Origin of the sequence: Methylocystis sp. (assembly GCF_051061285.1) — a bacterium.
Classification (GTDB): Bacteria; Pseudomonadota; Alphaproteobacteria; order Rhizobiales; family Beijerinckiaceae; genus Methylocystis.
On the sequence record NZ_JBPFEA010000012.1, the window covers coordinates 1 to 56,975 of the forward strand.

Below are 56,975 nucleotides of genomic sequence, written 5' to 3' on the forward strand. Positions count from 1 at the left end.
GCAGGATGCAAGATCGATCGTCGTCATAGGGCAACCTCCGATTCGGGTTGCTCCCCATAGATTCAGACACTTCCACACCTGAAAAGCGAAAAATCATCCCTCTCGGTCAAACCAAAGCACAGAGCGTTGAACAGCCCTGCCATAGGCACGATCACTGCGTCCGGAAACAGCGAGAGTTCTTCCTTAAGCCAGTTCCTAGAGCGGTCGAACAAGAATGGCACGCCATTCATGTCGGGCGACCGGCTATAGTTCTGGCCGTCGACGAATGTCGGGTAGCGGAGCGCAGAAGTGAAATGGGCACGACGGCTGTCGACCCCCCAAAGGCTTACCGTCGAGGCAATGCCTAACAATACGTTCAGGCCCACGGCATCCATCAGTTTCACGAGATTTGTTCTCATGGTGCCTGCGAAACTGGCATGGACTTTCGCGCGTGCAAGCACCTCCGCGTCAGATAAACCAAGCTTTATCGACGTGTAAGCGTCTTCAAGGGCCGCGCGCATCTGCTGCTTACCTGGCGTAATGCCAACGATCACGATATCCGCCCCGATATTCACGTGATCAAACGGAGCGTAGGCGATATCAAGACGCTTTGACTTATGGACATGGGTGGCCATAAGGAGCCTACGAGGATCGTCTATTTCCGCGCTGACCTCTGCCTCTGACATGGAGGCGATGATTTGCAGACATTCAGTCACCTCGCGGGTGACGGCTCCGGCCGACCGCACAATGGGAACGAATTGCATGTGTCCCTGTGCCGGCACGCGGGGGATAGACTGTGCAGCTATAATCTCGGCCTGCGGCGCGACACAGGGAGCAGATTCGGATTGCGGCGGATCGGCATCAATAATGCCTTTGGAAATCAGACGGCGATCCTTGGTACCGCGGATCGACATCCAAACGGGCCAGCCTTTGCGGAGATATTCCTTCAGTTCCTCAATGCTTTCAGCAACTACTCTGTTTGCAATATGGTGTCTTCTTTTACCGAGCTTGGGGTCGGCCGCGCCGTAGGTGCCATCGTCGAAGACATGAGGAACGAGGACTTCGCCAGTTTCGGGATTGATGCGGTGCACGAAGACTCCTAACAGTGGCAATCGGCGGCTGCGTCCGGAAATATCGCAGAATCGGCGGCAATTGGCGGGCCACGCACGACGATGATGAGAACTATGTCTACGCCGTAGCCCTCTAGAACCCTCCTTATTGCTAGTTTTCACGGCGAGAGCGTTCGATCGCTTTTCTGCCGAGGGCTGAGGCGCTACATTTAACGCTATGAAGATATTTTGGTCCTGGCAAAGCGATGTGCAGCAAGCCACCAATCGATATTTCGTCCGCGCAGTGCTGGCGGATTTGGCCAAGAGCCTCAACTGCGTCGACGGAACCGAGGACTCCGAGCGCCCACCCTCCACCGAGGAGGATGAGGAGGACGACGACCTCGGCGCACAGGACGATGGTCGCATCGCGATCGACCACGATACGCTTGGCGTGGGCGGATCGCCTAGGATAGCAGAGAAAATTCTCGAGAAGATCGAAGCGGCAGCGGTCTTTGTCGCCGACGTCACCCCGATCTGCAAAACAGCCAGAGGCAAGCGCGTTCCCAATCCCAACGTCATGATCGAGCTCGGCTACGCCATGAAGGTGCTGGGCGAGGAACGGGTGGTTCTGGTCGGTAACAAAGCGGAAGGTGCCGAACTCAAGCATCTTCCGTTCGATCTGCGCCACCGCAAGGCGCCGGCCTTCTTCTCGCTGCACAGCGACGCGACCGAAGAGCAGAAGGCGGCTGTAGCGACCGAACTCACAACCGCGTTGCGCGATCGAATCGTACCAGGCTTGCGGAAGGCCGAGGCCGTCATGAAGGAGGATCGCCGGAGGACGCAGCGCGCTCCGGACCTAGCGGTGTTACTGGAAAGCCCATCCGACAGGCCCATCGCAATCTCACAATCCCCTCACATGGGCGATGTGAAGACACTGGACCAGATCAAGGCGGAGGCGCCGCTGCTGCCGCTGCCCAAACCCAAACCCGGTATCGTTTCAGCCGAACCGGTAACTTCTTCCCGAAAGGGCGTATTCGACCTCGCCAGTCTGGATTCTTTGAGGCAGCCCCATCAATGGAGCCGCGAGGAAACCGAAGAGTACAACAAGCGCGTCCGGCACTACTACACGGAGTATGAGAGATATCTCGCGGAGAAGCTGGAATTCGGCAAGCTCGTGCTGAGGAGCTTCGAGGTGACGCTCTATCTGGAGAACAGTGGCACGGCGCCGGCAACCAGGATTGACGCGGATATCTATCTCCCAGAGACGATCCTCCTGTACGATCGCGACGACGACGACCATATATTTCCCAGCGGGCCGGAAGCACCGAAGCCCCCCAAGAAGGAGGCTAGGTCTTCGGCGTTCGCCCATGCGACCGCGACGTCCATACCCGACCTCATAAATCCGATGCGCTATTTGCCTCGCTCAACGCACATTTATGCCGCCGACCGACGCGTGCATTTTTCGACGAACGAGCTCAAGCATCATCATCAGGTCAGCATCGACACATTTACGATCAGCTTCGCGACCGAAGCGGACATCGCGTCGTTCGACGCGGCGTACGTGATCACTGCGAACGAACCGCTCGACCCGATAGAAGGCGTTATTCACTTTGAGATCGAGAGACAAGCGGAGTGACCTGCAACGCCCGGGCAATCGGCGTCGAGGGTGAGTACGGGCGCAACCAATCGGCGCTTTTGGCGGCCCTGATGAAGGTGAGCACTACATCTACGCTATAGCCCTATGATCTATACTGCGTTCGATAGCTGTTTCCAGCACGTCAAGAAAGCCAGGCACGTAGTTCTCGTCCACATGTAGCTGGTTCCACAGGCCGGAGCGCCGGACCTTATCCCGGCCCGAGCGGAGGCCCAGCCATGACGGCGAAGGCGGATCAATGACCGGCTCGTGCAGGCCGCTTGCGAGTGCGATCACGTTCCGCTCGATGAACCCACGCATGGACTCCGGCCCCGGCTCATCGTCAATCGGGAGCCACAGAAACGGCAGTCGACCCACATAATTTGATACAGCGGCTTCAATTGGTGCCTCAGCGGCAGCCAACGGAGCCCTTTGCACGCTCAGCATCTCCGCAGCCTTGCTGATATCGCCTTTCACTCCCCAAGACGGGCATGGCGGGCAGTCCCCGCGCGCGGTTAGAGCCTCGCCGACAAGCAATCTGAAGATTGATGCCCGGTGGTTTCCGCCAGAACCGGACGACTTCCCGGCATGCTGACGTAGGCGCTGGTGCAGCGTCGAGCGCGCGCCGACGCCCAAGGCATGCGTGCCCACCCGGACAAGCCGCGGGCCGTGACCGCTACCTGCGCGAACCTCTCCCGGCTCGAAGAAGAAATAGACGCCTCTTCGCGGCCAACTGCCGGAAGGCGCAAGCTGAGCAAGAAACCTCTTGCCGCCTGAGGAAGCTTCCAACCGATCGAAAATCCGGTACAAGCGGATGAGATCATCTGTCCTGCTCATGATCGTGCCACCAGCCACGCCAGTTGCTCCCCGATGCGCAGGTTTGCCATCGGCACATCCACTTCGTAGCCGTCGCTCAACAGTGCTGGCACCAGAAACTCGCGATAACGCTGTCCTGCAAATATCACGACACGCCGCCGCTCTATCAGATGCGGGGCCAAGTGTCGGCGGACATTTTCTGCCCAGGCACGGCGTTCGGCCACGCCAGCGGTATTGAGGGTCTTTTCATAAGGGGCGATGCAGGTATCCGGTGCGATTATGCCGTAAAGGGCGGACAGAATAAGCCAATCAGCCTTTTGGGTCTCGACCAACGTCCGCACTTTGGTAAACCACTCCGACCGGTAAAGCAGCCGGGCCGGGGCCGGCTCAGAGAGCTTTTGGCTCACGCATGAAACAAGAACAAGAGCATCCACTAAATCCAGTGATGCCTTACCTTGAACAGCCTTTGCGGTCACAGCAGGCGCACTTTGTGTTTTCAAGACATTGTAAGCGTGTTGGTATCGAATCCCAAGTCGTCGTGCGATTTCAGCGACTGCCAATCCTTCACGAGCCAGCGCGCGGATGCTCTCGGAAACGCTCATGTCGGGCTGTCCAATCGCGCCCGAACACGCGGAATAAATGCAAGCCTAGTAGCAAAAGCTTGCGCCCTGGCCGTCAGTTCGGTGTCGGGATCGACAACCGTGAACCAGCGCTGGCGCTGCACATAGGATGACGAACCAATGGCGCGCGGTACTGAAACATTTGTCCGCAGCGTGACGATGCTTTCGGCGTCCGTTTCGACGGCCAGCCGCTCATGCAACTGTTGCAGAAGGGCGTCGTGCTTCATGCTTCGGCCGGGAAAGGTGATGAAAACGATAGCGCGGCCGGGTTTGCGCAGCAGCCGGATTTCCGAAAAGGTCGCGTGCTTTTCGGTTTCCCCGCCGATGCCGTTGTCGGGATCGAGAAACACAATGTCCGCGCCGTCGAGCGCGCTTCGCTTGCGTGTTCCCCACGCACTGCGCCCGGCGCGGGGTGGCATAGGCTCACGATGAAACAGCACGCCTTCCGGCCAGATCATCGCCCGTTCAAGAGCGGTGACGCTGCGTTCCGGCAGGGCCGCAAGACCAGTGTGTAGTTCTTTATCTAGCGCGCGCCATGCCGTCTCGTCGCGCCATTCAAGATGCCGACCGTCCGAGCGTCCATCATCACCCGGTGCGTAATACCATGCGATGCCAAGCGTTCGATCCTTGCCGGCGAGGGTGCGCAGAAAGGCGAATTTGAGAACGTCGCTGACATCACCGGCATATTGATCTCGCATCCGGTCCTGCACCCCATTATCGTCAAGTGTTCACGCGATTACACGTCCGCTTGCGTTCATACATCGCCGCGATCGGCACGGCGAGTACCGTATGATCGGCAGACCATCCACGTATCGTCGTCAGATTGGCAACACCGTGAATGCAGCGGTGGGGTAAGTTCGTAGCAGGTTCAAGGTCGCGTTTCTGTATCATCCCTCGTTGGCTGATTCGCGTTCAGGACTTGGCGTGAAGATTGTGCCACAGGTTGGACAGCCGGAAGGAAGATGACGGCAAGATAAAGCGAGCTGAGGCTCGCGATTCGCTGCGCGAATGAAGTGTTTGTCTGCACATTGTTTTTTGCACCTCGCAACAGCACTATTTTCCTGCCACGCGAGGTGGGCATGGCACAGCAGCTGACGATTTCGTTTGTCTTTTCAGACTCAAGCACAGGGCCGCTCGCGAGGTGCGTCATCGGTCGCGCCGCTTCTTGCACGACATCATGCGCTATTTTTCGATTTCCTTCGACGCGCGCTTTTCACCCATTGCGACGCGATATTTGGCGTCCGATCCTTGCGGCATGGCGAGCGATGACGGCGACAATTTTCGCATCCGACCTGGGCGTCCTCGCAGTGGTGGCGCGCGCTCGGGAGCACGCCCGCAGTCATTCGTGAGCCAAGTCGAGTCTGCCGTCAGGAAGGCGGGCGGCAATCCGAGTCGGATTGGCGGCCCAGCCGGGAAGGGAAGCGGGCGGTTCAACGCGCGCGGTCGTGGCGCGAAGGCGGCGGCGTCCTTGGCGGCAGAGAGCGTCGGATGGCGCCGCGACTCCGCCGGCTGGTTTCGAGCGCGGCGGGTTGTCGTCAAGGCGCGGGTGGTGAAGCTCAATCCGCAGCGCCAAGGCGGCGCCCGCGGGCCAAAATTGCGTGGCGTCGCGAGCCGCGCGGCCGACGCCCATTTGCGCTATCTCGAACGCGACGGGGTGACCCGGGAAGGAGAAAAGGGACGCGCCTATTCGGCGATCGAGAATGAAGCGGACGGCCGCGCCTTCATAGAACGTGGACGAGAGGACAGGCATCAGTTCCGGTTCATCGTCGCGCCGGAGGACTCGGCCGAGATGAGCGACCCGCGCCGCTTCACCCGCGACCTCATGCGGCAAATGGAGAAGGACCTCGACACGCGGCTCGATTGGATCGCGGTGGACCATCACAACACCGGCCATCCCCACACCCATGTCTTGGTCCGGGGCGTCACCGACGACGGCAAAGTGCTCAACATCGCCGGCGACTACATCGCCCATGGCGTCTGCCAGCGGGCGAGCGAACTTGTGATCCTGGAGCTGGGGCATCAGAGCGAGATCGAACTCGCCCGGAAGCTCGCGAGCGAAGTTGACGCCGAGCGCCTGACGCGGCTCGACAGGATGCTGCTTGCCGAGCAACGGGACCAAGGCGTCGTCGATCTGCGGCCGGGCGAGGGAAGCTCATACCCCATCCGCGAGAACCGGCATCTTCTGATCAGCCGGGCGAAGCGTCTGGAGAGGTATGGCCTCGCCAGTGAGAGGGAGCCCGGACGCTGGGCGATCGCCGAGCGGGCCGAGGCGACCCTGAGGGCGCTCGGCGAGCGCGGCGACATCATCAAGACGATGCATCGAACCCTCGCCGACTCTGGTCTCGCCGAGACGCGCGGCGCCGAGCAATATCTCCTTCACGGCGATCGCTCCAGCGAGCCGATCATCGGCCGCGTCCTCGACAAGGGACTGGCCGGCGATGAGATTGGGGAGCGAGTCTATCTGATCGTCGACGGCGCGGACGGGCGCGTCCATCACGTTGAGTTCGCCAAGCCGGAGCGCCTTGACGAAGTTCGCCGCGGGATGATCGTCGAAGCGAAACCGGTCGTCGCCGAGCCCAGGGCGGCGGATCGCAACATCGCAATCGTCGCCGAGGGCGATGGCGGCGTTTACCGACCCGGCCGTCATCTCGACCTCATCCGCGACAGTTTCGAGCGGCAGGGCAAAGACCCGGACGCCTTCGTCCGCTTCCATGTTCGCCGTCTGGAGGCGCTGCGCCGGGCCGGGCATGTCGAACGGCTCGACGCCGACAACTGGCGCGTCCCTGCCGACATCGCCGAGCGCGGAATGCGCTACGACCTCAGCCGTGGCGGCGACGGACTCTCCGTGCGCATCCTCTCGACGCTCGGCCTCGATGCGCAGATCAGCAGCGACGGCGCCACCTGGCTCGATCGCGAACTGACCTCGCCGTGTCGAACGCCGCTCACCCAAGCAGGCTTTGGCCGTGATGTGTCGACCGCCCTGGAGCGGCGCAAGCAGTCGCTTGTGGAGAGAGGTTATCTCACGCGCCAGACCGACGGCGCATTCCGCATGCCGGCCGACTTGCTGTCGCGTCTGGAGCGCGCAGAAGTCACCCGCGTCGGCCGCGCCATGGCCGCCGAGCGCGGGCTCGCCTTCAAGGAGCCCAAGACCGGCGGCTATATCAGCGGCAGGCTTGTCGGCTCAACGCAACTCGCCGGTGGCCGCTTCGCGATGATCGACGACGGACTTGGTTTCAGTCTCGTCCCCTGGCAACCCGTCCTCGACAAGCGCCTTGATCAACATATCACCGGCGTCGTGCGCGGCAGCGGAATCGAATGGGATTTTGGCCGCAAGCGTGGGCTTGGATTGTAACCCCCGAGCCTTGGATAGCGCTTCCGCATTGCCAAATGTCCCGCAGAGTGGTACACTCACTTTACTGAGGTTGGGGCATGATCGAAAGCTTTCGAGACGATTGGTTGCGCGCCTTCTTTGTCGACGACGTTCGCTCAAAGAAAATCCCGCCCGATCTGGAAGCCCGTCTGTTCCGCAAACTTCAGATGATCGACGATGCGACAACGGATCAGGATTTGCGTGTCCCGCCGAGCAACCATTTCGAGAAACTGCGCGGCGATCTGGCCGCCTTTCATTCAATCCGGGTGAACAAGCAGTGGCGACTTATCTTTCAATGGGATGGCGCCAAGGGTGAAGCATCCGGCGTCTATCTGGACGACCACAGTTACCAGTGAGGCAGCCATGTTGATGACGAAGCGCAAGCCGGCGACCATCGCGGAAATTCTGGTCGAAGAGTTCATGGGGCCGATGGGGCTGACTCAGGCCGCCCTGGCGGAGGCGATGGGCGTCCAGCGCAAGCATGTCAACGAACTGTGCAATGACCGCAGAAATGTGACGGCGGCGACCGCTCTCATTCTGGCTCGCGTATTCGGCAACAGCCCCGACTTCTGGCTGAACGTGCAGCGGCGCAGCGATCTTTGGGACGCGATGCACTCACCCCGCGAACGCAAGCGGATCGAACGGGCGAAGCCGTTGAAAGCGGTCGCATGATGCGCGCCGGCGCTACGTTGATGCAGCCGATGATGGCCGCATCCGCGACAGCGCCGCCGAAATCGCGAAGCGAGCGCCAGCGTAGAGTCGGACTGTTCCCTTTGATGGAAAGGAGCGCGATCATGTCGGCATGTTTCGATCACGCGCTCGCACGACCAAGAATCGTCGCCATAGCGTCATATGTTCGGCGCCGCCCAACGATTTGTTCGATTATCTCCAGTCGCCGACGCGTCGCGTTGGCAGGCCGCACAAGCATGACCCCGCAAATTGGACGGTCGCTGACGACTGGCCCGAGCGCGTTCCCGTCAGCGAAGCCGAAATCGACATTTACGAGGCCTGGTTCGGCGATTTGTTTGATCGTATTTTCGGGCCTTGCCGATGAGCAATTGAGAAGGCCGCCGCCATGACCGTCCCGCTCCGCGCCGCCCTCTATCTTCGCGTCTCGACGGCGCGGCAGGCTGAGCATGACGTTTCCATCCCCGACCAGCGCCGGCATGGCGAAGCCTATTGCGCTTCGCGCGGCTATCAGCTCGTCGAAACCTATGTCGAAGCGGGCGCCTCCGCCACCAACGACCGCCGGCCCGAGTTTCAGCGCATGATGGAAGCGGGAACTGGAAAGCCGGCCGCTTTCGACTTCGTCATCGTGCATTCCTTCTCGCGCTTTTTCCGCGATCACTTCGAATTGGAGTTCTACGTCCGCAAGTTGGCGAAAAACGGCGTCAAACTGGCGTCGATCACCCAGGAGCTTGGCGACGATCCAATGCACGTCATGATGCGGCAGATCATGACGCTGTTCGACGAATATCAGTCGAAGGAAAACGCCAAACATGTTTTGCGGGCGCAGAAGGAGAACGCTCGGCAAGGCTTCTGGAATGGTTCGCTGCCGCCGATCGGCTATCGCGTCGTCGCGGCCGAGCAGCGCGGCGCGAAGATCAAGAAGAAGCTCGAAATCGATCCGCTCCATGCCGACACCGTGCGCCTAGCTTTCAGGCTTGCGTTGGAGGGTGATGGAACATCGGGCCCGATGGGCGTCAAATCTATCGTGACCTACCTGAACGCCCGGCGCATTTTCACGCGCGACGGCGGCCGATGGGGCATCGGGCAAATCCACCGTCTGTTGACCCGCCCGACCTATATCGGGCGTCACGAGTTCAACAAGCGCAGCAAGGCCAAGGTTCTTAAGCCCACGAGCGAAATTATTGAGGTCGAAACGCCGCGGCTGATCGATCAGGCGACATTCGACGACGTGCAAACGCATTTGCGCTCGCGCAATCCCAAGGTTGTGCCGGCGCGCGTCGTCAGCGGGCCAACCCTTCTTACCGGCATTTGCTTCTGTTCAGCCTGCGGCGGGGCCATGACCATCCGCACCGGCAAAGGCGGGCGCTATCGCTATTACAGTTGCTCGACCGCCGCCCGGCAGGGCGACACCGGCTGCAAGGGTCGGGCGATTCCAATGGAAAAACTCGACAATCTCGTCGCCGGCCATCTGGAAAGCCGCTTGCTTGACCCGGATCGCCTTGCCGAAATCCTGGCCTCCGTTCTCGACCGGCGGCAGGACCGCGCCGAGCGTCGCCGCGAACATATCGCCGAACTCAACCGACGCGCCGCCGAAGCAGACGCCCGTTTGCGCCGCCTTTACGGCGCCATCGAAAGCGGTGTGGCCGACCTCGACGACCCGGCGCTGAAAGAGCGCGTCGAGGAATTGAAAGCTACCCGTGACCAAGCCCAGGTCGACGCTCAGCGCGCGGCCCAAGCAGCGGAAGGGTTCGGCTCCGCGATCACGCCCAACCAGATCGCCGCCTTCGCACGTCAAGCCCGCGAACGCATCCGGCTTCCCGGCGGCGGCTACCGCCGCGACCTGCTGCGCGCCCTCGCCCAGCGGGTCGAAATCGCGGAGCGGGAAGTCCGAATCATGGGATCGAAGGGGAATTTGCTGCGGACTCTCGCCGGCGTAGCAGGCGTAAAATCGGCTACCGGCGGCGTGCCCACTTCTGTTCTGAACTGGCGGAGGGGGCGGGATTCGAACCCGCGATACGGTTTCCCGCATACACACTTTCCAGGCGTGCGCCTTCAACCACTCGGCCACCCCTCCGCGAAGCGCGCACTATATTCACGCGCGACCGGAACGCAACGCCAAGCATGGACAGACGCGCCCGCGGCGCCTATTCTCCCCACGCTTTTTCGACCCATCGCAACATTTACATTCGCACGAAGAGACCATGCTGCGACTCCTCATCCGACTGATCGGCCTTCTCTTGCTCGCCGGCGGCTTCATCGCCCTCATCGTCGACGGGACGCGCTCGATCGCCGCCGGCCGCGTCATGGTGATGAGCATCAGCGGGGGAGCCTCCACAGTGTTTCCCGGCCTCTATCAGTCGCTGCAGTCGAGCGTCGAGAATGTCTCGGCCTTTCTGTGGGACCCGGTTTTGACCACGCTGATGCTGGCGCCGGTCAGCGTCGCCTTCGGCGGCGTCGGGGCCCTGCTGATCCTCCTCAGCCACCGTCGCTCGGCGCGTCTCTATTACGCCCGCCGCTAGTTTCTCTTGAGCCGCCACCCTATATCGCTGCCATGACCATCTTCGACGAACTCGGTCTTTCCGAACTGCTCGGGCCCATTCCCGACCGCGAGACTCCGGTGGCGCATGGGGCGCGCCATTTCGTTAACGGGCGGCCGCTCGACCCGCCGTTTCCGCTGGGGTCCGAACAGGTCCTCTTCGGCATGGGCTGCTTTTGGGGCGCGGAGCGCAAATTCTGGCAGGCGGGCGAAGGCGTCTATGTGACGGCGGTCGGCTACGCCGGCGGCGTAACGAAAAATCCCACCTATGAGGACGTCTGCGGCGGCCGCACCGGCCATGCGGAGGTGGTGCGCGTCGTCTACCAGCCGCCGGCGATGACCTTCGAACAACTGTTGCGCATCTTCTGGGAGGGCCATGACCCCACGCAGGGCATGCGCCAGGGCAATGACGCCGGCACGCAATATCGCTCGGCCATCTATGTCTCGACGCCGGAACAGCTCGCCGCCGCGAAAGACTCGCTCGCCATGTATCAACACGTATTGACGCAAGCGCGCCTGGGCGCGATCACGACGGAAATCCGCGAGAGTCCGCCGTTTTATTACGCCGAAGAGTATCACCAGCAGTATCTCGCCAAAAATCCCGGCGGCTACTGCGGACTCGGCGGAACCGGCATCGCCTGCCCCCTCGGCGACTGCTCCGGCTGAAGGCCCTACTTCGCGCGCAACACCTCGCGGCAGGCGGCGGGCAGGCCCGTCATGGTCATCGGCGGCCAGCTTTTTCCAGATTTGTTGGGGTGCAAAATCTCGCGCCTAAACCACCAGGCGAGCGAGGCGTCGCAGCCGTCGCCGGCGGGCGTCGGGTCCTGATCGCGGCAGTTGGAGCCGTTCGGGCAGTGAAGCCGGATGTGGAAGTGGTAGTTGTGCCCCCACATCGGCCGGACCTTGTGCATCCAGCTTTCGCCCTGCGCCGAGCGGCAGAGCGCACGTTTGATCGCGGCGTTGACGAAGATGCGCTGCACGGCCGGCTCCATCGCCGCCGCGCGGATCACGGCGATGTGGCCCTCGCTCCAGACCTCGGGGCGGACGTCGAGCCCATCGTCGCGCACGACGTCCGTCGACATCAGCTCTTCGCGCTCCTCGCGGGTGAGTTCGCGGTTGGGCATCGGCGCAAGCCAGATGTCGGCGTCGAGGCCGATCTGATGCGACGCGTGGCCAGAGAGCATCGGCCCGCCGCGCGGTTGCGACAGATCGCCCACGAGCAGGCCTGGCCAGCCTGATTCGCGCGCCGCTTTCGACGAGAAATGCTTCAAGAAGGCGATGAGATTGGGATGTCCCCAATTGCGGTTGCGCGACAGGCGCATGACCTGCCAGTGGGGGCCGTTGATCGGCAGCGGCTCGCCGCCCGCGAGACAGCCGCGCGAATAGAAGCCGATCGGATTGGGATGGAGCGGCGCCGCCTCCTGCGCGCGCCCAAACAGCTCTCGCGCCGGCGTCGCCGGACTGGACGGATTGGCGAGTGGCGGCAGCGGCTTCGGGTCGAGCGCGCCCTTATCCTGCGCCGGCGCGCCGTTAACCATGCCGAGCGCCCCGAAGGCGAGTAGCGCCGCACAAAGCCTGCGCAATGTCGAACCTGTCATCATGGGCTTTCGCCCCCCGTCTCCATAATTGCCTGCGCCGCGTAAAGCGTCGCGATAGAGCCTTGCCGCGAAAGCTTAACGCTTCATTTAGCTTTGTTGTAGCGCCAAGCCAGCGCAAGAGCGCCGGGCATGCTGCGCGTTGGGTCAGGAGTCCGCTATGCGTTTTTCAGTCATCCTTCCCGCGACGGTTTCTCTGATCGCCGGCCTCGGCGCGGCGAACGCCACCACACACATCCACATCAATCTTTCGACGCAGACCATGCATGTCCAGTCTTCGTCCGGCAGCTATTCGTGGCCGGTGTCGACGGCCCGCGCTGGCTATTCTACGCCCCGCGGCTCATTTGCGCCGACCGGCATGCAGCCCATGCATTATTCGCGCAAATATCACATGTCGCCAATGCCCCACTCGATCTTCTTCCGCGGCGGCTATGCGATTCATGGCTCCTATGCGACGGGGATGCTCGGCCAGCCGGCGTCGCATGGTTGCGTTCGCTTGTCGCCCGGCCACGCCGCGATGCTGTATCAAATGGTCCAGAGCGAAGGCGGCCGCATTTCCATCACCGGCGCGCCGCCACGGAACCATTACTATGCCCGCGCCGGGCGCGGCGGCGGCGTCCACTATGCGTCCTCGCGCGGCCGTTCTTATTATGGCTCGGGCTACGCAGTCGCCAATCCTTTCGCCGCCCTCTTTGGCGGCGGCCTGTTCTGAACGCCAGGCGCTTCCCGATCACATCGAATCATATGATCGATAAGGAATCGCTCAAAATCAAAATCTTGGAGCAGGTTCTCATCGAAAAAGTCCGTCAACTTTTTCGGAGCCTGCTCTAAGCCTGTCCTCGCCGGGCGGGCTCACTCCTTGATTTCGCCTTTTGCGCCCCGTTAGTGCATCGCGACGCTTGCCGCGCGCTTCCTTTGCGCGCGATAAGGAGTTCAAAAGCAACAGGGAATCTCCGCTTGACGACATTCGATCGCCGCCGCTTTCTTTTGGGAGCCGGCGGCTTGGGGGCTGGGGGCTTGGCCTTCGCCGGCTCAGCCTTGGCGGAGGCTCCGGAAGCGGCCGAAGAGTTGCAAGTTCGCGTCGAAAACAATTCGGCGCCGGAACTCTGCGCCGAGAAGGACAATATCGAACTCGACTTCATCTCCCCGCGCTTGCGCAGCCTGCAAATCCAGGCGGTCCATCCCTCCTACATCAACACCATCGCCTCGGACCGCTGGGCGCCCGACTGGTCGAGCTGCGACCTCAGGGTGGATCCCAAGGCGTTTTCGCAGGCGCGTCGCAAGACCTTTTGGGAGACGCCGGAATTCTGGCTGACGGGTTACACCTTTCCCTCCTTTTGGCGGCCTAACGACGTGCCGATCCGCATCGGCGATTCGGTCGAGAGAGGCTTCCATCTTATCCAGCTGTGGATGTGGTACCGCGAGCGCGCAGAGGAGATCATGGTGCTCTATCCGCCCGACGGCTATTGGCGGGCGCGGCCGCTGCCCTTCGAAGATATGCGCTGGACGGCCTACGGCTCGTCCTTTCTCGTCGGTCCCGTCGAAACTCAGGAGCGGCCCATCGTCGATCTCCAGGAAATCGTCTTCGAGCCGGAAACCCGCAGCTTCGTCCTCAAATTCCAGCGTGGCGGCGAAGGCCGCCTCTCGATCAAAAGCGTCGACCAGGACCGCTTAACGCTCGACGTCTCCTTCAGTCAGGCGATGCCCAATGGATTGCCCTTCGCGGCGCTGCGTTCGATGTACGCCATGGAGACGATGAGCGACGCCGCAATCGTCGCTTGGCGCAGCAAGCGCGGGAAGAGTTGGGAGGAAGCGCCCGTCATTCGCTTCCCTGGCGCCAGCGCGACAGAAGTGTGGGTCGGCCGCCATTTGCCGTCGCGCCACAATCTTTCGGCGCCCGACATGGTGTTTGGCAAATTCCAGGGCGCGCCGCCGGCGTCCGCGCGCCGATGAGTCAGGGCCGATGGTGGGCGCTCGACGCGGCGCGCGGGATCGCCGTCCTGGCGATGGTCGTTTTTCACGTCATCTGGGATCTCGCGCATTTCGGCTACGCGCCGGCCAATCTCCCCTGGTCGGCGCCCGTCAGGATCTTCGGCCATTCGATCGCCTTCGCCTTCCTGTTCATCGCCGGCGTCGCGCTGGTCCTGGCGAATCGCGATTCAATGCGCTGGCCGGCCTTCTGGCGCCGCTTCGCGCTCATCGGGGCGGCGGCGGCGCTGGTGACGGCCGGCACCTATGCGCTCTTTCCCAACGCTTTTGTGTTCTTCGGCATTCTGCATTGCATCGCGGTCGCCAGTCTCATCGCCGCGCCGTTGCTTTTCGCGCCATGGTCAGTCGCGTTCGCTTGCGGCGCCTTTTTCCTTCTCGGCGGGGCGTTCTTCGCGTCGTCCGCCTTCAATGCCGATTGGCTGCAATGGATCGGGCTTTCGACCAGCGAACCGATGACCCAGGACTGGCGTCCGCTCTTTCCCTGGGCCGGCGCGCTGCTTCTTGGCGTCGCCGCGGGAAAACTCGCTCTCCCCGTTTACGGGAAGAGGGCGGGCGCTAATCCTCGTCCCACAAGCGGCGAGAGGACGTGGTTGCCCTTCCTCGGCCGGCACAGCCTGCTCATCTATCTTGCGCATCAGCCGGCGCTCTTCGCGCTCCTTATGGGCCTCGCCTATCTCATTCCGCCCGCGGTCGACGCGACGGAATTCGTCGCCTCATGCGAAGCGCGCTGCATGGAGGACGGCGGAGAGGGAAAAATCTGCCACGACGCCTGCCAGTGCACGGCGCGGGAGACGATCCGCAGCAAGGCGCTCGCCGGCGTAACGGATGAGATCGAGCGCAGACGAAGGCTCAACGAGATCGCGCAAAAGTGCGTGGCGAACGGCAGATGAGCCTTGAATTGCCCTCATGCTGCTGAGGCGCCTTCCCTTCTCCCGCTTGCGGGAGAGGGTTCCCGCCCCCTTCACATCCCGCCGAGATGCTCGGCGACGGTGAAAATATCCTTGTCGCCGCGGCCGCACATATTCATCACCATCAGATGATCGCGCGGCTTCTGCGCCGCGAGTTCGAACACTTTCGCCAGCGCGTGAGAGGGCTCGAGCGCCGGGATGATCCCCTCGAGCTTCGAGCACAGCTGAAAGGCGTTGAGCGCCTCCTTGTCGGTGGCGTTCAGATATTTGACGCGGCCGATTTCATGCAGCCAGGAATGTTCGGGGCCGATGCCGGGGTAATCCAGTCCCGCCGAAATCGAATGGCCTTCGAGAATCTGGCCGTCGTCGTCCATCAACAAATAGGTGCGGTTGCCGTGCAGCACGCCTGGACGCCCGCCGGTGAGCGACGCCGCATGGCCGTTCGGCACATCGACGCCATGTCCCGCCGCCTCGACGCCGTAAATCTCGACGCTGGCGTCGTCGAGAAACGGATGAAACAGGCCGATGGCGTTGGAGCCGCCGCCGATGCAGGCGACGAGCGAATCGGGCAGGCGTCCTTCCATTTCCTGCATCTGCACGCGCGTTTCATTGCCGATGATCGACTGGAAGTCGCGCACCATCGCCGGATAGGGATGCGGCCCCGCCGCCGTGCCGATGCAGTAGAAAGTGTCGGCGACATTCGTCACCCAGTCGCGCAGCGCCTCGTTCATCGCATCTTTCAAGGTGCGGGCGCCCGATTGCACGGGAATGACTTCAGCGCCGAGCATCTTCATGCGGAAGACGTTGGGCTTCTGCCGCTCGACGTCGACGGCGCCCATATAGACGACGCAGTCGAGGCCGAAGCGCGCGCAGGCGGTGGCGGTGGCGACGCCATGCTGGCCGGCGCCCGTCTCGGCGATGATGCGCTTCTTGCCCATGCGCCGCGCCAGCAGAATCTGCCCGAGCACATTGTTGATCTTATGCGCGCCGGTGTGATTGAGCTCGTCGCGCTTGAAATAGACTTTGGCGCCTTTGCCCTCGCCCGCGCGCTCGCGCACATAGTCGGTGATACGCTCGGCGAAATAGAGCGGCGAGGGCCGCCCGACATAGTGCTTGTGGAGGCTCGTGAGTTCCTCGTGAAAGGCCGGATCGATCTTCGCCTTCTCGTACGCCTCTTCAAGATCGAGCACGAGCGGCATCAATGTTTCGGCGACGAAACGCCCGCCGAAAATGCCGAAGCGGCCGTTTTCATCCGGGCCGGCGCGGAAGGAATTGGGAATCGGCTGGTTCACGGGGGGCGTCCTCGCTCTGCGTCGCTACCCCCTCCCCAGCCCTCCCCCGCTGCGCGGGAGAGGGAGTCAGATACGGCGCGTCATCGAGTTTCCCGCAATGCGGCTCGTTAGCGTCCCCTCTCCCGCAGAGCGGGGGAGGGACAGGAGGGGGCGATCCGTCGGCGCAGTCTTAAACTGTCAAACGCCGCTATGAAAGCCGAGCGGCGGCCAGGAAGGCTGCAATCTTCGCCGCGTCCTTGACGCCGCGTTCGCGCTCGACGCCGGAAGAGACGTCCACCGCGCGGGCGCCGGTCAGGCGCATGGCTTCCGCCACATTCTCGGGCGTCAGTCCTCCCGAGAGCATCCAGTGTTTCGCGGCGACGCCGCGCAGCAGAGACCAGTCGAAAACGACGCCGGCGCCGCCGGGAACCGCCGCGTTCGGCGCGGGCTTGGCGTCAAACAGGATGACGTCGGCGATGTCTTCATAGGCGCGCGCCGCCTCGACATCGGCGGGCGTCGCGACGCCCGCCGCCTTGATGACCGGCAGGCCGAAGCGCGCCTTCACCTCGGCGACCCGCGCCGGCGTCTCATTTCCATGAAGCTGGAGATAGTCGGGCGCGAGCGCCTCGACGAGGTCTTGAAGCGCGGCGTCGTCGGCGTCGACGGTGAGCGCGACTTTGCTGACGCGCCCGCCGGCGAGGCGCCCGAGCGCGCGGGCGGTCTCAAGGTCGATATGGCGCGGGCTTTTCTCGAAGAAGACAAACCCCGCCATGTCCGCGCCGGCTCCGATCGCCGCGAGAAGCGTCTCGGGTGAGGAAAGGCCGCAGATTTTGACGATGGTTGACGACATTCCGTTCCGTAGACGAAGGTTTCCTCATCCTGAGGAGCGCCGAAGGCGCGTCTCGAAGGACGAGGAAACTGTCGGCGCCCTCGTGCTTCGAGACGGCTCCTTCGGAGCCTCCTCAGCATGAGGGCGCCTACTACCCTCGATTATAGGCGTCCTCGAAGCGGACGATATCGTCTTCGCCAAGATAGGAGCCGGTCTGCACTTCGATCAGCTCCAGATCGATCTTGCCGGGATTGGTCAGGCGGTGCTTGCTGCCGATCGGCAGGTAAATCGATTCGTTTTCGTGGACGAGATGGATTTCCTCGTCGCGGCCGACCTCCGCCGTGCCGCGCACGACGATCCAATGTTCGGCGCGGTGGAAATGCTTCTGCAGCGACAGGCGTTGGCCCGGCTTCACCACGATGCGTTTCACCTGATAGCGCTGGCCTTCGTCGATCCCTTGATAATAGCCCCACGGCCGAAAAATGCGCTTGTGCTCTCCCGCTTCGCGCCGGTTTTCGCTGCGCAGCTGCTCGACGAGCTGTTTGACCTGATCGCCATGCTCATGGCTGAGCACCAGCACGGCGTCCTGCGTCGTCACGACGATGATGTCGTCGACGCCGACGACGGTGGTCAGCGTGTCCTCGGAGCGCACATGGACGTTGCGGGCGTTCATGACGACGCCATGGCCGCGCACCGAATTGCCGTTTTCGTCGCGCTCCGACAATTCCCAAACGGCGCGCCAGGTGCCGACGTCGGACCAGCCGATGTCAGCCGGAATCAGCGCCGCTTTTTCGGTCTTTTCCATCACCGCGTAGTCGATCGATTTCTTTGGCGCATGCGCGAAGGCCTCGGCGTTCAAAATCATGAAGCCGAGGTCCTGGCGGGCCGCTTCGATCGCCGCTTCGGCGGCGGCGAAAATGCCGGGCTCGAATTGCGCAATCTCCGACTGCATGACGTCGGCGCGAAAGATGAAGTTGCCGCTGTTCCAGAAATAGCCGGCGTCGACATAGTCCTGCGCCGTTGCGCGGTCCGGCTTTTCGACGAAAGCGTCGAGCTTGTAGACCTCGCAACACGACTCGAGCGGCGCGCCGGGGCGTAGATAGCCGTAGCCGGTCGCGGGGCCGTCGGGCTTGACCCCCAGCGTGACGATATAGCCTTGGGCCGCCGCGACTCCCGCCCGCTTGCACAGCTCGACGAGGCCCGCCCTGTCGCGAACGACATGGTCGGCGGCGAGCACGACGACGACTGTGTCCGGCGCGCGGCGCGCCGCGAGGCCCGCCGCGACGGCGACCGCCGGACCCGAGTCGCGGCGCGACGGCTCGAGAACGACCTCGGCTTGCGCGCCGATCTCGCGCAGTTGGTCGGCGATGAGGAAGCGGTAGTCGAAATTAGAGATGACGATCGGCGTCTCGAACGCCGGGTCGGCCAGCATCGCCATCGTCGTCTGGAAGGTGGAGCGCTCGCCAATGAGCGGAATGAACTGCTTAGGAAGCGTCTCGCGCGACTCGGGCCACACCCGCGTCCCCGAGCCGCCGCACATAATAACGGGCAATATCTTCTTCATAAGCCCCTCTCGCACTCGGCCGCGCCCGCCCCCGGGCAGCAATAATTGTCCGCCCCACTATTGGCAATACGATGGCGAAGCTGAGGGCAGAAGCGCAAGCGCCGCTATTTGCCCTTCTTCTCAAGTTCGGCCTTGAGCGCCGCAAGCTTGGCGAAGGGCGAGTCCGGATCGGGCTGGCGCTCGCGCCGTTCCGGCGCGGCGAATCCTCCAGGGCGACGGGGGCGGGCGTCGTCGCGCGGCGGACGGCCCTCGACGCGGGACTTTCCGGAAGGACGCCCCTCCTTGCCTGGAGCGTTGCCGGGCCGCTGGTCGCGGCGCGGCGGCCGCTGCTGCTTGTTGTCCTCAGCGCCCTGACCGGGGGCTTGCCGATGCGCGCCGGCCTCGCGGCGCGGAGCGGAATGAACGTGGCGCTGCGGACGCCAGATCTCGATGGAGTCCGGCTCGGTCGGCGCGGCTTTGGCCGGCGCAGCCTCCGAGGCGGGCTCTTCCTGCGCTTGGGCCGCTGTCGCCTCTTCTTCGCGCGCCTCTGCGCCCGCTTCCACAGCGACGGACGTTGGCGCCTCTGTCGTCGGCCCTTCGGCCGCGAGCTCCTCTGCCGGCGCTTCCGGGGTGTCGGCCGGTTGCAGCGCGACAGCCGGGTCCGCTTCCGCGGCGGCCGGCGCCTCGGCGGCGGCGCTTTCGGCCGGAATATCCTCGCTCGCGGCTTCCGCTGGCTTGGTCGAGGTCCTCGGCGTCACAGGCGCCATCGCCGCCGCCGGCACAATCGCAACGGTAATGGCCGGCCCTGGACGCTGCGTCGAAGCATAGCCGAGCGACTTCAGGATCGAAGAAAAAGCCTCGCCGGAACAGCCCGTGAGCGAGGTCATCGCAACGGTGACGACGAAGCCGTCGGCGTCGGCCGCGCCGGGCGGCGGCTCGCCCGCGGTGAGCCCCGGACGGTAGGCGATCGCCGGCCGAATGAGATCGGCGAGACGTTCGAGAATATCGACGCGAACGACGCGCTCGCCGCAGACTCGAAAACCGGCGGCGCGATAAAAACCTTTCGGGATCGATGCGTCGGCGGCGAAGGAGGTGCGTCCCGAGGCCGCCAGATGCGGCACTTCTTCAAGCCCCTTCACGTTCTCGAGACCGCCGTGATGCAGCGCCCAAAGCAGCGCCGAAAGCGCGCGCGGCGCCGGCTTGAGAAGCGCGGGCGCATAGATGTGATAGGCCCCGAATCGCACGCCGAGCTTGCGCAGCGCGGCGCGGTCCTCCTGGGAGAAAGCCTTCACGTCCTTGGCGACGCGCGCGCGGTCGAGCACGCCCAATTCTTCGGCGAGCTGGAAGGCGACGCCGCGCGTCACCCCTTCCAAACCTTCGCCCTTCTCCAGCTGCTCGAGCGGCCCGAGCAGCTTCTTGACGTGTTGCGCGAGCCAGAGGTCGAGGCGCTGCTTGACCTTCTCCAGAGCCGGTCCTGTCAGCTGCTCGTCGGCAAGCACGCGCGTCGTCGGCGTCAGCACGCCGGCGCCGGAGGCGATTTTCCCCACAGGTTCGCCGAGCCAGCGAATCAGGCCGTCATTGCCGAGCGCGAAGGCGTCGTCGACCGCGTCGAACACGCGGGTCGCCCGCGCCTCGAATTCTCCAGCGAGCGCCTTCTGCGCCGCGGCGTTCAACGTCTTGGCCGCTTCGCCCGCCGCGCCGGGATCCGGCGTGAAGCGAAATCCCTGAAGGCTTCCGACGTGCTGGCCTTCGACCAGAACGTCGCCGGCGGCGTTGATTTCGGCTTCAAGCATTGCATTCTCTCTTAAGCGGCGCGCCAGCACGCTGGTGCGGCGGTCGACGAAACGCTGCGTCAGTCTGTCGTGCAACGCGTCGGATATGCTGTCCTCTACCCGACGCGCGACGCTCTGCCAATGCTGAGAGTCGTCGAGCCAGCCGGAACGGTTGGCGATAAAACTTGCGGTACGCACTTGCGCGAGTCGATTCGACAGCGTCGCGATGTCGCCGTCGATGCGGTCCACCGCTTCGATCTGCCGCGCCATCCAGTCCTCGGGGATCTTGCCGCGCCGGGCGATGAACGCGAATATCGCCAGCGCGAGCTCGGCGTGCGCGGCAGGCGAAGTCTTGCGGTAATCGGGGATTTGGCAGGCTTCCCAGAGCCGCGCGACATCGGCTGTCGTCTTGGCGTTGCGCCGCGCGATCTCGTCACGGCTCGCGGCCTCAAGCGCCCTTTGATCGTCTGCGACCCGGGCGCGCACCAGATCCGGATGCGCCGGGATCTGGTCGAGAGAATGCATCAGCGCGTCGATCGAAGAAAAATCGAGGGCGCTGTTGCGCCATTGCAGCGTCTTCACCGGATCGAAGCGGTGATCCTGTAAAGCGTCGATCAATTCCTCGTCGAAGGGCGGGCAGCGGCCGGTCGCGCCAAAAAAGCCGTCGCTCATATGGCGCCCCGCTCTGCCGGCGATCTGCCCGAATTCCGCCGGCGTCAGCCTGCGATGGCGCAATCCGTCGAACTTGCGATCGGACGCGAAGGCGACATGGTCGACGTCGAGATTGAGCCCCATGCCGATGGCGTCCGTCGCGACAATGTAATCGACGTCGCCGCGCTGATAGAGTTCGATCTGCGCGTTGCGCGTGCGCGGCGACAGGACGCCGAGCACGACGGCCGCCCCGCCGCGCTGGCGCTTGATCAGTTCCGCGATCGCATAAACCTCTTCGGCGGAAAAGGCGACGATGGCGCTGCGCGGCGGCAGCCTGGAGATCTTCTTGTCGCCGGCGAAGGAAAGTTTTGAAAGCCTCGGGCGGGTAAAGATCGGCGCGCCGGGAAAGAGTTCTGTAACGAGCGGCGCCATCGTCGCGGCGCCGATCAGGAGAGTCTCCTGGCGTCCGCGCCAGTGGAGTAGACGGTCGGCGAAAATGTGGCCGCGGTCGAGATCGGCGGCGAGCTGGATCTCGTCGATCGCGACGAAATCCGCCTGGACGTCGCGCGGCATCGCTTCAACCGTCGCGACCCAATAGGGCGGCGCGCGGGGCTTAATCTTTTCCTCGCCGGTGACGAGCGCGACATTGTCCACGCCGACGCGTTCGGCGACACGATTATAGACCTCACGAGCGAGCAGGCGCAGAGGCAGCCCAATGACGCCGGAGGGAAAGGACAACATACGCTCGATGGCGTGATGCGTCTTGCCGGTGTTGGTGGGGCCGAGCACCGCCGCCACCCCCCTGTCGAACGGCCTTGCGCGGGGGGCGGCGCGGCTCGCCGGGTAAGTCGGCGCGACTGTCATGTTTTTCTTTGCTGCCTGACGCGCGCCGCGGCGCGCCTTCGTTTCATATCGAAACTTCGAGCAGGGCGCGACTTTACCTTCTGAACAGCCTGGGAACGAATCGCGCCCGAATCGCTGACTCTCGCCGAGTCACGCTCTGTTCCAACAATATATGGACGCGCGGCCAAATCGAAACGCCAGAAGTTGCGAGAACGGCTCGTCGATGGCGTCGCGCGCGCTTTTGGCGAAGGGGCTGCCGGCGGACTCTTTTCGGCGCTTCTGTCAACGGCCAAGATTAGGCAGTTCGGCGGCTTGCGGTTAAGCTTTGGGATCAATCGGGAACGCAGCAGGCACGAATCAGCGTTCGATCTCAGTTGGCGTTGCGTTCCGTAGAATTTGAGCGACCCTCGAGCGCCTCATCCGCTGCGTCGACATGAGGAACGCGGCGCATACATACAAGAATGCTTAACGCCGCGTCCTTCTCTGGGACGCTTGGACGAGGCGGCGCGACGTTCGCGCGCGTGGCTTCTCGACGTTGCGGCGGCTTTGCGCGGCGCGCCTCTATGCGTAATTGGTAAACGCCAAGGTCGATTCGCGTGTTTGGCGAGACTCTAAAAACGGAGCGAACCGGTGATGCGCGAACGGGAATACCGAGGCCGGAGGAGGCCGCCGCATTGGGCAAGGCGCGGCCGAACGCAAACGAACAGGCGGGCCGCAATCGCTCGCGCTGGGGAAAGCTCATCGGAAGCGCTGGAGCGGGTGAAGGGAATCGAACCCTCGTATTCAGCTTGGAAGGCTGCTGCTCTACCATTGAGCTACACCCGCGTGAGGGTGATTCTATGCCAATCTGCGCGGCGCTTGGCAATGGGCGCGCAGACAATGCATTTCCCATTTGACAGCGACGCGGGACGCCACTAACCGGAGCGCCCACACAGTCTCTCAATACAGGCGGGGCGTTGCCACGCTGCTTCTCGAGGACCAATCGACCGTGGCAAAACCCGAACTCGGCGCCAAACGCCAATGTCAGTCCTGCGGGACGAAGTTTTACGACTTTAACAAGGACCCGATCGCCTGTCCGAAATGCGGCGCGGTTTATCAGATTGTGGCGCTGACGCGAGCGGCGGCGCGCGCGCAACAAGCTGAAGAAGAGAGCGAACTCGAAAAGGAGAACCCTGAAACGGTGTCGCTCGAAGAAGTCGAGGAGACGGAGGCCGTGGCGGAATCGATCGATGCCGAAGATGATGTGGAGATCGAGGGAGACGACGCCGAAGACGACACCTTCCTCGAAGAGGAAGAGTCCGACGACGATGTCTCCGGATTGATCGACGGCGACATTGAAACTGACGAAGAGACCTGAACCGTCGGGGCGTCACTGACCTGGCGCGACAGCGCCGCGCGGCTTTCAGGTCAATTGGAGAAGGCGGCCGTTTGGCCGCCCTTTATTTGCCGCGACGTCGGCGCTGCTGGCCGAGCCCCATCTGCTTGGCGAGATTAGACCGCGCCTTGGCGTAGTTGGGCGCAACCATCGGATAGTCGGCCGGAAGGCCCCACTTCTCGCGATAGTCTTCGGGCGACAGCCCATATTGCGTGCGCAGATGGCGCTTCAGCGACTTGAACTTCTTCCCGTCCTCAAGGCAGATGATGTAATCATTGGTCACCGAACGCTTGACGGGAATCGCCGGTTTCGGCGGCTCGGCGGGCGCCGCCGCGGAGCCCACGCCAACGCGCAACAGGGCGCTGTAGACTTCGCTGATAAGCCCAGGCAACTCTCCGGCGGGAACGGAGTTGTTGCTCACATAGGCGGAGACGATGTCAGCCGCGAGTTCAATGTTGTTGGCTTGATTCATCGGATTGCTCACCACTTCCTGTTGAGACGGACGCCGCCCCCGCCGCCCTTGATCAATGCTTTGATGCATAGAATCGTCGCCCTGCCGTTACTTGTTGACTGACTAACAGAATAGTGCGACTGCATCAAGAAATATTATGCACTATTGGCGCCGCCCAATTCTGCATAGTTGATCAATCAGAATTTCGGGCTTTACGGCCGTGACGGCCTCATGTTTTCTTTTTTTTGTCTTTTTTTCTCCGCGAAAAAGCGCTGGTTTGGCGCTGCCAACGGCGGAGGCGCGGCCATATGACTGACTTCAGAGCCATTCGCATCGACAAGGACAATGACGGCCAACACGCCGATTACGTCATCATGCGCGAGCGCGACCTGATGGAGGGCGATGTCGACGTTGACGTCGCTTTCTCGGCGATCAACTACAAGGACGGTCTCGCCGTCGCCGGCAAGGGACCGGTGGTGCGTCGCTTCCCGATGATCCCCGGCGTCGACCTCGCGGGTCGCGTCACGCGCTCCACGCATCCGGAATTTGCGTCAGGCGACATTGTGGTCGCGACGGCGTGCGGCCTGGGCGAAGCGCATTATGGAGGCTTTGCGGAAAAGGCGCGGCTGTCGGGCGATTGGCTCGCGAAACTGCCGCCGCCGCTGACGCCGGCGCGCGCCATGGCGGTTGGCACCGCGGGACTGACCGCCATGTTCTGCGTGCTTGCGCTTGAGCGCCATGGCGCCCGGCCCGAGGACGGGCTCGCGGTGGTGACGGGCGCGACGGGGGGCGTCGGCTCTTTCGCCGTCGCATTGCTCGCCAAGGCTGGCTGGCGCGTGGCCGCCGTCACCGGACATGCGAGCGAAGACGCCTATCTCAAACGCCTGGGCGCGTCCGAAATCATCGGCCGCAACGAATTGTCCGCTCCAGGAAAGCCGCTGCAAAAGCAGCGCTTCGCCGTCGGCGTCGATACTGTCGGCGGCGTCACGCTCGCCAATCTTCTTGCGCAGACGCGCTTCGATGGCGCCGTCGCCGCCTGCGGCAATGTCGCCGGCATGGAGCTTCCGGCGACTGTCGCGCCTTTCATTCTGCGCGGCGTCTCGCTGCTCGGCGTCGAAAGCGTGCGCCCGCGCATCGGGCTGCGGCGGGCGGCATGGGCCCGAATTGCGCGGGACCTCGATTCCTCCGCGATCGACGCCATGAGCGAAATCATTTCCTTCGACGCGGCGCTGGATCGGGCCCGCTCGATCGTTGGAGGAAAGATTCGCGGACGCGTCGTCATCGATATGGGCCTGCATCTTCCGCTCTAAGATGCAGGTTGGCAGGATCGTCGCGCAAACGACGAGGACCGCCCGTGTCGCGACCGCCCCTGCCGCCAACCGCGACGCAGAAACCTCGGTCTTTGAGCAGCCAAGCTAAGCCTTCGTAAGCGCGCGCGAATCGTCGCATTGCGGCGTCAATTTCTCGACAAGCGCGCTCGTCTCGGCTCTAATGCCCACGACGGCCCGCTTGGGCCGATTATTTTTGTTGAGGACGCTCGCCGCATCGGCGCGGCGAACCAAAGGTCAAAAGCGCATGAGTTCGGCTTTTACGAAAGAACAGAACGACGACAATCCGCGCGAGGACCTGCCTGACCGGCCGGTCAGTCCGCATCGCAATCTGGTCACGCCCGAGGGCCTCGAACAGATTGAAGCCGAGCTTGCGCGCCTGCAGAAGGAAATCGAACGCGCGACGGCGAGCGAAGACAATCACGCGCTCGCGCTGGCGCAACGCGATCTGCGCTATTGGTCGGCGCGTCGCGCCAGCGCCGAAGTCATCCGGGCGATCGCCGATCATTCGCATGTGCGGTTCGGCCATCGCGTCGTCGTCGAACTCGAGGACGGCGAACGTCGCAGTTTCCGGCTCGTCGGCGAAGACGAAGCCGATCCGACGAAGGGGCTCATTCCCTATGTCGCTCCGCTCGCAAAGGCGCTGACGGGCAAGTCCGTCGGCGACAAGGCGGAGGTCATCCACCACAGCGCGCGAATCGTGGAGATCGGTTAGCGCCCTGCTCTTGCGCGGCGCGGTTCGCTCAGTTGACGATCAGGCGGCGTTCCTGACCGCCTTCGTCGGCTTCGCTGGCGCCGTCTTGGCCGCGCTGGCCGATTTTTTCAATCTGCGCTTGATCGAGGCCCAAAGCTCCCGCATCTCCTCCGCCGCGACGCCATCGGGGTTATATTCGCCGACCCCGCGCCCGAGCCGCGCCGCTTCCTGATAATCGACGCGCGACGAAACGAGCGGCGCGAGAAGACCGCCCATCGCCTGCAGCGCCTTGGCCCCGAGTTCGACGCGCGCGCTCTGTTGCGCGGGCGGACATTGGTTGAGCAGAAAGGCGTAATCCTTGCCTTTCTCCTTCACGCGCATACGCGTGATTTCCGACGCCCAGAGATCGAAGGCGTTGGGACGCGCCGGAATGACGCAAAGATCCGCGGCGCGCACGGCCGCCGAAAAATAGTCGCCCTCCTGGCCCGGCGCATCAATAATGGCGAGCGTCACGCCCTTTGCGGCGAGCGCGGCAAGCGCCTTGCTCAGCTTCGACGGCGGCACGTGTTCGACGGCGATGTCCGCGGCGCCGCGCGCGCGCGACCAATTGACCAGGGTTTGCAGCGGGTCGAGATCGATGATGAACACGCGTTCCCCAGCCTGGCGCGCGGCGACGGCGACGCTGCTGGCGAGCGTGCTCTTGCCGGCGCCGCCCTTCTGGGTGACGAAAGCGATTTTGCGCATGTGCGACGGTCCAGTTTTGTAATTGATGTCGACGCTTTGCACGCGAAGCTTAACGAAGGAGATTCCCGCCACGAATTCATTCACGGAATCGTAATACTTGCGGCAAGGTTAATCGGCGGTTAACGGCCCCGCTTCAGTAGTCGAGAAGCCGATCGGGACAGTCTTCGATGCTGCGATGACTGACCATCAAACTCGGGAGCCGGGCGTCCGAGCCATCCACGGCGCATGTTCCGCCACGTTTGCGGCGCGCTCCCCTTTTCTTCGGCTCCAGAGATTCTCGCAAGCGAGCCGCCTCGCTATGTTAATCAGTAACGATGTCCGATCTGTTCCAAGCCGCGAAGCTCGAAGACGACGCGCCGCGCCCGCTCGCCGACCGGCTGCGGCCGACGCGTCTCGATGAGGTGGCGGGACAGGATCATCTGCTGGGACCCGAGGGCGCGCTGACCCGGCTCGTCCGCGCCGGCGCGCTCGGCTCGCTCATCTTCTGGGGTCCCCCCGGCACCGGCAAAACCACGGTCGCGCGGCTTCTCGCGCATGAAACCAAGCTCGCCTTTGTGCAGATTTCGGCGATCTTTTCCGGCGTCGCCGATTTGAAAAAGACGTTCGAGGCGGCGCGCGCCAGACGCGCCGCAGGCCAGGGGACCTTGCTCTTCGTCGACGAGATTCACCGCTTCAATCGCGCGCAGCAGGATTCCTTCCTGCCGGTGATGGAGGACGGCACGATCACGCTCATCGGCGCAACGACGGAAAACCCCTCCTTTGAGCTTAACGCCGCGCTGCTCTCACGCGCGCGCGTGATGACCTTCAAGGCGCTCGACGAAGCGGCGATTGAACAACTGCTCAAACGCGCCGAAAACGCCGAAGGCAAGCCGCTGCCGCTCGAACCCGACGCGCGCGCCGCGCTTGTCGGCATGGCCGATGGCGATGGCCGCGCGGCGTTGACGCTCGCCGAGGAAATCTGGCGCGCCGCGAAGCCCGGCGAGATCTTCGATCGGACGGGGCTCGTCGACATCGTGCAGCGTCGCGCGCCGATCTACGACAAGGCGCAGGAAGGCCACTACAATCTCATCAGCGCATTGCACAAATGCGTCCGCGGTTCGGACCCGGACGCCGCGCTCTACTACCTCGCGCGCATGCTCGCCGCCGGAGAAGATCCGCTGTTTCTCGCACGCCGCATCGTGCGCATGGCGGTCGAAGACATCGGCCTGGCCGATCCGCAGGCGCTCGTCGTCGCCAACGCCGCCAAGGACGCCTATGATTTCCTCGGCAGCCCCGAGGGCGAACTCGCGCTGGCGCAGGCCGTCATCTATGTGGCGACCGCGCCCAAATCCAACGCGGCCTATGTCGCCTTCAAGCGCGCGCAGCGCGTCGCGGAGGAGAAGGGCTCGCTGATGCCGCCCAAGGTCATCCTCAACGCGCCGACCAAAATGATGCGCGACGAGGGCTATGGCGCGGGCTACGACTATGATCATGATTCGCCTGAGGCCTTCTCGGGCCAGAACTACTGGCCTGATTCGCTCCCGCGGCAGAAGTTCTACAGACCGGTCGAGCGCGGGTTTGAGCGCGAGATCGCCAAGCGCATCGACTATTGGGATCGACTGCGCAAAGAGCGCGGCGATTCATAAATGTGGTCGTGGCCGGGCTTTTCTTTTTAAAAACTGCGGCAAGTGCGAAAGAGCCGCGAACCGCCGCATGGACCAGGTCATCCAACTCCTTTAAAGAAAGATGAATCAAGGCCGGACGCGCGATATCCCCCCACTTGCGCCGCGGCGGCCAATGGCTCGAGCGGCGCGCCAATGCTACGCCCTTCAGACCGCTCGTGACGGAGCTGACTCGCGATCATGACCCGTTATAGGTCCGTTCTGGTTCTTGCCGTTCTCGCGAGCCTGGCGATTGGCGCCGCGCTACCGGCGCTCTTCAGCGCCATGCGCAGCCGCGTCGCGCCTGAAAGCCAAAGCGAGGCGATCCAGCCCGAGTCCGCCGACGGCGAAGTCCGGCTTTCGGCCGCTCAGATCGAAGCCTCCAAGATCGCAACGGCGACGGTCGGCCCTGGCGTCGTTACGCGCCGGATCACGGCGCCTGCCGCCATCAAACCCGATCCGGACAAAATCGCGCGCGTCGCCGCCAAGGTCGCAGGCGTCGTCGAAGAACTGCGCAAGCGGCTCGGCGACAATGTCGTGCGCGGCGAAACCATCGCGATCATCGACTCGCGCGAAGTGGCGGAGGCGAAGAGCGAATACCTCGCGGCGCTGGCGAATTTCGATCTTCAGAACGTGCTCTTTCAGCGCGAAAAAGGTCTCTTTGAAAAGAAAATCACCGCCGAACAACTGTTCCTGAAAGCCAAAGCGGTGTTCATGGAAGCGAAAGTCAAGCTCGATCTGGCGCGGCAGAAACTCGCCGCGCTCGACATGAGCGAGCAGGAAATCGCCGCCCTGCCCTCGCAGCCGATCGCCGATCTTCGCCGCAAGGAGATTCGCGCCCCAATCTCCGGGCGCGTCATCGAGCGTATGGTCAGCATCGGCCAGCCGGTCGGCGGCGAAGGCCAAGCGAAGGAACTCTATGTCATCTCCGATCTCTCGGCCGTCGAGGCCGAGATCGCGGTGCCCGCCGCCGATCTTGGTCTTCTGCGCGACGGACAGGGGGTGCGGATTCAAAACGCCGAAGGGCGCGTCTTCGAAGGCAAGATCACTTACGTGAATGCGATGATCACGAAGGAAACGCGCACCGGAAACGTCCGTGCGGGCTTCGCCAATCCGGATTTCTCGCTGCGTCCCGGCAGCCTCCTGGAGGCGGAAATTTCCCTCAAAGAGGCGCGGGTGAAGCTCAAAATTCCGCGCTCGGCGGTGATGATCATCGACGGCAAGCCCAACGTCTTCGTTCGCACGCCAGAGGGCTTTACCAAGCGCGACGTCGAACTTGGACGGGGAGACGATAACTCGGTTGAAGTCGTCTCCGGATTGCAGCAGGGAGAGCAGATCGCCGTCTCCAATGTCTTTCTGCTGAAGGCGGAGCTCGGCAAGCAGAGCATTCCGGAGGAATGATGCAAGTCGGCGGCTTTCCTTCCTCGACGTCATGGACGACGCTTCGACTCCGCCCCCAAACTGTCGCCCTGAGCGCTAGCGGCCGCCGATGATCAAGAATCTCATCGCCTTCTCGGTCCGAAGCCGTTGGCTCGTGGTGTTGTTGACGGCGCTCGTCGTCCCGCTTGGCGTCTGGTCGCTGATGCGATTGCCGATCGACGCGGTGCCGGACATCACGAACAATCAGGTGCAGATCAACGCTTTCGCGCCGGCGCTTTCGGCCTTCGAGATCGAGAAACAGGTCACCTATCCCATCGAGAACGCCATCGCGGGAATTCCGGGGCTCGAATATACCCGCTCGCTTTCGCGCAACGGCTTCGCGCAGGTCACCGCCGTCTTCGCCGATGGCGTCGACATTTATTTCGCGCGCCAGCAGGTCGGCGAACGCCTGACGCTCGCCAAGGAGATTTTTCCGCCTGGCGTCGAATCGCATATGGGCCCGGTCGCCACGGGCCTTTCCGAAATCTATATGTGGTCGGTCGACTACGCCCCGCGAGCTCGCGAGAAACCGGCGGCAGATGGGAAGCCTGGCTGGCAGCGCAACGGCGATTATCTCACGCCGGAAGGGCAGAGGCTGCGCAACTTACTCGAACGCACCGCCTATCTGCGCACCGTGCAGGATTGGATCATCAAGCCGCAGTTGCGCACCGTGCCGGGAGTCGCCGGCGTCGACTCGCTTGGCGGCTACATTAAGGAATATCACGTTCAGCCAGACCCAGCGAAGATCTTCGCTCTCGGACTGTCTTTCGCCGATCTCGCCGGCATTATCGAACGCAACAATATCAGCCGGGGCGCGGGGTATGTCGAACGCAACGGCGAGGGTCTCGTCGTGCGCAGCCCGGGACGGCTCGAGTCGATCGATGACATCGCCAAAGTCGTCGTATCGACGCGTGGCGGCACGCCGGTGCGACTCGAAGACATCGCGGAGGTGGGCGTCGGACGCGAGCTGCGCATGGGCAGCGCCAGCATGAATGGCGAAGAGGTGGTGATCGGCACCGCGCTGATGCTGATCGGCGCCAACAGTCGCGAAGTCTCGAGCGCCGTCAATGCGAAGATGGACGAGATCCGCCGGCTGCTGCCGCCCGGCGTTGAAGTGCGCACGATCTTGAACCGCACCGTGCTCGTCAACGCCACGATCACCACCGTCGCCAAGAATCTCGTCGAGGGCGCGGCGCTCGTCATCCTCGTGCTCTTCGTCATGCTCGGCAATTTCCGCGCGGCGCTCGTGACGGCGATGGTCATACCGCTGACGATGCTGCTGCTGGGCGTCGGCATGCATGTCGGAAAGATCAGCGCCAATCTGATGAGTCTCGGCGCACTCGATTTCGGATTGATCGCCGACGGCGCGATCATCGTCACCGAGAACTGCTTGCGTCGCCTGACGCAGCGTCAGAACGCCCTGGGCCGCACGCTCACGCTGGAGGAACGGCTGACGACGGTCATCGACTCGGCGGTCGAGATGCGGCGGCCGACGGTCTACGGCCAGGCGATCATCATTCTCGTCTATGTGCCGATTCTGACCTTTTCCGGAGTCGAAGGGAAGATGTTCCATCCGATGGCGATGACCGTCATCATGGCGCTCGCGTCCGAATTCGTTCTGTCGCTGACATTCTTTCCCGCGATGATCGCGCTCGCGCTTTCTGGCCGCGTGCGCGAATCCGAAAACATCGTCGTCGAAGGGCTCAAGCGCGCCTATGAGCCGATGTTGAAATGGGCGATGGCCGCGCCTTTGAAGCCGATCGCGCTCGGCGCGGGCGCCTTCATTCTCGCGGCGGGTCTCTATCTGACGTTGGGCGAAGAATTCGTTCCGACGCTCGACGAAAAAAACCTCGCCATGCAGGCGAATCGCATCCCCAGCGCGTCGCTGACGCAAGCGCAGGCGATGCAATTCGACATCGAACGCGCGCTGCGCAGCTTTCCAGAGGTCGACTACGTCTTCTCCAAAACCGGCACGGCCGAGATCGCAACCGATCCAATGCCGCCGAACCTGACCGATACTTTCATTATGCTGAAGCCGCGCGACAAATGGCCCGACGCAGGCCTCGACAAGGCGGCGCTGATCGAAAAGATGGAGGCGCGGCTCGCGCAACTGCCAGGCAACGCCTATGAATTCTCGCAGCCTATCCAGCTGCGCTTCAATGAACTGCTCGCCGGCGTGCGCGGCGACATCGCCGTCAAAGTGTTCGGCGAAAATTTTGACGTGATGTTGAAGGCGGCCAATCAGATCGCCGGCGTTCTCAATACGGTCAAAGGCGCGAGCGATGTAAAGGTCGAACAGGTGGTTGGCCTCCCGATCCTCGACATCGCCGTCGATAAGGCCGCAATCGCGCGCCTTGGCCTCAGCGTCGCCGCGGTGCAGGACGTGATCGGCGCGGCGATCGGCGGGCAAAGAGCTGGAGTGGTGTTCGAGGGCGACCGCCGCTTCCCCATTGTCGTTCGTCTGCAGGACAATTTGCGCGAGGACGCGCAGGCTTTGGAGTCGATTCCGGTCGCGCTTCCCTCGGCGGCGGGCAATACGCCCGTCGTGCTGCTGAAGCAGGTGGCGAAATTCTCCATCCTGGACGGCCAGAACCAGATTTCGCGGGAAAACGGCCATCGCCGCGTCGTGGTCAGCGCCAATGTGCGCGGGCGCGACATTGCGTCGGTGGTCGAAGAAGCGCGCGCAAAGATCGAGAAAAAGGTGATCCTGCCGCCCGGCTACTGGATTGCCTGGGGCGGGCAATTCGAAAATCTCGCGGCGGCCCGGGCGCGTTTGATGATCGTCGTGCCGGCCTGCTTCTTCTTAATCTTTCTGCTGCTCTACTCGGCGCTCGGCGCAACGCGCGACGCGCTGCTGGTGTTCACCGCGGTGCCGCTGGCGCTTTCCGGCGGCGTCGCCGCGCTATGGCTGCGCGGCATGCCCATGTCCGTCTCGGCCGCGGTCGGCTTCATCGCGCTCTCTGGCGTCGCTGTGCTCAACGGCCTCGTCATGCGCACCTATATTTCGCAGTTGATCGCAGGCGACATGCCCGAGCGCCAGGCGATCTTCAAAGGCGCGATGACGCGGCTGCGCCCTGTCGTGATGACGGCCCTCGTCGCGTCGCTCGGCTTCCTGCCGATGGCGCTTGCGACGGGCACCGGCGCCGAAGTGCAAAAGCCGATCGCGACGGTCGTCATCGGCGGCCTGATCAGCGCCACGGCGCTGACTCTTGTGGTCCTGCCCGCGCTTTACGCATTCTTCTGTCGTTCGCCAGAGTCGACTACCGTGCAGCAAAGCGGGGGTTGACCGGTGAGCATGCGCGGCGTCGCCTCGGTCCTGATCTGCTTCATTCTGAGCGGCGGCGCGACGCATGCGGAAACCTTGATGGGCGCGATGCGTCGCGCCTATAACGCCAATCCGCAGCTCAACGCCAGCAGAGCCGAACTGCGCGCCATCGACGAAAGAGTGCCGCAAGCGGAGGCCGGCATGCGGCCGCGCGTGAGCGGCGACGGCTATCTCGGCGTGCAGCGCAATCGCCTGATCACGCAGCAACACGACGTCTATTTGAACGATCCTACCCAATCCGACTATTCAAAGAGCATTCAGAACGGCAAGAGCATTCCGCGCGCCGCGACGCTGACGTTCGAACAACCGATCTTCGACGGCTTCAAGACGCAAAACCAGACGCGTGCGGCGGAATCGGGCGTCTTCGCCGGACGCGAACGGCTGCGCCTGACGGAACAGCGCATATTATTCGACGCCGTCACCGCCTATATGGACGTGCTGCGCGACACCGCGTCGCTTAGACTTCAGGAAAGCAATGTTTCGGTCCTGAAGGAGCAATTGCGTCAGACGCGCGAGCGCTATCAATACGGGCAGATCACCCAGACCGATGTCGCGCAGGCCGAGGCGCGGCTCGCCGGCGGAAAATCCCTTGCCGGCGCGGCGCGCGCCACGCTTGACGCCAGCATCGGCGTCTATCGCAAGACGGTCGGCGTCGAGCCGACGAAGCTCGCGCCGGGCGCGCCGATCGATCGCTTGTTGCCGAAGTCGCGCGAGGAAGCGGAGCGCATCGCGCAGACCGAACATCCCTTCATTCTCGCCGCGCTGCATGACGCCGACGCCGCCGACCTTGACATCAAGGCGCTCGAGGCGGATTTCATGCCAAAATTTTCAATCGTCGGCGATATTTTTACGCAAACCGATCTTGCCGGCATCGGCAACCGCAACGTCGGCGCCAAAATCCTCGGGCATCTCAATGTGCCAATCTACGAAGGCGGACTGACCTCCTCGCGCGTGCGGCAGGCCAAGGAGACCGCCGGCCAGCGCCGGCTCACCGCCGATGTTGCGCGCGCCGAAGTTCTCTCGCTGGTGCGCACCTATTGGGGGGCGCTGCAGGCGGCCAAAACCCAGATCGCCGCGGCGCAAACCCAGATCGCCGCCGCGGAGCGCGCGCTCTACGGCGTGCGCGAAGAAGCCAAGGCCGGCCAGCGAACGACGCTTGAAATCTTGAACGCCCAACAGGAGCTGCTTTACGCGCGCATCGCGCTCCTCATCGCGCAGCGCGACCGCGTCGTCGCCTCCTATGCGGTGCTCTCTTCGCTCGGGCGGCTTTCTTCGGGCTGGCTCGGTCTTACGCCCGGCGGCTATGATCCGGCGATCCACTTCGAGCAGGTGAAGGATCTCTGGGGCGACCCGACCACGCCCGACCGCTAGAGCATGTTGCAAAAAAGTTGACGGATTTTTTCGATGAGAACCTGCTCCAGCATTTTGATTTTGGGCGATTCCTTATCGATCATAGGATTCCATGTGATCGGGAGGCGCTCTAGGATTTGAGACGCGCCGCGATGCTGCGATAAGATGCTATAGTTTAAAAAAGACGCGCCGCCGGGCGCTAAATCATAAAGGCTAAGGGGAGAGGACATCATGCGAGGCGCTTTCATCACATTCGCCGCTGCGATGCTGCTGGCGTTGCTTTCGGCGATCCCGGCAAACGCTTTTTGCATGTTCGGCTGCAATCCAACCGAAGCGCATGCGCGGCAGATTTTCGAGAATTTGCTGAAGCAGCGCGTCGACAAGCCGTTCAAGATCGTCGAATTCAAACAGACGATGGCCGAGCGTCTCGAGATGCACGCCACCGGAGAAAAGGGCTACGAGATCTTCTTCAATGCGCGGGTCGAGTTCCCGGAAGGCGCCAATCTCGAATGCAAGCCCGAGGCCGGAAAATTTCCCGAAGGCTGTTCGTCGAGCAGTCATTATGTGACTGCGCCGCGCAGTTCCGATCCGCCGGGCAAGCAATATATCGCGCCTGGGTCGACGATTCTGTTCGACGAGGAATATCGCTTTTATGAAGCGGGCAGCGGCTGGAAAGGCCCAGACGGCAACGTCTATACGGCGGACTGACCAAAAAAACGGGCGCGCAGTAAATGCGCGCCCCGTCTAAACCCGACCTCGCTCGCGAGGCTCGGCCTTATTGGTCTTTGGTGTTCTGCGGGCAGCCGCAGGCGGCGTCGCAGGCCTTCTTATTGGCGCGGACTTCTGTCTGGTTGGCGCCATAATTCATCTTGCGGGCGAGGTACTCGTCCTCGCATTTTTCAGCGCATTTGGCCTGCTTGTCTTCGTCCGCATTGTGGACGTCGCAATCCGCGAATGCCGGGCTGATCATGCCGGCGACAAGGAGAGCCGCCGTCATAATGGCGTATTTGTTCATTTGGTCGTTTCCTTCACTTGCCCGTTGGGCGTCTAGACTGCGCTTGCGCTCGACCCCTCCCGCCATGGAACAGCAACGGCGTCACATAACGCAATAAGCGGCCGGACGATGTCGTATGTGGCCGCCCATGTCAATTGCGCGTCACGGGCGCGACGTCTTGAGTCGCTTCGTCGTCGGGCGGCGCGGTTCACGAAAAGCTTATTGTTTCCACGTTCTTGATGAACACGAAAACGCGGCGCGACTGCTGACTTCCGTTTGATCGGCGCAATGCGAAAAAGGGCGCGCGATCACGCGCGCGCCCTTACGTGTCGGGCTGAGACTGATAAGAGTCTTAAAGGCCCTTCGAGTTCTCCGAGCAACCGCACTTGTCGTCGCACGCTTTCTTGGCGGACTTGATCTTGCTCATGTCCGCCGTCCAGCCTTGCTGGTCCTTGAGATAGGCGTCCTCGCACTTGCTGGCGCAAACGGCCTGATCGTCCTCGGCGTGCGTGTCGCAGCTGATGCGCGTCGCCGGGTTCGGAGCGCGCAGACCAACGCCGGCGTCGAAGGCGAACGACGGCGCGGTCGTCGCCAGGAACAGGGCGGCGACGGCCGTAAGGGCGTATTTATTCATATGTTGATTTCCTCTTCTTCGCGTCGTGAGTTTTTTGTTTTTGTAGAGCGCTGCGTTGAACACATTGAGATCCGCAACGGCTCGAATTCAACGCAAAGCGCCGGCAACGCTGTCGGAGGACTCTGTTTGAGTCAATGGTTTTTTTGGTGCGATCTAAGGGACGAGTTGTCGCAACACGTAAGGAAGGATGCCGCCATTCTTGAAGTATTCCAACTCGTCGAGCGTATCGATGCGGGCGAGCAACGGCACAGTCTTGGTGGACCCATCTGAGAACGAGATCGAAGCGACCAGAGTTTTGCGTGGCGCAAGCCCCTCGCGCAATCCATGGATGGTTACGGTCTCATCGCCCTTGAGTCCAAGCGTGTCCCAACCTGTCCCCTCCGCAAAAGTGAGCGGCACGACGCCCATGCCGACGAGATTGGAGCGGTGGATGCGCTCGAAACTCTTGGCGATCACGGCGCGAACCCCAAGCAGCATGGCGCCCTTCGCCGCCCAGTCGCGTGACGAGCCGTTGCCATATTCGGCGCCGGCCATGACGACCAGCGGCGCGCCCTCGTCTCGGTAGCGCATGGCGGCGTCATAGATCGACATGATGTCGCCGCCCGGAAAATGCCTGGTCAATCCGCCTTCCGGCGTGAGGCCTTTCGCATCCCGCATGATGTGATTCTTGATGCGGATGTTGGCGAAAGTGCCGCGCATCATCACTTCATGGTTGCCGCGACGCGTGCCGTATTGATTGAAATCGGCAGGCGCGACGCCATGCTCCATCAGCCATTTGCCGGCGGGCGAAGCCGCCTTGATCGAGCCGGCGGGCGAGATGTGATCGGTGGTGATCTTGTCGCCAAAGAGCGCGAGGATGCGTGCGCCGACGATATCTTCCACGGGCTTGGGCTCGCGCTGCAGACCGACGAAATAGGGCGGGTCGCGCACATAGGTGGACTGGTCGTCCCACGCGTAAGTCTCGCTGCTTGGCGCTTCCACCGCGCGCCAATGCTCGTCGCCCGAAAAGACGTTGGCGTAGGTCTCGCGAAACAGATTGCGCGTCACCTGATCGCGGACGAAGGTCGCGATTTCCGCATTCGACGGCCAGATGTCGCGCAGATAAACCGGCGCCCCGGCGCTGTCCTGTCCGAGCGGCTCCTTCGTCAGATCGATCGCCATCGTGCCGGCGAGCGCATAGGCGACGACGAGCGGCGGCGAGGCGAGGTAATTCGCCTGGACGTCGGGATTGACCCGGCCTTCGAAATTGCGATTTCCCGACAGCACCGAGGCCGCGACGAGGTCATGCTCATTGATGGTCTTCGAGATCGCCGGCGGCAGCGGCCCGGAGTTGCCGATGCAGGTCGTGCAGCCGAATCCGACAAGATTGAAGCCGAGATCGTCGAGATATTTCTGCAATCCGGACTTCGCGAGATATTGCGCGACGACCTGACTGCCCGGGGCGAGCGAGGTCTTCACCCAGGGTTTCGCCTTCAGTCCGCGCGCGGCGGCGTTGCGCGCCAGCAAACCCGCGCCGATGAGCACGCTGGGGTTGGAGGTGTTGGTGCAGGAGGTGATGGCGGCGATGACGACGTCGCCATGGCCGAGATCGAAACTTTCGCCTTCGACGCCATAGCGCTGCCCGAGTCCGTCTTCCTTCTTATATTCGCTCGCCAGCGCGCCGAGAAACGCCGAGCCGACGTCGGAAAGCGCGGCGCGGCTCTCGGGACGCTTTGGGCCGGCGAGCGACGGCGTGACCTCCGCAAGATCGAGACTCAACGTATCGGTGAATTCGGGATCTGGCGCGCCGGACTCGCGCAGCATTCCTTGCGCGCGGGCATAGGCTTCGATCAGCGCGATGCGGTCGTCGACGCGCCCGGACATGCGCAAATAGGAAAGCGTCTCCTGATCGATGGGGAAGAAGCCGCAGGTCGCGCCATATTCGGGCGCCATATTGGCGATGGTCGCGCGATCGGCGAGGCTGAGATGATCAAGCCCTTCGCCAAAGAACTCCACGAATTTCCCGACCACGCCTTTTTTGCGCAGCATTTGCGTGACGGTCAGGACGACGTCCGTCGCCGTCACGCCTTCCTTCGGCGCGCCGGTGAGCTTGAAGCCGATCACTTCCGGCGCGAGCATCGACAAAGGTTGGCCGAGCATGGCGGCCTCGGCCTCAATGCCGCCGACGCCCCAGCCGAGAACGGCGAGGCCATTGATCATCGTCGTATGCGAATCGGTGCCGACCAGCGTGTCGGGATAGGCGAGTTCGACCGTCTTGCCGTCGATGCGCTCGGTGCGCGTCCAGACGGTCTGCCCGAGATATTCCAGATTCACTTGGTGGCAGATGCCGGTGCCGGGAGGCACGACGCGGAAATTGTCGAAGGCCGACTGGCCCCATTTCAAAAACCGGTAGCGCTCGCCATTGCGCTCATATTCGAGTTCGACATTGCGGGCGAAGGCCTGCGGCGTGCCGAAACTGTCGACGATCACCGAATGGTCGATGACGAGATCGACGGGAACCAGCGGGTTGATCTTCTGCGCGGTCCCGCCCAGCGCGACGACGGCGTCGCGCATCGCCGCAAGATCCACGACCGCCGGCACGCCGGTAAAGTCCTGCATCAGCACGCGCGCCGGCCGGAAGGCGATTTCGCGCTCCGTCTTGCCCTTCTCCTCGAGCCATTTCGCGAAGGTTTCGATCGACTCCCTGGTGACCGAACGGCCGTCCTCGTTGCGCAGCAAATTTTCCAGAACGACCTTGAGCGAATAGGGCAGGCGAGAGACGTCTCGAAGCCCGTTTTGCTCCGCCGCCCTCAAAGAGAAATATTGATAGGACCGATTCCCGACGACGAGCGTCTGGCAGGCGTTGAAACTATTGAGAGAAGCCATGGAAGGGTCCTTGCGGCGCGGGAAGGCGCAATCTTTCTAGAAAATTCCATGCCATGGGAGCAAATAGAAAAGACGCGAGGAAAATCGACCCGTCAGCTGCGTCGCTCGCCGCGCAGCGGCCGCTCCTCCATACGCGCGAGGAAAAGCAGGGACAGGCCCACGCAAACGGCAAGCGCCAGAAAAACGAGACGAAAGCTCGAAAACAAAGCGGCGCCGTCGACGTCCGTCTTCATCTCCTCAAGCAATTGCGCGCGGCCGCCGCCAATCGCCAGGGCGGCGAAAAGCGCGACGGCGGCCCCGGCCGCGAGCTGCCGAAAGAATTGCATCGAAGCCGTCGCGGTCCCCAGATCGCGCGAATCGACCGCGTTCTGCACCGAAACGGTTGCGACAGGCAGCATCGCGCCGATCCCGAAGGTCGTGACGGTGAGCAGGGCGTTGAGCAAGAGCAGCGAGCGGCCCGAACCCATCATCGCAGCCGCGCCCAGCGCGGCGAGAGCGCCGGCGCCGAGCCCGAGGAGCGGAGCCGTCTTATAATGCGTCAAACGCCCCATCAATCGTCCGGACACTGTGGCGCCGGCGACGGTGCCGACCATCAGGGGAATAAGCGTCAGCCCCGATTCGCTCGCATTCATCCCGCCGCAGATTTCGTAATAGATGGGCATCACGACCGAAAGTCCGACGAACCCGCCGAGCCCGAAGGAACTTGACAAGATGGCGTCGCGCACGATTCGAAGTCGGAGAATACGCAGCGGAATGAGCGGCTCCTTGGCGCGCGCCGTGCGCCAGGCGAAAAGCGCCCAGGCGAGAGCGGAGGCGGTAAGTATCCCGACGATCGGCGCCGACCGCCACGGATAGCGCACGCCGCCCCAGCCGAGCGCCAGCACGAGAAGGCCGGAGCCGGCGATCAGCAAAAACGCGCCCAGATAATCGACGCGATGCGGATGGCGCCGCTCCGGCACCCGCTTCAACCGCGAATTGACGATCAGGAGCGCCGCGACGCCCAGCGGCAGATTGATCCAGAAGATCAGCGACCAATGCCAATATTGCGCAAAAACCCCGCCGAGCGCCGGACCGGCGATGCTGGAGGTGATGAACACCGCGGCGAAATAGGACTGATATCGGCCGCGCTCGCGGGGCGAGACGAGATCGGCGACGATCGTCTGGGCGAGCGAGATCAGGCCGCCGCCGCCAAGTCCCTGAATCACCCTCGCGCCGGCGAGCGCCGCCATGCTCGGGGCCAAGGCGCAGGCGACCGATCCGATCACGAAGGTGATCACCCCGATCAAAATGACGCGCCGCCGCCCGTAAACATCGGCGAATTTGCCGTAGAGCGGCGTCACCACCGTCGCCGCGATAAGATAGGCGGTCACGATCCAGGGCAGATCTTGCGGGTCGCCGAGGTCCGCCGCGATGGTCGGCATGGCCGTGACCACAATCGTCTGGTCGAGGGCCGAGAGCAGCATCGCGAGGCCGAGCCCGAACATGACCTGTCGCAGTTCGGCGGCGTTTGGCGGCGGGTTAGCGGACATGGCCTCGGGGGAACAGCACGGGGAGCCCTAACTACAGTGTTGCGGCGCCGAACGAAACCCTCCCTGCCTTAACGGTCGGGGCAATTGGGTGAAGGATTGTTTTCCTCACCCTCATCCTGAGGAGCCGCGCAGGCGGCGTCTCGAAGGACGAGGTGAGGAAAATACGCGAGCGCGGGCTTCCTCGTCCTTCGAGACGCGTGCTGCGCACGCTCCTCAGGATGAGGAAGCCCTTCACCCGATCGCCCTGCCTCAACGGTCCTTGCCGATGATCCGCAATAGCGCCGCCGCGTCTTCGATCCCCCGCAGCAGCGGGTCGTCGGCGCTTTGCGGCCTTTCGCGCGCGAGGGCCCGCAGCGCCTGTTCGGACGCCACGATTCGCGGCGCCAACCGGCGCCGTTTTGCGATGGCGAGCCGCTCGGCCGCGAGCGCGCGCAGAAGGCGCGCCTCGGCCACCGTCAGCGGCGGCTCCTCCTGCCGTCTCGGCGTGTCGATGTCGATCGGCGCAGGCGCGAGTTCAGGAAGATTGGCATCGTCTTCCGAAAGGTCGGCGCGCGCGGCGAAGCCGCTTGTGAGCGCGGCGCGCCAGCCAAGCGCGAATGATGACAGGCGGCGGGGCCACGCCAGCGGTCCGCCGCGGCAATGATCGCATTTGCCGCAGGGCGCGCTCGCTTCGCCAAATTCTGCGAGGAGGCGCTGAAAACGGCAGCCCGGCGCCGCCGCGAGCCGGGCCATCGCTTGGCGCCTGGCGTAGTCGCCGGCGGCCGCGTCATTGTCCTGCGCCGCTTGCGGAATGCGCCAGCGCAGCGCCAGCTCCGCGGGCGAGAACAGCGTCAGCGCGCGTGCCGGCGCGCCATCCCTTCCGGCGCGGCCGATCTCCTGATAATAGCCCTCGACCGACGTCGGCAGATCGGCATGAATGATGAAGCGCACGTCGGGCTTGTCGACGCCCATGCCGAAGGCGATGGTCGCCACCATCACCGCGCCCTTTCGGGTAAAGAAAGCGTCCTGGCTTTCCGAGCGCGTGTGGGCGTCGAGCCCGGCGTGATAGGGCAGCGCATCGAACCCCAGCCGCGAGAGTTCGCGCGCCAGCGCGTCGGTCTTGTTGCGCGAGTTGCAATAAATGATGCCGCTTTCCTTCCCGGCGCCGCGGCCTTGGCGCGCGAACTCGACGATCTGCCGCAGTCCGGGGCGCTTCTGCGTAAAATCGAGCGCGAGATTGGGCCGCGCGAAGGAGCGCTGGAAGATCTGCGGGGGCCGCGAAAACAGCGTGCGGGCGATGTCGTCGCGGGTGCGCGGACCCGCCGTCGCGGTGACGGCGAGCACCGGCGGCGCGCCGAGCTTTCGCGCGATGTCGCCGAGCGCGCGATAGTCGGGGCGGAACTCGTGGCCCCAATGCGAGACGCAATGCGCCTCATCGACCGCGAAAAGCTTGATGCGAATGCTGCGCAATAAATTCTGCGTTCCGTCCTGAGCGAGACGTTCGGGGGCGGCGTAAAGCAGCTTTGCCCGGCCCGATGCGACGGCGTCGATCGCGGCCGCCGCTTCGTCGTCCTCCTGCATGGAGTGCAGCGCGACGGCCCCGACGCCAGAGTCGGCGAGGGTTCGGAGCTGGTCGCGCATCAGCGCGATCAGCGGCGAGCAGACGAGAACGAGCCCGCCCCCCGGAGCTGCGGCTGGCAGCTGATAGAGGAGCGATTTGCCGGAGCCCGTCGGCATGATGGCGATGGCGTCGCGCCCAGTGAGCACGGCCTCGACGATCTCCGCCTGACCCGGCAGGAAGTCCGCAAAACCGAAATTGCTGCGCAGCAATTCTTTCGCGGACAACTCCGTCATGGCGCCGCTTGCGACAGCAGCGCCTCGGCGATCTCGCGCCATTCTTGATCGAGCGCGCCCTTATGCGGCTCTCGTCCGGCGCGCCGATACCAGTAGAAAGCGTTCGAAAGGTCGCCTTCCTTGCGATGGAGAAAAGCGTGAACCCACATGCTCTCGGGATCGGCTTTGTCGTCGACGCATTTATGCGCCGCGTTCCAGTCGCCCTTGGCGTCGAACCAGAGCGCCCGCAGGGGCGGCGGGAGGACCGGCGCCTCGGACGCGGACAGGGATTCGAGAAAAGCGTCGAGGGTCATGGCCTCCAGCCTAAAGAATTATAAAGAGCGTCATGTTAGCGGCAAATCTGCTCAACGTTGACTCCCGCGCGCGCCGCGCATAAAAACTCGGCACATCTCGAAAGAGAAACCGACCACAGCCCAGCCGCCCGAGAGGCGGCAGGCCAACGCCCGGCAGCGCGATGCGCCCCCGGGCGCGTTTTGCTTTGGAGCCTTCGCGCTCGCGGGAGAACAGCATGTTCGAGAGCCTTTCCGATAAGCTCTCCGGCATTTTCGACAAGCTCACACGGCGCGGCGCGCTCTCCGAAGCCGACGTCAACGAGGCGCTGCGCGAAATCCGCCGCGCGCTGCTCGAGGCCGACGTCGCGCTCGACGTCGTGCGCTCCTTCACCGACAAGGTCCGCGACCGCGCGGTCGGCGCCGGCGTCATCAAGTCGGTGACGCCCGGCCAGATGGTCGTCAAGATCGTCAATGACGTGCTGATCGAGACGCTCGGCCAGGACGCGGAGCCGATCGATCTCGTCGCCGCGCCGCCGCTCGCCATCATGATGGTTGGTTTGCAAGGCGCGGGCAAAACCACGACCACCGCCAAGATCGCCAAACGGCTCAAGGAGCGCCACGGCAAGCGCACGCTGATGGCGTCGCTCGACGTCAAGCGCCCGGCGGCCCAGGAACAGCTCGCCGTGCTCGGCCGGCAGGTCGAAGTCGACACGCTGCCGATCGTCGCCGGCCAGACGCCGGTGCAGATCGCCAAGCGCGCGATGGAGGCGGCGCGGCTGCAGGGCTATGACGTGGTGCTGCTCGACACCGCCGGCCGCACGCATATCGACGAGCCGCTGATGGCCGAGATGGCGGAGATCAAGACCTCCTCCAAGCCGCATGAAATCCTGCTCGTCGCCGACGCCCTGACCGGCCAGGACGCCGTCAATCTCGCCCAGAATTTCGACGAGCGGGTCGGGCTGACCGGCATTGTATTGACGCGTATGGACGGCGATGGCCGCGGCGGCGCGGCGCTCTCCATGCGCTACGTCACCGGCAAGCCGATCAAGCTCATCGGCGTCGGCGAAAAGATGGACGCGCTCGACGAATTCTCGCCGACGCGTATCGCCAACCGCATTCTCGGCATGGGCGACATTGTCGCGCTGGTCGAAAAGGCCGCCCAGGCGATCGACGCCGAACAGGCCCGCAAGGCCGCCGAGCGGATGGCCAAGGGCAAGTTCGATCTGCAGGACCTTTGCGATCAGCTCGCCCAGGTGGAAAAGATCGGCGGATTGGGCGGCATCATGGGTCTCCTGCCCGGCGTCGCCAAGATGAAGGATCAGATCGCCGCGTCCGGCTTCGACGACAAAATGGTGAAGCGCCAGCGCGCCATCATTCTCTCGATGACGCCCAGGGAGCGACGCAATCCCGATCTGATGAAAGCCTCGCGCAAGAAGCGCATCGCCGCGGGTTCGGGCGTCAAGGTCGAGGAGGTCAACAAGCTCCTCAAGCAGCATCGGCAGATGGCCGATCTGATGAAGTCCTTTGGCGCCGGCAAGCGCGGCGGCGGCATGATGGGCAAGGCGGCGCAAATGATGGGGCTTGGCCCCGGCATGCCGACGCCCACCCAGGAAGAGCTGCAGAAGCTGCAGGAGAAGCTCGGCGTGCCGCAGCCGAAAGCGCCGCCAGGCGGCATTCCGGCGGCGCCGCCTCCCGATCTTCTCGCCAAGCCAAGCCTGCCGGGGCTCGGCGGCGGCTTGCTCAGCGGATTGAACCCCTTCGGGAAGAAGAAATAGCAAACCGGCGATTGTCGTCGCCGGTCCCCTCACTCACCTCAACGCAACAGGAACGAACACATGTCGCTTAAAATTCGTCTCGCCCGCGGCGGCGCCAAGAAGCGTCCCTTCTATCGCGTCGTCGTCGCCGACTCGCGCTCGCCGCGCGACGGCCGCTACATCGAGAAGATCGGCTATTTCGATCCCTTAAAGGAAAAGGACGCGGCCGACCGCCTCGTGCTCGACACGGAAAAGGCGAAAGCCTGGATGGAGAAAGGCGCGCAGCCGACCGACCGCGTCGCGCGACTGCTCGATGGTCTCGGCGTGATGAAGCGCGAAGCGCGCAGCAATCCGCAGAAGGCGCAGCCCAAGAAGAAGGCGCAGGAGCGCGCCGCCGCGGCGGCGGCGGCCGCAGGCGCGGCGGAAGCGCCGGCGGCGTAAGTGGGGCGCGTATGTGCCTCGCCTTCGAGGGGAGGTTGGCGGAACGCCATGCGCGATGTTTCATTCGCCCTCATGCTGAGGAGCGCCCAACGGGCGCGTCTCGAAGCACGAGGGCGGACAGCGCGCGCGGCGATTTCCTCGTCCTTCGAGACGCCGCCTGCGGCGGCTCCTCAGGATGAGGAAATCGAATGACGGAGGACGACAGGACAAAGAACCTCGTCCTGCTTGGCCGTTTCGGCGCGGCGCATGGCGTGCGCGGCGAGATCCGACTGCAGAGCTTCACAAGCGACCCGCTGGCGATCGCAGCCTATGACAGCCTCACCGATAAAAGCGGGACGCGCCATTTCAGGCTGCGCGCCGTGCGCCCGCAGGGCAAGGACATGCTCGTTGCGCAAGTCGAGGGCGTCGACGACCGCGCCGGCGCCGAGGCCCTGAACCGCGTCGAACTCTATGTCGCACGCGAGATGCTCCCCCCTCCGGACGAAGACGAATTCTATATCGCCGATCTCATTGGCCTTCGCGCCGAGACGCCAGAGGGCCTGGAAATCGGAACGATCGTCGCGGTGCGTAATTTCGGCGCTGGAGATATTCTCGAAATTGCGCCCGCCGGCCAAGGAGAGAGTCTACTCGTGCCCTTCACCAAGGCGGTGGTTCCGACTGTCGACGTTCAGGGCGGGCGTGTCGTTGTCGAGCCGCCGGCGGAAATTGAAGCCGACAGGGAAGAAAAAGATGCTTAGCCGGCGCGTTTTTTGGCGCCGCGTTTCCCCGGCGAAGGCGGTTCGACGAGGCGGCCCGTCACATATTTGTGCAGCACGCTCGACATTAACGTCTGATAGCCGACGCCTTCGACTGCGGCCTTCGCCTGCAAATCTTCCAGGTCCCGCGAGGAAATTCTTATATTCACACGCTTGTCTTTCGTAAGCGCGTCCTTCGCGTAAGCTGCATGACGATCAATCTCGTCTCGAACGTCCTTGACCTGACGCCACTCGCCTTGCTCGAATGATGCAAGAATTTCTTCTTCGAGCTGTCGCTCGTCATCCATCTCACTACTCCGACGCAATATAGTCGCGGGTCGCTTTGCGACTCGGGATGATCGTTTTGAGGAAGAGGTCGCCTCACTGCCGAGGATTCGAATTTAATCGTGACCTGATCGCGTCAATTGAGCACATTGAACGTTTATCGGCATCGACCTGGATAACATATTGATATACTTTAGTTATTGTTATCTGAACCGACGTTCTGCTGAGAGCCGCCTTCCGGACTATCCACCTTAATCCGAGCCCTTTCAGGCGCCTATCGAGGCCTTTGTTCGGGTCCTCAATTGACAATGCGCTATTGCACTTTAGCGCTGGCGGGACGGAACTTGTCTTCGAACCCCGTCGCTCTCGGTCTTCGCCCTCCTTACGCTTCGTGCCATAACCGCACCATGTTCCGCGCGACGGTCCTCACCCTTTTTCCCGAAATGTTTCCCGGTCCCTTGGGCCTGTCGCTCGCCGGCGACGCGCTTTCGCGTGGCGTCTGGACGCTTGAGCCGCGGCAGATCCGCGAGCATGGGCTCGGCCGCCATCGCGCCGTCGACGACACGCCCGCCGGGGGCGGCCCGGGCATGGTGATGCGCGCCGACGTGCTGGCGGCGGCGATCGACGCCGCCGCGCCCAAGGACGATCCGCGCCCGCGCCTGCTGATGAGCCCGCGCGGCGCGCCGCTGACCCAGGCGCGCGCGCGCGCCCTCGCCCAAGGCCCCGGCGCGATCATTCTTTGCGCGCGGTTCGAAGGCGTCGACGAGCGCGTCATCGACGCCCGCGGGCTTGAAGAAATGTCGATCGGCGATTTCGTGCTTTCGGGCGGCGAGATCGCGGCGCTGGCGCTCATCGACGCCTGCGTGCGGCTGATTCCCGGCGTGATGGGCGAAGAAGCCTCAGGCGTCGAGGAAAGTTTCGAGGCCGGGCTCCTCGAATATCCGCATTACACCCGGCCACGCGCCTTTGAGGGGCGCGACATTCCCGAGGCGCTGCTCTCCGGCGATCACGCCAGGATCGCCAAATGGCGCCATGAACAGGCGCTGGCGCTCACCCGCGCCCGACGCCCCGACTTGTTGGCGCCCCAGACAGGCGACGCTTCCCGCCGCCGCTGAATCTCCGCGCTCTGCTCTATTTTTCATCTGGTCCGCCAAGGCGCGCGATCTAGCTAATGAGCAGCTCACCCGAGCTTGAGCCTGGAGCCAGGGCGCAAGGAGGCCCACCCAAATGCAAAAAACAAAGACGTCGATGAAGCCCGACACCGAACGTTCGGCGCTGGATACGCCGACCGATCTCGAAAAACAGTCGACGATGAAGGTCGCCGCGGAGATCAACAAGCTCGTCGCCGACGCCCTTTCGCTTTATCTCAAGACCAAGAATTTCCACTGGCATATGAGCGGCCCGCATTTCCGCGACTACCATCTGCTGCTCGACGAGCAGGCGACGCAGATCTACGCCGCCGTCGACCCGCTTGCCGAGCGCGTGCGCAAGCTCGGTCAGCCGACCCTGCGCTCGATCGGGCAGGTGGCGCAAATGTCCCGCATCAAGGACAATGACGAGGAATTCGTTTCGCCTTACGACATGCTGTGCGAATTGCTCGACGACAACAAGGGGATGGCCGAGTCGCTGCGCAACGCCCATAAGGTCTGCGACGACAACGAAGACATCGCGACGGCGAGCCTTCTCGAAACTTTTCTCGACGAGACCGAGAAGCGAACCTGGTTCCTGTTCGAGGCGGCGCGCGGCGCCGGACCAGGCGGCCACTGAGCGAGGACGCGCCTCTCTCGAGACGCTAGCGCGTCGGAACGGGCGTGCCGCTGCGATAGTCGTAGAAGCCGCGCTGGGTCTTTTTGCCGAGCCAGCCGGCTTCGACATATTTCACCAGCAGCGGGCAGGGGCGGTATTTTGAATCCGCCAAGCCCTCATGCAGCACCTGCATGACCGAAAGACACGTGTCGAGGCCGATGAAATCGGCGAGCTGCAGCGGACCCATCGGGTGATTGGCGCCGAGCTTCATCGCCGTGTCGATGGCGTCGACCGAGCCCACGCCTTCGTAGAGCGTGTAGATCGCCTCATTGATCATCGGCAGCAGAATGCGGTTGACGATGAAGGCGGGGAAGTCCTCCGAAACGCTGATCGTCTTGCCGAGCTTGGCGACAAACGCCTTCGTCTCCTCGAAAGTGACGTCATCGGTGGCGATCCCGCGAATGAGTTCGACAAGCTGCATGCGCGGCACCGGATTCATGAAATGAATGCCGATGAAGCGCTCCGGCCGACCGGTGACCGCGGCAAGGCGCGTGATCGAAATCGATGACGTATTGGAGCTGATGATCGCGCCGGGCTTCGCGAACTGCGCGAGCTCGGTCAGAATCTTTCGCTTGACGTCTTCGACCTCGGTCGCCGCCTCGATCAATATGTCGGCGTCGCCAAAGTCCGCCATTGTTGGCGCGCCGGAGATGCGCTCCAGCGCCGGTTCGACCGCCGCGGCGTCGATCTGGCCGCGCTCCACGGCGCGGCGCATCTGCGCGGCGACATCGGCGATGCCGGCGTCGATACGCTCCTGCGAAATGTCGTTCAGGGCGACGTCATAGCCGGCAAGCGCGCAGACATGGGCGATCCCCTTCCCCATCTGGCCCGCGCCGATGACGCCGATCTTGCGAATTTCGAAGCCCATTTTTTACCACCGTCAGCCAAGCTCGCGCCGGATAGCAAGCGGCGCGCCCGCGCTGAGTGCGTGCCGCAGTGCAATATAACTTGCGATCCTTCGCAAAGAAAACAAAGAAAAGAAACTGCGGAGCCCCGAACGCCGACGCTCCGCCAAACTCACAGCCGCCGCGCCGGACCATGTGGACCGAAGCGACGGCCGTTTTTCGCGATCAGCGGCCGATCTTCGCCAGCTCGGCCTCGAGCTCCGGCAGGGCCGTGAAGAGGTCGGCGACGAGGCCATAGTCGGCGACCTGGAAAATTGGCGCCTCCTCGTCCTTGTTGATCGCCACGATCACCTTCGAATCCTTCATGCCGGCGAGATGCTGGATCGCCCCCGAAATCCCGGCGGCGATGTAGAGATCCGGCGCCACAGCCTTTCCAGTCTGGCCGACCTGCAGGTCGTTGGGCGCATAGCCGGCGTCGACCGCGGCGCGAGACGCCCCGATCGCGGCGTTCAGCCGCGTCGCGACCGGATCCAGCACCTTCTGGAAATTCTCCGCCGACCCGAGCGCGCGCCCGCCGGAGAGAATGATCCGCGCCGAGGTGAGCTCGGGGCGCTCGGACTTCGCCAGCTCTTCGCTCTTGAAGGCGGAAACGCCGGGATCGGCGGGCGCCGCAATCGCCTCGATGGGCGCCGAGCCGCCTTCCGGCGCCGCCGCGAAGGCGGTGGTGCGCACGGTGATCACTTTCTTTGCGTCCTTCGCGCGCACGGTCTGGATCGCATTGCCGGCGTAGATCGGCCGCTCAAAAGTGTCGGCCGAGACGACCTTGATGATGTCTGAGATCTGCATCACGTCGAGCAGCGCCGCGACGCGCGGCAGCACGTTCTTCGTCGCCGAGGTCGACGGCGCGATGATGACGTCATAAGCGCCGGCGAGCGAGACGATCAGCGCGGCGACGGTTTCGGCCAGGACATGATCGAGCGATGCGTCTTCGGCGACGAGAACCTTCTCGACGCCGGCGAGCTTCGCCGCCTGCTCGGCCGCGCCCTTCAGTCCAGGCCCGACGATGAGGACGTGAATGGGGCCGCCGATCTCCTTGGCGGCGGTGAGCGCCTTGGCGGTCGCCGGGGCGATCGCGTCGCCGGCGGTTTCGGCAAGAAGCAGAATCGTCATCTTTAAAGCACTCCCGCTTCCTTGAGCTTGCCAACGAGCTCGACGACCGAGCCGACCTTGACGCCCGCCTTGCGCTTCGCTGGCTCGGAGGTTTTCAACACTTCGAGGCGCGGCGAAATGTCGACGCCATAATCGGCGGGCGACTTCACGGCGACTTCTTTCTTTTTCGCCTTGATGATGTTGGGCAGCGAGGCGTAGCGCGGCTCGTTAAGGCGCAAATCCGTGGTGACGACCGCCGGCAGCTTCAAGCTGACGGTCTGCAGCCCGCCGTCGATCTCGCGCGTCACGTCAACGGCGCCCTCAGTCATCTCGACCTTCGACGCGAAGGCGCCCTGGCCCCAGCCGAGCAGCGCCGCGAGCATCTGGCCCGTCTGATTGCAATCGTCGTCGATCGCCTGCTTGCCCATGATGACGAGCTGCGGCTGTTCCTCTGCGACGATCTTGGCGAGGATCTTGGCGACGGCGAGCGGCTCGACGGTCTCGTCGGTCTTGACCAGAATGCCCCGGTCGGCGCCCATGGCGAGGCCGGTGCGCAAGGTCTCGTCGGCCTTGGCCGGACCGATCGTGACCACAATGACTTCCGTCGCCTTGCCGGCCTCCTTGAGCCGCAGCGCCTCTTCGACGGCGATCTCGTCGAAGGGGTTCATCGACATTTTCACATTGGCGAGATCGACGCCCGAACCGTCCGCCTTCACCCTGATCTTGACGTTGTAATCGACGACCCGTTTGACGGGCACGAGAATCTTCATCGCGCGACCCCTTGGTCCTTCTGACCCTTTGGCGAGACGGTGTCGGAGCGCCGCTTGCGCGCGCGCCACTCTGGCTAAAGCCGTCGCGCGGTCTGGTAGCGGGGGCGCGCGCGCAAGTCAAACAAAGCGCCTGCGGCCACGCGATTAGGGCCCGTCGTCGCCGGCGTCTGGCGCGCGCGGCGCGGGGGCGAGCGCGCCGCCGCGGTCAAAAAGCCTGTGCCGGCGGCGCTTGAAGATCGGCGTCAGCACCAGACCCGCGGCGATGCCGCCGACATGCGCCATCCAGGCGATCGCGCCGCCCTCGCCCATGAAGGCGTTGATGAGCTGCATCAAAATCCAGGCGCCGACGAAAAGCCAGCCGGAGGCGACAAAAGAGAACAGCGGCGCCCGCAGCCCCAGGATCGACCTCGGCCGCGCCCCGGAGAGCCAGGCGCCGAGATAAATCGGCGCGAGCGCCAGCGAGAGCGGCGGGAAGATTCCCGCGACCGTGGCGCGCGGATGGAGCAGCAGAAAGGCCGCGCAGACGCCGGAGATCGCGCCGGACGCGCCGATGAGCGGCGCGATCGAATGCGGCGTTGCGTAAATGTAGAACACGCCGGAGGCGACGCCGCAGGAAAGATAAAACAGCAGATAGTGCAGCGAACCCATGGCGTCTTCGACATTGTCGCCAAAGACGTAAAGGAACAGCATGTTCGAGCCGAGGTGCATCACCGACGAATGAAAGAACAGCGCGGTGACAAGCGTCAGCGCAGCCGGCGGTCCAACGATCCAGTCGGCGAGCTGGGCCTCGCCGAAGAGCACGCGCGGGATGATCGCGAAGCCGCGCACGACGGTCAGCGGATCGCCGAAAATCTCGCTCTGCACCACCAGGAATATGATGACGTTGAGCGCGATCAGCGTCCAGTTCACGATCGGCCGCCGCAAATAGCGCAGCGGCGCGTCGTCATAGATCGGCATGACCATTGGCGCGCTCCTTATCAATCGCTAGCCTAACATATGGCGACGCCGACGGGCCGCGTCACGACCGCGCGAACCGCCGATCGAGCCACGTCGTCGCGAGCACGCCCAGACCGGCGATGTCGAAGGCGACGGTCAGCAGCCCGTAAACGGCCGCTCCGGCCAGGACCTGAGCGATGAGCGCGAGAACGCCTGGACTCATCTCGCGCAAAGGCGTGAGCGCGAGCGACATAGCGCCCGTCGCCACAAGCGCAGCGAACATATCCCGGAACGACGGCCAGACCGGCTGCGTGCGCAGCGCGAAATAGACCGTCGCCACCAGCGCCGCGATATAGGCGCCGGCTTGCGCGATCGCGAGATTGGAAGCGTCCTCGCCCCAGGGCAGGATCAAGAGTAGCGCCAGGCCGAAGGCGACCGCCGCAAGCGCCGCGACCATCAATGGCGCCGTCTTCTTTTCGATCTGAAAGACGGGATTGACGCCGAATAGTATGACGCCCATCGCGAAAAGTCCCGGAAGCAGCAGGCCGAGGTAATGGCCGAAGGGACCGCGATATTGCGCCGGCACGATGAGCGCTTCGATCGACGGCATGACGAGCCAGAGGCCGGCGCACGCCGGCAGTAAAAAGGCGACGACGATGCCCATGTTGCGCGCGACCTGTTGCTTGGCGCGGTCGACGCCGTGGAGTTCATGCGCGGCGACGGCGATCTGAAACAAGAGCACATCGAGCGCCGAGCCGAGCGCCTGCACCGCACGCACGCCAAGATCATACGCCAGCGCGAACTGGCCGGTTTCGGCGAAACCAAAGACGCTTGCCACGATGGAGCGCGCCACCAGCGGCATCGCCTGATAGAGAAGATGCGCGGTCACGATCGGCGCGCTATAGGCCGCAAGCGCACGCGCATTCTGACTCGAGGCGGCGCGAATGTCAGCGCCGGGATCGAGCAGCGCGCGACGTCCGAGAATGACCGTGCCGAACAGGCTCGCGACGCCGCCAGCGAGCGCCACGGCAGCCGAGTGAAAAATGAAGGCGCCGCCGCCAATCAGGACAAGCGACAGCGCATTCTTGGCGAGCATGAGACGCACATAGGCGTGGTCATGAAAACGCGCGCGCACCAAAGCGGTGCAATAATCGAAAAGCCCATTGGCCACCGACGTCAGCAGCGCAAGCAGAATGAGGTTGGTTTCGAAGTCGAGCGGCGGCCCGGCAAGCGCATAAATGCCCGTGGCCAATGTGAGGAAGAGCGTGACGCCGATGAAGGCCGCGTCGAGCGTCGAGCGCACCACCGGCTCTTTGTTGCGCGTGCGCTTTGAGTAAAAGCGCGTCGCCGAAAGACGCAGCCAATCATAGAGCGCCGTCTGCACGACCACCGCGATGGAGAAGGCGAGCGCGAAACGGCCATATTCCTCGGGGCCGAGAAATTTCGCCACCGTGAGGCCGATGACGAAATTCACGATCGTATTGGCGAGAAATGCGAGAAGAACGTTCACTTACGAGCCTGCCCCGCTCCAGCGGCCGAGCGCGACAAGCTCGCGCAACGCCTGTGCGTCGCGCGGCGTCACGTCGGGATAATCGGCCTCGGCCGTCGCGGGATCGAAATATTTCCACGAGCGGGCGCATTTGACGCCCGGCGCGCGTTGCGTGACCACTGCGACGCCCGGCGCTTCCGGCAGGCGGAACGCCTCCGGCGGGCCTTCTCCCGGCGTAACGCGAATGTCGGACGCGATGCAGATTTCGGCGAGATCGACGCCGTCGAGCGCGGCGCGCAATGACTCGTCCGCGATGTAGACGATCGGCGCCGCTTCCAGCGAAGAGCCGATGCGTTTCTGCGCGCGTTCGATTTCGAGCGCGCCGGTCACGACCGAGCGGATCTTGCGGATCTTCTCCCATTTGGCGGCAAGCGCGTCGTCGCGCCATGCGTCGGGAATGGCGGGAAAATGTTCGAGATGCACGGAGTCAGCGTTTGGATAGCGCGCAAGCCATGCTTCCTCCGCCGTGAAGACCAGAATCGGCGCGAGCCAACTCGTGATGCTGCGGAAGATGCGATCGATGGTCGCGAGCGCCGCCTTGCGTTTGACGCTCGAGGGCGGATCGCAATAGAGCGCGTCCTTGCGCACGTCAAAATAAAAAGCCGACAGCTCGCTCGTCATGAAATGGGTGAGCAGCGCGACGACGCGCTTGTAGTCGTATGCCGCATAGGACGCGCGGATCGTCTCGTCGAGCTGATGCAGACGATGCAGCATGAGACGTTCGAGCTCTCCCGCCTCGCGCATCGCCGCATCGTCATTTGGCTGATAATGCGCCAGCGCGCCGATCATCCAGCGGCTCGTGTTGCGCAGCTTGCGATAAAGCTCGACGAAAGTCTTGAGGATTTCAGGTCCAACGCGCAGATCGTCGGCATAGTCGGACGCGGCGACCCAAAGCCGCATGATGTCGGCGCCGGAATCGGCGATGATTTTCTGCGGCGCGACGACATTGCCGAGCGACTTCGACATTTTGCGCCCCCGCTCGTCGAGCACGAAGCCATGCGTCAGCACGGCGTCGTAGGGCGCGCGGCCGCGCGTGCCGCAGCTTTCGAGGAGCGAGGAATGGAACCAGCCGCGATGCTGATCGGAGCCTTCAAGATACATGATCTCGTCTTCGCCGCCGTCGCGCTTGCGGCGGATGCCGGCGAGCATCGGAAAATGCTGCGGATCTTCGAGCGTGAAGGCGTGGGTCGAGCCTGAATCGAACCAGACGTCGAGAACGTCGGAGATCTTCTCGTAATCCTCCGCCTTATAGTCGGGAGAAAGAAATCGTTCGGCGGCCTTCGCTTCATACCAAGCGTCGGCGCCTTCCTTTTCGAAAGCCTCGAGGATGCGGGCGTTGACGCGCGCGTCGACGAGCGGCTCATGCGTCCCCTTCCTGACGAAGACCGCGATCGGCACGCCCCACGCGCGCTGGCGCGACACGACCCAGTCGGGACGATTGGCGATCATGCCGCGAATGCGGTTCTCTCCGGCGGCCGGCGTCCATTGCGTGCGCGCAATTTCTTCAAGCGCGATCTCGCGCAGGGTCGGTCTATTTCCACGAGCCTCATCCCGAGGAGCGTGCGAAGCACGCGTCTCGAAGGATGCGGCCGCCGAACCCTCGTCCTTCGAGACGGCGCTGCGCGCCTCCTCAGGATGAGGGTTCGACTGAGAGAACTCCGAGACCGGCGCGATGAACCCAGGCGCGATGGCTTTATCCATCGCGATGAACCATTGCGGCGTGTTGCGGAAAATCACCGGCTTCTTCGAGCGCCATGAATGCGGATATTGATGCTTGAGCTTTCCCCGCGCGACGAGATTGCCGGCCTGAACCAGCGCGGCGATCACCGCTTCATTGGCGTCGCCCTTCTCGCCCTTGTCGGTGATGACGCGCTTGCCTTCAAAGCCCGGCGCATCCTTGGTATAGAAGCCGTCCTCGTCGACCGTATAGGGAATGCGCGAATCGATGCCGCGCGCCTGCAGCGCGCGCGCATGCGCCATCCAGATGTCGAAGTCCTCGCGGCCATGGCCCGGCGCGGTATGCACGAAGCCCGTGCCGGTATCGTCGGTGACATGTTCGCCATCAAACAGCGGCACGTCGAAATCATAACCAAGATGCGCCAGCGGATGCGCGCAGATCAACTCGGCGAGCATCGCGGCGGGCACGTCGTGCAAACGCTCGTAGCCATCGACCTTCGCCGCCTTGAACGCCTCGCTCGCAAGCTTGTCGGCGATGACGAAGGTTGCGCCCGGAAGCGCCCAGTTGCCCTCGGGCGCATGGGTGACGTGATAGAGACCGTAGTCGATCTTCGACGAGAAGGAGATCGCGCGATTGCCGGGAAGCGTCCAGGGCGTCGTCGTCCAGATGATGACGCGCGCGTCGCTTAGTTCGCCCTCGGCGCCGCGCGGAATCGGAAACGCCACCCAGACCTGATCACTGGTATAATCTTCATATTCGACTTCGGCTTCGGCGAGCGCGGTCTTTTCGACGACGCTCCACATCACCGGCTTCGAACCCCTATAAAGCAGGCCGTTCGCGGCGAATTTCATGATCTCGCGCGCGATCGTCGCTTCCGCCGCATAGGCCATCGTCGAATAGGGATGGCCCCAATCGCCGGCGACCCCTAAGCGCTTGAACTCCTCGCGCTGAACGCCGAGCCAATGTCCCGCATAGGCGCGGCATTCGCGCCGGAAGGCGATCATCGCGTCGGGATCGGTGAAATCGGGCTTCTGCTTTCCTAAAGCGCGATAATTCTCCTCCTCGATCTTCCATTCGATCGGCAGGCCGTGGCAGTCCCAGCCCGGCACATAGACGCAGTCCTTGCCGGTCATGCGCTGGCTGCGCGTCACGAGATCCTTGAGGATCTTATTGAGCGCATGGCCGATATGAATATTGCCATTGGCGTAGGGCGGGCCGTCGTGGAGCGTGAATTTCGGACGGCCTTCGCCCGATTCGCGCATCTTTTGCTCCAGGCCGAGGGTCTCCCAGCGCTTGAGGATTTCCGGCTCGCGCTGCGGCAGGCCGGCGCGCATCGGGAAATCCGTGACCGGCAGATAGAGGCTTTTCGAATAGTCGGGCCCTTTCGGGCTGTCGTCGTTCATCGTTGTGAAAACCGGCTGAGGCGGACGCGGGCGCCATAAGCGCCGCTATTGCCGCGCTGATTAGAGGATTTGTGGAAAGAGCGCCAATCGCGCCGCACCCGGACCCTGCGCGAGCCTTTAGCTCCAAGCGCAGGCCGGGCCGGTAATTCGAATGGCGGTCAGGAAAGGCATCTGGTCCCTAATAGCAGCGCAAACCGAACGGGAAAAGACGGCCGGCGCCCCTAGCGGGGCCGCCTCAGCCCGAGCAGTCCGGCGAGATAAGCTAAGCCGCCCGCCACAACGGCGATGACCAGCAACACCAGAAACGCCCCGGACAGCAGCGTGAACCCGATGAAGAGCAACAACAGCAGCGCCGCGGTGACGATCAGGCTCTGCCATGGCGAGAGCTTGACGACCTTGACGCGACCGGCGCCCGTCGCGACCCAGATCCGGGAGGCGTCCGTCTCCTCGCCCGGCAAAATGATTTCGACCCGTCCCTTGGGCTCTTCGTTCATAGCGGCTCCCTCCTGTCGAGGACGATGTCTCCAAGCTAGATCGCGCGCAAGTTATGGCAACAGATCATTCGCCCTGCGTCGCCGCGCCGCTTTCGGCCAATCGTCTTCGCGCCTCTTCGACGTCGACGCGCATTCTTTCGACGAGCGCCTCGACGCTGTCGAATTTCGCTTCGGCCCGTATGAAGCCGTAAAAGGCGACTTCCACCTCCTTGCCGTAGAGGTCGCCATCGAAATCGAAGAGGAAGACTTCAAGCAGCGGCGCGCCATTGTCAAAGGTCGGTCGGCGTCCGAAGCTGGCGACGCCCTGATGAACCTTCCCATCGACCTCGATCGTCACCGCGTAGATCCCGTGCTTGAGCCGATTGGCGGGATCGAGCGCGATATTGGCGGTAGGAAAGCCGAGCGCGCGCCCGCGCTTGTCGCCGTGGCGCACGACGCCGCGAATGAAATAGGGGTGGCCGAGAAGCCGGCGGGCCAACGCCGCGTCGCCGCGTTCGAGCGCTTCCCGCGTCGCTGTCGAGGAGACGGCCTCTAAGCTGCCCTCTTCGTCCTGGGTGATGCGGTCGACGATCTCCACGATCATC

Annotated in this window: 50 protein-coding genes, 2 tRNA genes and 1 pseudogene (1 of these 53 running past the window's edge); 23 read left to right on the forward strand and 30 right to left on the reverse strand. The window is 63.5% G+C overall.

Features of this window, described 5'->3' with window-relative positions:
- Positions 1-62 precede the first annotated feature (62 nt).
- A complete protein-coding gene (locus ACR65T_RS03840) occupies positions 63-1,070 on the reverse strand; it encodes a hypothetical protein (protein WP_434495249.1) in 1,008 nt (335 codons plus the stop codon).
- Between the two features lie 196 nt (positions 1,071-1,266).
- On the opposite strand from ACR65T_RS03840, the gene ACR65T_RS03845 reads away from it, so the two are divergent.
- Positions 1,267-2,664 (forward strand): hypothetical protein, encoded by a 1,398-nt coding sequence (locus tag ACR65T_RS03845; RefSeq protein WP_434495250.1) that lies wholly within the window; start codon positions 1,267-1,269, stop codon positions 2,662-2,664.
- 90 nt (positions 2,665-2,754) lie between these two features.
- On the opposite strand, the gene ACR65T_RS03850 is transcribed toward ACR65T_RS03845, so the two are convergent.
- Genes ACR65T_RS03850 through ACR65T_RS03860 form a run of 3 tightly spaced genes read right to left on the reverse strand, consistent with a single transcriptional unit; the run spans position 2,755 to position 4,807 of the window.
- Entirely contained in the window at positions 2,755-3,516 is a 762-nt protein-coding gene (locus tag ACR65T_RS03850) for a hypothetical protein (protein ID WP_434495251.1), read from the reverse strand.
- Positions 3,495-4,079, reverse strand: coding sequence for a DUF6884 domain-containing protein (locus ACR65T_RS03855; protein WP_434495252.1), 585 nt, complete (start codon positions 4,077-4,079; stop codon positions 3,495-3,497). Before ACR65T_RS03855 ends, ACR65T_RS03850 begins: the two co-directional genes overlap by 22 nt.
- Positions 4,076-4,807: a hypothetical protein gene (locus tag ACR65T_RS03860; protein WP_434495253.1), complete on the reverse strand. Its 732-nt coding sequence runs from the start codon at positions 4,805-4,807 to the stop codon at positions 4,076-4,078. Before ACR65T_RS03860 ends, ACR65T_RS03855 begins: the two co-directional genes overlap by 4 nt.
- 758 nt (positions 4,808-5,565) lie before the next feature.
- Between ACR65T_RS03860 and ACR65T_RS03865 the strand changes: the two genes are divergently transcribed.
- From ACR65T_RS03865 to ACR65T_RS03880, 4 genes and pseudogenes are all read left to right on the forward strand, one after another.
- On the forward strand, positions 5,566-7,449 hold the full coding sequence (locus ACR65T_RS03865; RefSeq protein WP_434495254.1) for a DUF3363 domain-containing protein: 1,884 nt from the start codon (positions 5,566-5,568) through the stop codon (positions 7,447-7,449).
- A gap of 77 nt (positions 7,450-7,526) precedes the next feature.
- Positions 7,527-7,823: a type II toxin-antitoxin system RelE/ParE family toxin gene (locus ACR65T_RS03870; protein WP_434495255.1), complete on the forward strand. Its 297-nt coding sequence runs from the start codon at positions 7,527-7,529 to the stop codon at positions 7,821-7,823.
- Positions 7,824-7,830: 7 nt separating this feature from the next.
- The gene (locus ACR65T_RS03875; RefSeq protein WP_434495446.1) at positions 7,831-8,139 is read left to right on the forward strand and encodes a HigA family addiction module antitoxin; all 309 of its coding nucleotides are present in this window, start codon (positions 7,831-7,833) and stop codon (positions 8,137-8,139) included.
- 403 nt (positions 8,140-8,542) lie between these two features.
- Positions 8,543-9,568: pseudogene (locus ACR65T_RS03880) on the forward strand (recombinase family protein); the annotation flags it as partial.
- On the opposite strand, the gene ACR65T_RS03885 reads toward ACR65T_RS03880, so the two are convergent.
- Both ACR65T_RS03885 and ACR65T_RS03890 read right to left on the reverse strand, forming a co-directional pair.
- Positions 9,476-9,892, reverse strand: a complete 417-nt coding sequence (locus tag ACR65T_RS03885) for a hypothetical protein (RefSeq protein WP_434495256.1) — start codon at positions 9,890-9,892, stop codon at positions 9,476-9,478. The pseudogene ACR65T_RS03880 and the gene ACR65T_RS03885 overlap by 93 nt on opposite strands.
- 249 nt (positions 9,893-10,141) lie before the next feature.
- Positions 10,142-10,231 (reverse strand) — tRNA-Ser (locus ACR65T_RS03890).
- Positions 10,232-10,358: 127 nt separating this feature from the next.
- Between ACR65T_RS03890 and ACR65T_RS03895 the strand changes: the two genes are divergently transcribed.
- Both ACR65T_RS03895 and msrA read left to right on the forward strand, forming a co-directional pair.
- Positions 10,359-10,676 carry a hypothetical protein gene (locus tag ACR65T_RS03895; RefSeq protein WP_434495257.1) on the forward strand — a complete coding sequence of 106 codons (318 nt, stop codon included), beginning with the start codon at positions 10,359-10,361 and terminating at the stop codon, positions 10,674-10,676.
- Between the two features lie 32 nt (positions 10,677-10,708).
- Positions 10,709-11,359, forward strand: coding sequence for a peptide-methionine (S)-S-oxide reductase MsrA (gene msrA, locus ACR65T_RS03900; protein ID WP_434495447.1), 651 nt, complete (start codon positions 10,709-10,711; stop codon positions 11,357-11,359).
- Between the two features lie 5 nt (positions 11,360-11,364).
- On the opposite strand, the gene mepA is transcribed toward msrA, so the two are convergent.
- Positions 11,365-12,294, reverse strand: a complete 930-nt coding sequence (gene mepA, locus ACR65T_RS03905; protein ID WP_434495258.1) for a penicillin-insensitive murein endopeptidase — start codon at positions 12,292-12,294, stop codon at positions 11,365-11,367.
- 154 nt (positions 12,295-12,448) lie between these two features.
- Between mepA and ACR65T_RS03910 the strand changes: the two genes are divergently transcribed.
- The 3 genes from ACR65T_RS03910 to ACR65T_RS03920 all read left to right on the forward strand — a co-directional run bounded on the left by ACR65T_RS03910 (position 12,449) and on the right by ACR65T_RS03920 (position 15,167).
- Positions 12,449-13,000: a L,D-transpeptidase gene (locus ACR65T_RS03910; protein WP_434495259.1), complete on the forward strand. Its 552-nt coding sequence runs from the start codon at positions 12,449-12,451 to the stop codon at positions 12,998-13,000.
- A gap of 245 nt (positions 13,001-13,245) precedes the next feature.
- Positions 13,246-14,241 carry a hypothetical protein gene (locus ACR65T_RS03915; RefSeq protein ID WP_434495260.1) on the forward strand — a complete coding sequence of 332 codons (996 nt, stop codon included), beginning with the start codon at positions 13,246-13,248 and terminating at the stop codon, positions 14,239-14,241.
- Positions 14,238-15,167 (forward strand): DUF1624 domain-containing protein, encoded by a 930-nt coding sequence (locus tag ACR65T_RS03920; RefSeq protein WP_434495261.1) that lies wholly within the window; start codon positions 14,238-14,240, stop codon positions 15,165-15,167. The genes ACR65T_RS03915 and ACR65T_RS03920 overlap by 4 nt, the downstream gene beginning before the upstream one ends.
- Before the next feature lie 71 nt (positions 15,168-15,238).
- Here the strand turns inward: ACR65T_RS03920 and trpB are convergent, their stop codons facing one another.
- The 5 genes from trpB to ACR65T_RS03945 form a co-directional block, all read right to left on the reverse strand.
- Positions 15,239-16,477 (reverse strand): tryptophan synthase subunit beta, encoded by a 1,239-nt coding sequence (gene trpB / locus ACR65T_RS03925; protein ID WP_434495262.1) that lies wholly within the window; start codon positions 16,475-16,477, stop codon positions 15,239-15,241.
- Between the two features lie 187 nt (positions 16,478-16,664).
- Entirely contained in the window at positions 16,665-17,306 is a 642-nt protein-coding gene (locus ACR65T_RS03930) for a phosphoribosylanthranilate isomerase (RefSeq protein ID WP_434495263.1), read from the reverse strand.
- A gap of 130 nt (positions 17,307-17,436) precedes the next feature.
- Positions 17,437-18,849 carry a mannose-1-phosphate guanylyltransferase/mannose-6-phosphate isomerase gene (locus ACR65T_RS03935; RefSeq protein ID WP_434495264.1) on the reverse strand — a complete coding sequence of 471 codons (1,413 nt, stop codon included), beginning with the start codon at positions 18,847-18,849 and terminating at the stop codon, positions 17,437-17,439.
- A 104-nt stretch (positions 18,850-18,953) separates the two neighbouring features.
- A complete protein-coding gene (locus ACR65T_RS03940; protein WP_434495265.1) occupies positions 18,954-22,115 on the reverse strand; it encodes a helicase-related protein in 3,162 nt (1,053 codons plus the stop codon).
- 730 nt (positions 22,116-22,845) lie between these two features.
- Positions 22,846-22,919, reverse strand: a tRNA-Gly gene (locus tag ACR65T_RS03945).
- 163 nt (positions 22,920-23,082) lie between these two features.
- Here ACR65T_RS03945 and ACR65T_RS03950 point away from each other — a divergent pair.
- Positions 23,083-23,451: a TIGR02300 family protein gene (locus ACR65T_RS03950; protein ID WP_434495266.1), complete on the forward strand. Its 369-nt coding sequence runs from the start codon at positions 23,083-23,085 to the stop codon at positions 23,449-23,451.
- 82 nt (positions 23,452-23,533) lie between these two features.
- Here the strand turns inward: ACR65T_RS03950 and ACR65T_RS03955 are convergent, their stop codons facing one another.
- On the reverse strand, positions 23,534-23,941 hold the full coding sequence (locus tag ACR65T_RS03955; protein WP_196400156.1) for a MucR family transcriptional regulator: 408 nt from the start codon (positions 23,939-23,941) through the stop codon (positions 23,534-23,536).
- A gap of 287 nt (positions 23,942-24,228) precedes the next feature.
- Here ACR65T_RS03955 and acuI point away from each other — a divergent pair, with 287 nt between their 5' ends.
- Together acuI and greA are read left to right on the forward strand one after the other, a co-directional pair.
- The gene (acuI, locus tag ACR65T_RS03960) at positions 24,229-25,230 is read left to right on the forward strand and encodes an acrylyl-CoA reductase (NADPH) (RefSeq protein WP_434495267.1); all 1,002 of its coding nucleotides are present in this window, start codon (positions 24,229-24,231) and stop codon (positions 25,228-25,230) included.
- Between the two features lie 265 nt (positions 25,231-25,495).
- Positions 25,496-25,963, forward strand: a complete 468-nt coding sequence (gene greA / locus ACR65T_RS03965) for a transcription elongation factor GreA (RefSeq protein WP_434495268.1) — start codon at positions 25,496-25,498, stop codon at positions 25,961-25,963.
- A gap of 39 nt (positions 25,964-26,002) precedes the next feature.
- On the opposite strand, the gene ACR65T_RS03970 is transcribed toward greA, so the two are convergent.
- Positions 26,003-26,770 (reverse strand): AAA family ATPase, encoded by a 768-nt coding sequence (locus tag ACR65T_RS03970; protein ID WP_434495269.1) that lies wholly within the window; start codon positions 26,768-26,770, stop codon positions 26,003-26,005.
- A gap of 230 nt (positions 26,771-27,000) precedes the next feature.
- Between ACR65T_RS03970 and ACR65T_RS03975 the strand changes: the two genes are divergently transcribed.
- The 4 genes from ACR65T_RS03975 to ACR65T_RS03990 all read left to right on the forward strand — a co-directional run bounded on the left by ACR65T_RS03975 (position 27,001) and on the right by ACR65T_RS03990 (position 34,441).
- Positions 27,001-28,311 carry a replication-associated recombination protein A gene (locus tag ACR65T_RS03975; RefSeq protein ID WP_434495270.1) on the forward strand — a complete coding sequence of 437 codons (1,311 nt, stop codon included), beginning with the start codon at positions 27,001-27,003 and terminating at the stop codon, positions 28,309-28,311.
- A gap of 216 nt (positions 28,312-28,527) precedes the next feature.
- Entirely contained in the window at positions 28,528-29,727 is a 1,200-nt protein-coding gene (locus ACR65T_RS03980; RefSeq protein WP_434495271.1) for an efflux RND transporter periplasmic adaptor subunit, read from the forward strand.
- 88 nt (positions 29,728-29,815) lie between these two features.
- The gene (locus tag ACR65T_RS03985) at positions 29,816-33,031 is read left to right on the forward strand and encodes an efflux RND transporter permease subunit (protein ID WP_434495272.1); all 3,216 of its coding nucleotides are present in this window, start codon (positions 29,816-29,818) and stop codon (positions 33,029-33,031) included.
- Between the two features lie 9 nt (positions 33,032-33,040).
- Positions 33,041-34,441, forward strand: coding sequence for a TolC family outer membrane protein (locus ACR65T_RS03990; RefSeq protein ID WP_434495448.1), 1,401 nt, complete (start codon positions 33,041-33,043; stop codon positions 34,439-34,441).
- Here ACR65T_RS03990 and ACR65T_RS03995 read toward each other — a convergent pair.
- Positions 34,438-34,731, reverse strand: a complete 294-nt coding sequence (locus ACR65T_RS03995) for a hypothetical protein (protein WP_434495273.1) — start codon at positions 34,729-34,731, stop codon at positions 34,438-34,440. The two genes, ACR65T_RS03990 and ACR65T_RS03995, sit on opposite strands and share 4 nt — an antisense overlap.
- Between ACR65T_RS03995 and ACR65T_RS04000 the strand changes: the two genes are divergently transcribed.
- Positions 34,730-35,128 (forward strand): hypothetical protein, encoded by a 399-nt coding sequence (locus ACR65T_RS04000; protein WP_434495274.1) that lies wholly within the window; start codon positions 34,730-34,732, stop codon positions 35,126-35,128. The genes ACR65T_RS03995 and ACR65T_RS04000 overlap by 2 nt on opposite strands.
- Before the next feature lie 67 nt (positions 35,129-35,195).
- On the opposite strand, the gene ACR65T_RS04005 is transcribed toward ACR65T_RS04000, so the two are convergent.
- The 6 genes from ACR65T_RS04005 to ACR65T_RS04030 all read right to left on the reverse strand — a co-directional run bounded on the left by ACR65T_RS04005 (position 35,196) and on the right by ACR65T_RS04030 (position 42,568).
- Positions 35,196-35,435, reverse strand: coding sequence for a hypothetical protein (locus tag ACR65T_RS04005; RefSeq protein ID WP_434495275.1), 240 nt, complete (start codon positions 35,433-35,435; stop codon positions 35,196-35,198).
- A gap of 331 nt (positions 35,436-35,766) precedes the next feature.
- The gene (locus tag ACR65T_RS04010) at positions 35,767-36,048 is read right to left on the reverse strand and encodes a hypothetical protein (protein WP_434495276.1); all 282 of its coding nucleotides are present in this window, start codon (positions 36,046-36,048) and stop codon (positions 35,767-35,769) included.
- Positions 36,049-36,201: 153 nt separating this feature from the next.
- Positions 36,202-38,913, reverse strand: a complete 2,712-nt coding sequence (gene acnA / locus ACR65T_RS04015) for an aconitate hydratase AcnA (RefSeq protein WP_434495277.1) — start codon at positions 38,911-38,913, stop codon at positions 36,202-36,204.
- 92 nt (positions 38,914-39,005) lie between these two features.
- On the reverse strand, positions 39,006-40,442 hold the full coding sequence (locus ACR65T_RS04020; protein WP_434495278.1) for an MDR family MFS transporter: 1,437 nt from the start codon (positions 40,440-40,442) through the stop codon (positions 39,006-39,008).
- Positions 40,443-40,691: 249 nt separating this feature from the next.
- Positions 40,692-42,275: a RecQ family ATP-dependent DNA helicase gene (locus ACR65T_RS04025; RefSeq protein WP_434495279.1), complete on the reverse strand. Its 1,584-nt coding sequence runs from the start codon at positions 42,273-42,275 to the stop codon at positions 40,692-40,694.
- The gene (locus ACR65T_RS04030; protein WP_434495280.1) at positions 42,272-42,568 is read right to left on the reverse strand and encodes a hypothetical protein; all 297 of its coding nucleotides are present in this window, start codon (positions 42,566-42,568) and stop codon (positions 42,272-42,274) included. The genes ACR65T_RS04025 and ACR65T_RS04030 overlap by 4 nt, the downstream gene beginning before the upstream one ends.
- 215 nt (positions 42,569-42,783) lie before the next feature.
- On the opposite strand from ACR65T_RS04030, the gene ffh reads away from it, so the two are divergent.
- The 3 genes from ffh (at position 42,784) to rimM (ending at position 45,479) form a co-directional block, all read left to right on the forward strand.
- Positions 42,784-44,322, forward strand: a complete 1,539-nt coding sequence (gene ffh / locus ACR65T_RS04035; RefSeq protein WP_434495281.1) for a signal recognition particle protein — start codon at positions 42,784-42,786, stop codon at positions 44,320-44,322.
- A 60-nt stretch (positions 44,323-44,382) separates the two neighbouring features.
- A complete protein-coding gene (gene rpsP, locus ACR65T_RS04040; RefSeq protein WP_434495282.1) occupies positions 44,383-44,742 on the forward strand; it encodes a 30S ribosomal protein S16 in 360 nt (119 codons plus the stop codon).
- Positions 44,743-44,930: 188 nt separating this feature from the next.
- Positions 44,931-45,479, forward strand: a complete 549-nt coding sequence (gene rimM / locus ACR65T_RS04045) for a ribosome maturation factor RimM (protein WP_434495283.1) — start codon at positions 44,931-44,933, stop codon at positions 45,477-45,479.
- On the opposite strand, the gene ACR65T_RS04050 is transcribed toward rimM, so the two are convergent.
- On the reverse strand, positions 45,476-45,784 hold the full coding sequence (locus ACR65T_RS04050) for a hypothetical protein (RefSeq protein ID WP_434495284.1): 309 nt from the start codon (positions 45,782-45,784) through the stop codon (positions 45,476-45,478). The genes rimM and ACR65T_RS04050 overlap by 4 nt on opposite strands.
- 384 nt (positions 45,785-46,168) lie before the next feature.
- Here ACR65T_RS04050 and trmD point away from each other — a divergent pair, with 384 nt between their 5' ends.
- Positions 46,169-46,876, forward strand: coding sequence for a tRNA (guanosine(37)-N1)-methyltransferase TrmD (trmD, locus tag ACR65T_RS04055; protein ID WP_434495285.1), 708 nt, complete (start codon positions 46,169-46,171; stop codon positions 46,874-46,876).
- Positions 46,877-46,988: 112 nt separating this feature from the next.
- Positions 46,989-47,528, forward strand: a complete 540-nt coding sequence (locus ACR65T_RS04060; RefSeq protein ID WP_434495286.1) for a Dps family protein — start codon at positions 46,989-46,991, stop codon at positions 47,526-47,528.
- Between the two features lie 25 nt (positions 47,529-47,553).
- Here the strand turns inward: ACR65T_RS04060 and ACR65T_RS04065 are convergent, their stop codons facing one another.
- The 8 genes from ACR65T_RS04065 to ACR65T_RS04100 all read right to left on the reverse strand — a co-directional run.
- The gene (locus tag ACR65T_RS04065; protein ID WP_014891576.1) at positions 47,554-48,435 is read right to left on the reverse strand and encodes a 3-hydroxybutyryl-CoA dehydrogenase; all 882 of its coding nucleotides are present in this window, start codon (positions 48,433-48,435) and stop codon (positions 47,554-47,556) included.
- A gap of 202 nt (positions 48,436-48,637) precedes the next feature.
- Positions 48,638-49,582, reverse strand: a complete 945-nt coding sequence (locus ACR65T_RS04070; protein ID WP_014891575.1) for an electron transfer flavoprotein subunit alpha/FixB family protein — start codon at positions 49,580-49,582, stop codon at positions 48,638-48,640.
- Positions 49,583-49,584: 2 nt separating this feature from the next.
- The gene (locus ACR65T_RS04075) at positions 49,585-50,331 is read right to left on the reverse strand and encodes an electron transfer flavoprotein subunit beta/FixA family protein (RefSeq protein ID WP_256033201.1); all 747 of its coding nucleotides are present in this window, start codon (positions 50,329-50,331) and stop codon (positions 49,585-49,587) included.
- 144 nt (positions 50,332-50,475) lie between these two features.
- Complete coding sequence (locus tag ACR65T_RS04080) at positions 50,476-51,294, reverse strand: rhomboid family intramembrane serine protease (RefSeq protein WP_434495287.1); 819 nt, start codon at positions 51,292-51,294, stop codon at positions 50,476-50,478.
- A gap of 55 nt (positions 51,295-51,349) precedes the next feature.
- The gene (locus ACR65T_RS04085) at positions 51,350-52,777 is read right to left on the reverse strand and encodes a lipopolysaccharide biosynthesis protein (RefSeq protein WP_434495288.1); all 1,428 of its coding nucleotides are present in this window, start codon (positions 52,775-52,777) and stop codon (positions 51,350-51,352) included.
- Entirely contained in the window at positions 52,778-55,897 is a 3,120-nt protein-coding gene (gene ileS, locus ACR65T_RS04090; protein ID WP_434495289.1) for an isoleucine--tRNA ligase, read from the reverse strand.
- A 221-nt stretch (positions 55,898-56,118) separates the two neighbouring features.
- Entirely contained in the window at positions 56,119-56,391 is a 273-nt protein-coding gene (locus tag ACR65T_RS04095; protein WP_123174463.1) for a hypothetical protein, read from the reverse strand.
- Positions 56,392-56,455: 64 nt separating this feature from the next.
- On the reverse strand, positions 56,456-56,975 hold the 3' portion of the coding sequence (locus tag ACR65T_RS04100) for a bifunctional riboflavin kinase/FAD synthetase (RefSeq protein ID WP_434495290.1). It continues 452 nt past the right edge of the window; 520 of the gene's 972 nt are visible here — the last part of the coding sequence; its start codon lies off the right edge, out of view — the gene reads right to left on this strand; its stop codon occupies positions 56,456-56,458.

Excerpts from the sequence above, each read along its gene's own strand:
- ACR65T_RS04070 (WP_014891575.1), bottom strand. The coding sequence starts at position 49,582 with ATGACGATTCTGCTTCTTGCCGAAACCGCCGGCGACGCGATCGCCCCG.
- ACR65T_RS04080 (WP_434495287.1), bottom strand. The coding sequence starts at position 51,294 with ATGGTCATGCCGATCTATGACGACGCGCCGCTGCGCTATTTGCGGCGG.
- ACR65T_RS03995 (WP_434495273.1), bottom strand. The coding sequence starts at position 34,731 with ATGCAAAAAGCGTTTGCCGGGATCGCCGAAAGCAACGCCAGCAGCATC.
- ACR65T_RS04065 (WP_014891576.1), bottom strand. The coding sequence starts at position 48,435 with ATGGGCTTCGAAATTCGCAAGATCGGCGTCATCGGCGCGGGCCAGATG.
- ACR65T_RS03855 (WP_434495252.1), bottom strand. The coding sequence starts at position 4,079 with ATGAGCGTTTCCGAGAGCATCCGCGCGCTGGCTCGTGAAGGATTGGCA.
- ACR65T_RS04005 (WP_434495275.1), bottom strand. The coding sequence starts at position 35,435 with ATGAACAAATACGCCATTATGACGGCGGCTCTCCTTGTCGCCGGCATG.
- ileS (WP_434495289.1), bottom strand. The coding sequence starts at position 55,897 with ATGAACGACGACAGCCCGAAAGGGCCCGACTATTCGAAAAGCCTCTAT.
- ACR65T_RS03975 (WP_434495270.1), top strand. The coding sequence starts at position 27,001 with ATGTCCGATCTGTTCCAAGCCGCGAAGCTCGAAGACGACGCGCCGCGC.
- mepA (WP_434495258.1), bottom strand. The coding sequence starts at position 12,294 with ATGATGACAGGTTCGACATTGCGCAGGCTTTGTGCGGCGCTACTCGCC.
- acnA (WP_434495277.1), bottom strand. The coding sequence starts at position 38,913 with ATGGCTTCTCTCAATAGTTTCAACGCCTGCCAGACGCTCGTCGTCGGG.
- ACR65T_RS04025 (WP_434495279.1), bottom strand. The coding sequence starts at position 42,275 with ATGACGGAGTTGTCCGCGAAAGAATTGCTGCGCAGCAATTTCGGTTTT.
- ACR65T_RS03910 (WP_434495259.1), top strand. The coding sequence starts at position 12,449 with ATGCGTTTTTCAGTCATCCTTCCCGCGACGGTTTCTCTGATCGCCGGC.
- ACR65T_RS03870 (WP_434495255.1), top strand. The coding sequence starts at position 7,527 with ATGATCGAAAGCTTTCGAGACGATTGGTTGCGCGCCTTCTTTGTCGAC.
- ACR65T_RS03920 (WP_434495261.1), top strand. The coding sequence starts at position 14,238 with ATGAGTCAGGGCCGATGGTGGGCGCTCGACGCGGCGCGCGGGATCGCC.
- ACR65T_RS04020 (WP_434495278.1), bottom strand. The coding sequence starts at position 40,442 with ATGTCCGCTAACCCGCCGCCAAACGCCGCCGAACTGCGACAGGTCATG.
- rpsP (WP_434495282.1), top strand. The coding sequence starts at position 44,383 with ATGTCGCTTAAAATTCGTCTCGCCCGCGGCGGCGCCAAGAAGCGTCCC.
- ACR65T_RS03940 (WP_434495265.1), bottom strand. The coding sequence starts at position 22,115 with ATGACAGTCGCGCCGACTTACCCGGCGAGCCGCGCCGCCCCCCGCGCA.
- ACR65T_RS03895 (WP_434495257.1), top strand. The coding sequence starts at position 10,359 with ATGCTGCGACTCCTCATCCGACTGATCGGCCTTCTCTTGCTCGCCGGC.
- ACR65T_RS03845 (WP_434495250.1), top strand. The coding sequence starts at position 1,267 with ATGAAGATATTTTGGTCCTGGCAAAGCGATGTGCAGCAAGCCACCAAT.
- msrA (WP_434495447.1), top strand. The coding sequence starts at position 10,709 with ATGACCATCTTCGACGAACTCGGTCTTTCCGAACTGCTCGGGCCCATT.
- ACR65T_RS03875 (WP_434495446.1), top strand. The coding sequence starts at position 7,831 with ATGTTGATGACGAAGCGCAAGCCGGCGACCATCGCGGAAATTCTGGTC.
- ffh (WP_434495281.1), top strand. The coding sequence starts at position 42,784 with ATGTTCGAGAGCCTTTCCGATAAGCTCTCCGGCATTTTCGACAAGCTC.
- ACR65T_RS04060 (WP_434495286.1), top strand. The coding sequence starts at position 46,989 with ATGCAAAAAACAAAGACGTCGATGAAGCCCGACACCGAACGTTCGGCG.
- ACR65T_RS04000 (WP_434495274.1), top strand. The coding sequence starts at position 34,730 with ATGTTCGGCTGCAATCCAACCGAAGCGCATGCGCGGCAGATTTTCGAG.
- ACR65T_RS03980 (WP_434495271.1), top strand. The coding sequence starts at position 28,528 with ATGACCCGTTATAGGTCCGTTCTGGTTCTTGCCGTTCTCGCGAGCCTG.
- ACR65T_RS04050 (WP_434495284.1), bottom strand. The coding sequence starts at position 45,784 with ATGGATGACGAGCGACAGCTCGAAGAAGAAATTCTTGCATCATTCGAG.
- ACR65T_RS03990 (WP_434495448.1), top strand. The coding sequence starts at position 33,041 with ATGCGCGGCGTCGCCTCGGTCCTGATCTGCTTCATTCTGAGCGGCGGC.
- trmD (WP_434495285.1), top strand. The coding sequence starts at position 46,169 with ATGTTCCGCGCGACGGTCCTCACCCTTTTTCCCGAAATGTTTCCCGGT.
- ACR65T_RS04030 (WP_434495280.1), bottom strand. The coding sequence starts at position 42,568 with ATGACCCTCGACGCTTTTCTCGAATCCCTGTCCGCGTCCGAGGCGCCG.
- ACR65T_RS03955 (WP_196400156.1), bottom strand. The coding sequence starts at position 23,941 with ATGAATCAAGCCAACAACATTGAACTCGCGGCTGACATCGTCTCCGCC.
- ACR65T_RS03935 (WP_434495264.1), bottom strand. The coding sequence starts at position 18,849 with ATGAAGAAGATATTGCCCGTTATTATGTGCGGCGGCTCGGGGACGCGG.
- ACR65T_RS04075 (WP_256033201.1), bottom strand. The coding sequence starts at position 50,331 with ATGAAGATTCTCGTGCCCGTCAAACGGGTCGTCGATTACAACGTCAAG.
- rimM (WP_434495283.1), top strand. The coding sequence starts at position 44,931 with ATGACGGAGGACGACAGGACAAAGAACCTCGTCCTGCTTGGCCGTTTC.
- ACR65T_RS03985 (WP_434495272.1), top strand. The coding sequence starts at position 29,816 with ATGATCAAGAATCTCATCGCCTTCTCGGTCCGAAGCCGTTGGCTCGTG.
- ACR65T_RS04095 (WP_123174463.1), bottom strand. The coding sequence starts at position 56,391 with ATGAACGAAGAGCCCAAGGGACGGGTCGAAATCATTTTGCCGGGCGAG.
- ACR65T_RS03930 (WP_434495263.1), bottom strand. The coding sequence starts at position 17,306 with ATGTCGTCAACCATCGTCAAAATCTGCGGCCTTTCCTCACCCGAGACG.
- greA (WP_434495268.1), top strand. The coding sequence starts at position 25,496 with ATGAGTTCGGCTTTTACGAAAGAACAGAACGACGACAATCCGCGCGAG.
- acuI (WP_434495267.1), top strand. The coding sequence starts at position 24,229 with ATGACTGACTTCAGAGCCATTCGCATCGACAAGGACAATGACGGCCAA.
- ACR65T_RS04010 (WP_434495276.1), bottom strand. The coding sequence starts at position 36,048 with ATGAATAAATACGCCCTTACGGCCGTCGCCGCCCTGTTCCTGGCGACG.